Annotated in this window: 36 protein-coding genes; 26 read left to right on the forward strand and 10 right to left on the reverse strand. The window is 70.5% G+C overall.

All coding sequences use genetic code 11. The annotated features are described in order from the left end of the window. Positions 1 to 77 precede the first annotated feature (77 nt). Entirely contained in the window at positions 78 to 317 is a 240-nt protein-coding gene (locus ACWDR4_RS40325) for a DUF6191 domain-containing protein (RefSeq protein WP_450415945.1), read from the forward strand. Here the strand turns inward: ACWDR4_RS40325 and ACWDR4_RS40330 are convergent. Both ACWDR4_RS40330 and ACWDR4_RS40335 read right to left on the reverse strand, forming a co-directional pair. Next, positions 305 to 1,486 carry a PQQ-dependent sugar dehydrogenase gene (locus tag ACWDR4_RS40330; RefSeq protein WP_450415947.1) on the reverse strand — a complete coding sequence of 394 codons (1,182 nt, stop codon included), beginning with the start codon at positions 1,484 to 1,486 and terminating at the stop codon, positions 305 to 307. The genes ACWDR4_RS40325 and ACWDR4_RS40330 overlap by 13 nt on opposite strands. A 135-nt stretch (positions 1,487 to 1,621) precedes the next feature. Then, positions 1,622 to 2,620 carry an aldo/keto reductase gene (locus ACWDR4_RS40335; protein WP_450415948.1) on the reverse strand — a complete coding sequence of 333 codons (999 nt, stop codon included), beginning with the start codon at positions 2,618 to 2,620 and terminating at the stop codon, positions 1,622 to 1,624. Positions 2,621 to 2,721: 101 nt separating this feature from the next. Between ACWDR4_RS40335 and ACWDR4_RS40340 the strand changes: the two genes are divergently transcribed. The 6 genes from ACWDR4_RS40340 (at position 2,722) to serA (ending at position 12,752) form a co-directional block, all read left to right on the forward strand. Continuing rightward, positions 2,722 to 3,672, forward strand: coding sequence for a 2-hydroxyacid dehydrogenase (locus tag ACWDR4_RS40340; RefSeq protein WP_450415950.1), 951 nt, complete (start codon positions 2,722 to 2,724; stop codon positions 3,670 to 3,672). A gap of 402 nt (positions 3,673 to 4,074) precedes the next feature. Further along, the gene (locus ACWDR4_RS40345) at positions 4,075 to 7,125 is read left to right on the forward strand and encodes a putative bifunctional diguanylate cyclase/phosphodiesterase (RefSeq protein WP_450415951.1); all 3,051 of its coding nucleotides are present in this window, start codon (positions 4,075 to 4,077) and stop codon (positions 7,123 to 7,125) included. A 255-nt stretch (positions 7,126 to 7,380) separates the two neighbouring features. Then, the gene (locus tag ACWDR4_RS40350) at positions 7,381 to 9,228 is read left to right on the forward strand and encodes an acetolactate synthase large subunit (RefSeq protein WP_450415953.1); all 1,848 of its coding nucleotides are present in this window, start codon (positions 7,381 to 7,383) and stop codon (positions 9,226 to 9,228) included. A gap of 21 nt (positions 9,229 to 9,249) precedes the next feature. Further along, the gene (ilvN, locus tag ACWDR4_RS40355) at positions 9,250 to 9,777 is read left to right on the forward strand and encodes an acetolactate synthase small subunit (RefSeq protein ID WP_053739835.1); all 528 of its coding nucleotides are present in this window, start codon (positions 9,250 to 9,252) and stop codon (positions 9,775 to 9,777) included. Positions 9,778 to 9,913: 136 nt separating this feature from the next. Next, positions 9,914 to 10,912 (forward strand): ketol-acid reductoisomerase, encoded by a 999-nt coding sequence (gene ilvC / locus ACWDR4_RS40360; RefSeq protein ID WP_450415954.1) that lies wholly within the window; start codon positions 9,914 to 9,916, stop codon positions 10,910 to 10,912. 250 nt (positions 10,913 to 11,162) lie between these two features. After that, positions 11,163 to 12,752, forward strand: coding sequence for a phosphoglycerate dehydrogenase (gene serA, locus ACWDR4_RS40365; RefSeq protein WP_450415956.1), 1,590 nt, complete (start codon positions 11,163 to 11,165; stop codon positions 12,750 to 12,752). A gap of 172 nt (positions 12,753 to 12,924) precedes the next feature. Here serA and ACWDR4_RS40370 read toward each other — a convergent pair whose 3' ends face one another. After that, positions 12,925 to 14,427 carry an MFS transporter gene (locus ACWDR4_RS40370; RefSeq protein ID WP_450415957.1) on the reverse strand — a complete coding sequence of 501 codons (1,503 nt, stop codon included), beginning with the start codon at positions 14,425 to 14,427 and terminating at the stop codon, positions 12,925 to 12,927. A 96-nt stretch (positions 14,428 to 14,523) separates the two neighbouring features. Here ACWDR4_RS40370 and ACWDR4_RS40375 point away from each other — a divergent pair, with 96 nt between their 5' ends. The 3 genes from ACWDR4_RS40375 (at position 14,524) to ACWDR4_RS40385 (ending at position 25,230) form a co-directional block, all read left to right on the forward strand. After that, complete coding sequence (locus tag ACWDR4_RS40375; protein ID WP_450415958.1) at positions 14,524 to 15,117, forward strand: TetR/AcrR family transcriptional regulator; 594 nt, start codon at positions 14,524 to 14,526, stop codon at positions 15,115 to 15,117. Positions 15,118 to 15,366: 249 nt separating this feature from the next. Continuing rightward, on the forward strand, positions 15,367 to 24,540 hold the full coding sequence (locus tag ACWDR4_RS40380) for a SpvB/TcaC N-terminal domain-containing protein (protein WP_450415959.1): 9,174 nt from the start codon (positions 15,367 to 15,369) through the stop codon (positions 24,538 to 24,540). Positions 24,541 to 24,558: 18 nt separating this feature from the next. Beyond that, positions 24,559 to 25,230, forward strand: a complete 672-nt coding sequence (locus tag ACWDR4_RS40385; RefSeq protein ID WP_450415961.1) for a hypothetical protein — start codon at positions 24,559 to 24,561, stop codon at positions 25,228 to 25,230. A gap of 7 nt (positions 25,231 to 25,237) precedes the next feature. Here ACWDR4_RS40385 and ACWDR4_RS40390 read toward each other — a convergent pair whose 3' ends face one another. After that, the gene (locus tag ACWDR4_RS40390) at positions 25,238 to 26,452 is read right to left on the reverse strand and encodes a PucR family transcriptional regulator (RefSeq protein ID WP_450415995.1); all 1,215 of its coding nucleotides are present in this window, start codon (positions 26,450 to 26,452) and stop codon (positions 25,238 to 25,240) included. A 112-nt stretch (positions 26,453 to 26,564) separates the two neighbouring features. Between ACWDR4_RS40390 and ACWDR4_RS40395 the strand changes: the two genes are divergently transcribed. From ACWDR4_RS40395 to ACWDR4_RS40405, 3 genes are read left to right on the forward strand one after another with little or no spacing between them, the layout of a single operon-like run. Beyond that, positions 26,565 to 27,491 carry a proline dehydrogenase family protein gene (locus ACWDR4_RS40395; protein WP_450415962.1) on the forward strand — a complete coding sequence of 309 codons (927 nt, stop codon included), beginning with the start codon at positions 26,565 to 26,567 and terminating at the stop codon, positions 27,489 to 27,491. A gap of 57 nt (positions 27,492 to 27,548) precedes the next feature. After that, complete coding sequence (gene pruA / locus ACWDR4_RS40400) at positions 27,549 to 29,180, forward strand: L-glutamate gamma-semialdehyde dehydrogenase (RefSeq protein ID WP_450415964.1); 1,632 nt, start codon at positions 27,549 to 27,551, stop codon at positions 29,178 to 29,180. Between the two features lie 44 nt (positions 29,181 to 29,224). Then, complete coding sequence (locus tag ACWDR4_RS40405) at positions 29,225 to 30,061, forward strand: alpha/beta fold hydrolase (RefSeq protein WP_450415965.1); 837 nt, start codon at positions 29,225 to 29,227, stop codon at positions 30,059 to 30,061. 6 nt (positions 30,062 to 30,067) lie between these two features. Here ACWDR4_RS40405 and ACWDR4_RS40410 read toward each other — a convergent pair whose 3' ends face one another. Beyond that, positions 30,068 to 31,990: a glycoside hydrolase family 97 catalytic domain-containing protein gene (locus tag ACWDR4_RS40410; RefSeq protein WP_450415967.1), complete on the reverse strand. Its 1,923-nt coding sequence runs from the start codon at positions 31,988 to 31,990 to the stop codon at positions 30,068 to 30,070. Positions 31,991 to 32,125: 135 nt separating this feature from the next. Between ACWDR4_RS40410 and ACWDR4_RS40415 the strand changes: the two genes are divergently transcribed. Both ACWDR4_RS40415 and ACWDR4_RS40420 read left to right on the forward strand, forming a co-directional pair. Next, positions 32,126 to 32,668, forward strand: coding sequence for a GNAT family N-acetyltransferase (locus tag ACWDR4_RS40415; RefSeq protein WP_450415969.1), 543 nt, complete (start codon positions 32,126 to 32,128; stop codon positions 32,666 to 32,668). A gap of 303 nt (positions 32,669 to 32,971) precedes the next feature. Further along, the gene (locus tag ACWDR4_RS40420; RefSeq protein ID WP_006374903.1) at positions 32,972 to 33,103 is read left to right on the forward strand and encodes a hypothetical protein; all 132 of its coding nucleotides are present in this window, start codon (positions 32,972 to 32,974) and stop codon (positions 33,101 to 33,103) included. A 25-nt stretch (positions 33,104 to 33,128) separates the two neighbouring features. Here the strand turns inward: ACWDR4_RS40420 and ACWDR4_RS40425 are convergent, their stop codons facing one another. Next, the gene (locus ACWDR4_RS40425; protein WP_450415971.1) at positions 33,129 to 34,685 is read right to left on the reverse strand and encodes a purple acid phosphatase family protein; all 1,557 of its coding nucleotides are present in this window, start codon (positions 34,683 to 34,685) and stop codon (positions 33,129 to 33,131) included. Positions 34,686 to 34,828: 143 nt separating this feature from the next. On the opposite strand from ACWDR4_RS40425, the gene ACWDR4_RS40430 reads away from it, so the two are divergent. From ACWDR4_RS40430 to ACWDR4_RS40460, 7 genes are all read left to right on the forward strand, one after another. Beyond that, positions 34,829 to 35,869 (forward strand): 3-isopropylmalate dehydrogenase, encoded by a 1,041-nt coding sequence (locus ACWDR4_RS40430; protein ID WP_450415973.1) that lies wholly within the window; start codon positions 34,829 to 34,831, stop codon positions 35,867 to 35,869. A 331-nt stretch (positions 35,870 to 36,200) separates the two neighbouring features. Continuing rightward, complete coding sequence (locus ACWDR4_RS40435; RefSeq protein WP_450415975.1) at positions 36,201 to 37,289, forward strand: branched-chain amino acid aminotransferase; 1,089 nt, start codon at positions 36,201 to 36,203, stop codon at positions 37,287 to 37,289. A 276-nt stretch (positions 37,290 to 37,565) separates the two neighbouring features. Further along, positions 37,566 to 38,822: a TolB family protein gene (locus ACWDR4_RS40440; protein ID WP_450415976.1), complete on the forward strand. Its 1,257-nt coding sequence runs from the start codon at positions 37,566 to 37,568 to the stop codon at positions 38,820 to 38,822. Between the two features lie 332 nt (positions 38,823 to 39,154). Further along, the gene (gene cimA, locus ACWDR4_RS40445; protein WP_450415978.1) at positions 39,155 to 40,759 is read left to right on the forward strand and encodes a citramalate synthase; all 1,605 of its coding nucleotides are present in this window, start codon (positions 39,155 to 39,157) and stop codon (positions 40,757 to 40,759) included. Between the two features lie 110 nt (positions 40,760 to 40,869). Beyond that, the gene (locus tag ACWDR4_RS40450; RefSeq protein ID WP_450415980.1) at positions 40,870 to 42,222 is read left to right on the forward strand and encodes a hypothetical protein; all 1,353 of its coding nucleotides are present in this window, start codon (positions 40,870 to 40,872) and stop codon (positions 42,220 to 42,222) included. A 276-nt stretch (positions 42,223 to 42,498) separates the two neighbouring features. After that, on the forward strand, positions 42,499 to 43,494 hold the full coding sequence (locus tag ACWDR4_RS40455) for a helix-turn-helix transcriptional regulator (protein ID WP_450415981.1): 996 nt from the start codon (positions 42,499 to 42,501) through the stop codon (positions 43,492 to 43,494). 140 nt (positions 43,495 to 43,634) lie between these two features. After that, on the forward strand, positions 43,635 to 44,159 hold the full coding sequence (locus tag ACWDR4_RS40460; RefSeq protein ID WP_450415996.1) for a DUF4240 domain-containing protein: 525 nt from the start codon (positions 43,635 to 43,637) through the stop codon (positions 44,157 to 44,159). 35 nt (positions 44,160 to 44,194) lie between these two features. Here the strand turns inward: ACWDR4_RS40460 and ACWDR4_RS40465 are convergent, their stop codons facing one another. Next, complete coding sequence (locus ACWDR4_RS40465; RefSeq protein ID WP_450415983.1) at positions 44,195 to 44,452, reverse strand: hypothetical protein; 258 nt, start codon at positions 44,450 to 44,452, stop codon at positions 44,195 to 44,197. A 115-nt stretch (positions 44,453 to 44,567) separates the two neighbouring features. Beyond that, positions 44,568 to 45,362 (reverse strand): peptidoglycan recognition protein family protein, encoded by a 795-nt coding sequence (locus tag ACWDR4_RS40470; RefSeq protein WP_450415984.1) that lies wholly within the window; start codon positions 45,360 to 45,362, stop codon positions 44,568 to 44,570. 215 nt (positions 45,363 to 45,577) lie between these two features. Between ACWDR4_RS40470 and ACWDR4_RS40475 the strand changes: the two genes are divergently transcribed. Continuing rightward, on the forward strand, positions 45,578 to 46,762 hold the full coding sequence (locus ACWDR4_RS40475; protein WP_450415986.1) for a MarP family serine protease: 1,185 nt from the start codon (positions 45,578 to 45,580) through the stop codon (positions 46,760 to 46,762). 22 nt (positions 46,763 to 46,784) lie between these two features. On the opposite strand, the gene ACWDR4_RS40480 is transcribed toward ACWDR4_RS40475, so the two are convergent. Continuing rightward, on the reverse strand, positions 46,785 to 47,324 hold the full coding sequence (locus ACWDR4_RS40480) for an N-acetyltransferase family protein (RefSeq protein WP_450415988.1): 540 nt from the start codon (positions 47,322 to 47,324) through the stop codon (positions 46,785 to 46,787). Between the two features lie 62 nt (positions 47,325 to 47,386). On the opposite strand from ACWDR4_RS40480, the gene ACWDR4_RS40485 reads away from it, so the two are divergent. Further along, positions 47,387 to 48,286, forward strand: coding sequence for a TIGR01777 family oxidoreductase (locus ACWDR4_RS40485; RefSeq protein WP_450415990.1), 900 nt, complete (start codon positions 47,387 to 47,389; stop codon positions 48,284 to 48,286). A 226-nt stretch (positions 48,287 to 48,512) separates the two neighbouring features. Further along, positions 48,513 to 49,916 carry an NAD(P)/FAD-dependent oxidoreductase gene (locus tag ACWDR4_RS40490; RefSeq protein WP_450415991.1) on the forward strand — a complete coding sequence of 468 codons (1,404 nt, stop codon included), beginning with the start codon at positions 48,513 to 48,515 and terminating at the stop codon, positions 49,914 to 49,916. Positions 49,917 to 50,059: 143 nt separating this feature from the next. Here the strand turns inward: ACWDR4_RS40490 and ACWDR4_RS40495 are convergent, their stop codons facing one another. Beyond that, positions 50,060 to 51,505 carry a regulator gene (locus ACWDR4_RS40495; RefSeq protein ID WP_450415992.1) on the reverse strand — a complete coding sequence of 482 codons (1,446 nt, stop codon included), beginning with the start codon at positions 51,503 to 51,505 and terminating at the stop codon, positions 50,060 to 50,062. 248 nt (positions 51,506 to 51,753) lie between these two features. On the opposite strand from ACWDR4_RS40495, the gene lipB reads away from it, so the two are divergent. Further along, positions 51,754 to 52,584: a lipoyl(octanoyl) transferase LipB gene (lipB, locus tag ACWDR4_RS40500; RefSeq protein WP_450415994.1), complete on the forward strand. Its 831-nt coding sequence runs from the start codon at positions 51,754 to 51,756 to the stop codon at positions 52,582 to 52,584. Positions 52,585 to 52,682 lie beyond the last annotated feature (98 nt).

The raw sequence follows: 52,682 nt of genomic DNA on the forward strand, positions 1-52,682 counted from the left end.
CGTCACATTCCCGTCGTCCGCCCGGAGGACGGGAATGTGACGACAGGCCCTAGGGACCCAGGCCCAGGGGAGGCCCCGTGTTCAACATGTTCGAGGAGCTCTTCGCACCGGGACGCAAACACACCCGCGACGAACAGAACCGCCTGGAACTGACCCGAGAGGACGTCGGCGACGGCGACCCCGGACGCGGCCCGATAGACCTCGCGTCCGGAAAGGTCGTCGTACGCCGGTCCGAGCAGGTGGAGCAGGCTGAGGAGCAGCCGGTAGGGCCGGAAGAGCCGGCCCAATCCGATCAGCCGCCCCCTCACGACACCTGAAGCTCCAGAATCCGGTCGTCCCCGTCCTTCGGCGACCCCCGCCCGTCCGTCGCGCTCGTCACCAGCCACAGCTTGTCGCCGCCCGCCGACACCACCGTACGGAGCCTGCCGTACTCGCCCTCCAGGAACGCCTGCGGGTCGGCCGAGGCCTCCGTGCCGTCCAGGGGGACGCGCCACAGGCGCTGGCCCTTCAGCCCCGCCATCCAGATCGAGCCCTCGGCGTAGGCGATGCCGCTCGGGGACGCGTCGTCCGTGCGCCACTGGGCGAGGGGGTTGTGGAAGGCGTCGTCGTCGCTGTCGCCCTCCGCCTCGGGCCAGCCGTAGTTGTCGCCCGGCGCGATCTGGTTCAGCTCGTCCCAGGTGTCCTGGCCGAACTCCGAGGCGAACAGCCGCTGCTCGGAGTCCCAGGCGAGGCCCTGCACATTGCGGTGGCCGTACGAGTACACCGCGGAGTCGGGGAAGGGGTTGCCCGGGGCCGGTTCGCCCTCCGGGGTCATCCGCAGGATCTTGCCGCCCAGCGAGGACTTGTCCTGGGACAGCCCGGTGTCACCGCTCTCGCCCGTGCCCGCGTACAGCATCTTGTCCGGGCCGAAGGCGATCCGGCCGCCGTTGTGGATGTATCCCTTCGGGATACCCCGGAAGACCGTGTTCGGGGCGCCCAGCTGCTCGCCCGCCGGCTTCTCCTCCTCGTACAGCATGCGGGCGATGCGGTTGTCCGACTCCGTCGTGAAGTACGCGTAGACCATGTGGTCCGACGCGAACGACGGGGAGAGGGCCAGGCCCATCAGGCCGCCCTCGCCGGCCGGGGAGACACCGGGCACCTCGCCCAGCTCCGTCTTCTTCCCCGTCTCCGTGTCGACCCTGGTGATCGTGCCCTCGTCACGGGAGGAGACCAGCAGATCGCCGTCCGGGAGCGGGGCGAGGCCCCAGGGGCTCTTCAGGTCCTCCGTGACCGTCCGCAGCACCTTCACCGTGCCCTTGGCGGGTGGGGCCTCCTCGGTCTCCCGCGTGGAGGGCGACGACGTCGACCGCGTACTCGTACCGCTCGGTGACGCGGTGTCGTCGCCGCCCGAGCCACCTCCTCCGCCCTCGTCGGAGGAGCAGCCGGCCGTGAGCAGGAGCGTGGCTGCGGCCAGTACGGCCGTCACAGCTCGACGTTGCACGATCATGGTCCCTTCGACGCGGCACGTTCTCCTTGTCATACACCGCTCGCGCCCCACGAGTTCCCGATCGCCGAAGCCTGATGCCCCGACCCGGGTTCCCGCGGTACCCACTTCCCTCCTTTCCCTACCTATCCACCCGTATCAGTCCCACGATCCCTGCGCCCGGGGCAGTCCCGCGACCTCCGTCAGATCCGCCGCCGACAGCCGCAGCTGCGCCGCCCGCGCGTTCTGCGCCACCCACCGTTCCCGCTTCGTCCCCGGTACCGGCACCACCTGCCGGCCCTGCGCGAGCACCCACGCCAGCGCCACCTGGGCCGGGGTGACCTCCGGACCGAGGCGGGCCGCCACCCGGCGCAGGCCCGCCACGATCGGCTGGTTCGCGGCCATCATCTCGGCCGTGAAGCGGGGGTGGCGGGCCCGGATGTCCTCCGGCTCGAAGCCGCCGCCCGGCGTCAGCGTCCCGGTCAGAAAACCGTTGCCCAATGGCATCGCCGCCAGAAAGCCCACCCCGCGCGCGGTGCACCACGGCAGCAGCGTCTCCAGCGCCTCCGTCGACCACACCGACAGCTCGGCCTGCACCGCGCTGACCGGAAACACCTGCTGCACGCGCTCCAACTGACGGATCGTCGCGTCGTACAGCCGCGCCTGCGACCGGCGCCCGGTCCGCGCGCCCATCGCGGACAGCCCCAACGCCCGTACCTTTCCGGCCCGTACGAGTTCCGCCAGCGCGCCCCAGGTCTCCTCGACGGGAACCTCCGGGTCCGCGCGGTGCAGCTGGTACAGGTCGATGACGTCCGTCTGGAGGCGGCGCAGTGACGCGTCGCACGCCCGTCTCACGTATCCCGGGCGGCCGTTGGCCACGATGTGCTGATCGCCCACCAGCAGACCGACCTTCGTCGACACGAAGGCGTCCGGGCGCCGTTCCCTCAACACCCGCCCCACCAGCAGCTCGTTGGTGAACGGGCCGTACATGTCGGCCGTGTCCAGGAGCGTCGAGCCCTCGTCCAGGGCCCGGTGCACGGCCCGCACCGACTCCTCGCCGCGCTGCCGGGACGCGCTGTACGCCCAGCTCATCGGCATGCACCCGAGGCCCACGGCCCCCACTTCGAGCGCCGCCGCGCCGATCGTCCTGCGCTCCACCTGGTCGTGAACCTCTCTCTCCCTGCGCCCCAAACCTAACCTCTGCACGCACAGGGGTTCGCCCAGGACCGATCCACGGCCCAGGCTCTAGCCTCGTGACCATGACTGCTGACGTGTGGCTTCCCATCCCGCCGGAAGAGATCGAGGGCCTCCCCGAGGGGCCGAACTACCTCTTCTGGAACGGCGATCACGACTACCCGGGGGACCCGGCCGACTGCGCGTTCTACGTGGTGCCGTACATGAAGCCCGTCGAGGTGTGTGTACGTCCCCTGCCGGACATGACCGGCGTCCAGGTGCTCCAGACGCTGTCCGCCGGAGTCGACAACATCCAGCCGGGGCTCGGGCAACTGCACCCGGGCGTACGGCTGTGCAACGCGCGCGGAGTGCACGAGGCGAGCACCGGGGAGCTGACCCTCGCCCTGATCCTGGCCTCGCTGCGCGGCATCCCCGACTTCGTGCGGGCGCAGGACAAGGGGGAGTGGCTGGGCGGGTTCCGGCCGGCGCTCGCGGACAAGAGCGTCCTCATCGTCGGGTACGGGTCGATCGGCGCCGCCATCGAAGACCGGCTCGCGCCCTTCGAGCTCGCGCGGGTGGCGCGCGTCGCGCGCTCTGAGCGCACCACGGCGCGCGGACCGGTGCATCCGCTCACCGAACTGCCCGCCCTGCTGCCCGAAGCCGACATCGTGATCCTCGCCACGCCCCTCACCGATCAGACGAGAGGACTGGTGAACGGCGACTTCCTGGCGCGCATGAAGGACGGCGCACTGCTCGTGAACGTGGCCCGCGGGCCTGTCGTCGACACCAAGGCACTGCTGGCCGAGCTGGAGTCCGGACGCCTCACCGCCGCCCTCGACGTCACCGATCCGGAACCGCTGCCGCCGGGACACCCCTTGTGGCAGGCGCCCGGCGTGCTCATCAGCCCCCATGTCGGCGGCCCCACCTCCGCGTTCCGGCCGCGCGCCGAGCGGTTGCTGGTGGACCAGTTGAGTCGTTTCATGAACCAGGAGCCGCTGCGGAACGTGATCCTTACGACAGGGACGAGCGACACGTAGTCCGGTTCGGGCACCCTCCGCATTCCCCCGGATGCGAGGTGTGTCCGTGTTGCCGCCGGCCGTCACGGAGCGTAGAGGAACTATGTCCCTGAGTGACGAGACTGGTGTATCGTCCCGACAGGGGCTGCGCCGCGTACCGTTCGGCGCCGGGGTTGGACATTTCAGACTGTGAGGGGGGCGACGGGCGATGCACGGCCTATGGGCGAACGATCCGACGCGGCGGGGCCGCCGACGGCGACCCTGGCGCACGGCCGCGCGCAGACGCGGCCACAGCAGCCATCACCACCACCGCCGGCACAGCGGTCGCCGGAGGCATCCGCACACCGCGCCCCCGGCACCCGCCGCGCACCCGCCGCACCGGGTCACGCGGGACGCGGGAGCGGCGCGGGTCCGGAGGGTCCGGTGAGTTCCCCTGGGGCACTGCTGGCCCGCCGGCCGATCTCCGGTGGGGGGACGAACCTGGTCACGCAACTCGTACTGGCCCTGGTGTGCGCGGGATACGCCGTCGGTTCCGCGTTCGGCTGGGGTTCCCCCCGACTCGCCCTGATCATGGGCGACTTCGGGCTGAGCGCGGCGGCGGCCACAGCGGCCGTGTCCTGCTTCCTCTACGCCCGCAGCCGTATCCGCTTTCGACCCGCCTGGCTGCTGTTCGCGCTGTCGTCCGCCATGGCCTCCCTGGGCAACCTGGTCTGGGGGTGGTACGAGGTCGTGCTCGACGTGGACGTGCCCAGCCCCAGCCTCGCCGACCTGTTCTTCCTGTGCTTCGCCCCGCCCGCCATCGTGGGACTCCTGGTCCTCGCCAAGCGGCCGGTGACGAAGGCCGGATGGGTCTGCATGGTCCTCGACGCCTGGCTGATCGGCGGCTCGCTGCTCACCCTGTCCTGGAGCCTCGCCCTGGCGCAGACGGCGAAGTTCGACGGGCCGAGCGTCGCGCACACCGCGCTGTCGCTGGCGTACCCGCTGCTCGACATCGCTCTCGTCAGCATGGTCCTCGCGCTGCACTTCCGGCGCTCCACCGTGAACCGCTCGGCGGTGAACACCGCGATCGGCGCGCTCGCCCTGACCGTGGGCTGCGACGCCCTGTTCACCTCGCCCCTGATGCACAACAACTACCACTCGGGCCAGCTGCTCGACGCGGGCTGGTTCGCCGGCTCGCTGCTGCTGGCGTACGCGCCATGGGTGGGCTCCGGCCACGAAGGCCCCGGTGAATCCGGCGGGCACACGCGCGTGGTGCACGAGCACCTCCCCGGACAGCAGCGCCCCGGTGGCCGTCCCAGCGGACACCAGCACGCGCCTCACACGTCTCACATGGTCCACGCGCCTCGCCAGGGCCACCCGTCCGCCCCCGGGCAAGGGCATCCGCCCGCACCGGGCGGTGATCACAGCCGGTATCCGGCCACCCGGCCCATCACCGGCTCGCTGGCCGCGCTCACGCCGTATCTGGCCGCCGCGGTGTGCACGCTGGGCATCCTCTACAACGTCCTCAACGGCCGCAGCCCCGACCGCGTCGTGCTCATCACCGCGGGCGCCGTCGTCCTCGCGCTCGTCGTGCGCCAGGGCATCATGCTGCTCGACAACATCACCCTCACCCAGGAACTGGCCCAGAAGGAGAACCACTTCCGCTCCCTGGTCCAGGGCTCCAGCGACGTCATCATGATCGCCGCTCCCAGCGGGATGCTGCGGTACGTCAGTCCGGCCGCCGCCGGGGTCTACGGCCGGTCCGCGGAGGACCTCGTCGGCACCGAACTGGCCCATCTCATCCACCCGGAGGACCTGGGCTGCGTGGTGCACGAAGTGCGCCGCTTCCTCGCCGCCAGCCCCGGCGAAGAACCCACGACCCGCATCGAGTGCCGCTTCAAGTCCGGCGACGGCGGCTGGCTGAACGTGGAGTCCACGGTCAACCGGCACCACGGCGGCCTCATCTTCAACAGCCGGGACGTCACCGAACGGGTGCGGCTCCAGGCCCAGTTGCAGCACAACGCCGAGCACGACCCGCTCACCGACCTGCCCAACCGCGCGCTGTTCACCCAGCGCGTCCAGCAGGCCCTGTCCGGCCGTCGTTCCACCGACCGCGGCACGGCCGTCCTCTTCATCGACCTCGACGGCTTCAAGGCCGTCAACGACACGATCGGGCACCAGGCCGGGGACGAACTGCTCGTCCAGGCCGCCCGCCGACTCCAGGACTCCGTCCGGTACGGGGACACCGCCTCCCGCCTCGGCGGCGACGAGTTCGCCGCCCTGATCGTCGGCGACGGCACCCGGGACCGTACCGCCCGCGAGCGCCACATAATGGAACTGGCCGACAGGCTGCGGCTCACCCTCTCGCAGCCGTACGACATCGACGGCAACGACGTCCGGGTCAACGCCTCCATCGGCGTGGCCTTCGCCGAGCCCGGTCTCGGCGCGGGCGAGCTGCTGCGCAACGCCGACCTGGCGATGTACCGCGCCAAGGCCTCCGGCAAGGGCCGCGTCGAGCTGTACGCGCCCCAGATGCAGCAGGACGTCGTACGGAAGGCGGAGCTGGCCACGCGGCTGCGGGCCGCACTGCACGACGGCGAGTTCGCGCTGCTGCACCAGCCGGTGGTGGCCCTGGAGAACGGCCGGATCACGTCGGTCGCCGCCCAGGCGCGCTGGCGCTCCTCCCAGGGCGTGCTGTTCACGCCCGCCGAGTTCCTGCGCGTCACCGAGGACAGCGACAAGACCGCCGAGCTGGACCGCTGGATGCTGGAGGAGGCCGTCGAACAGGCCGCCGAACGCGCCGCGACCGGGCTCGCCGTACCCGTCGCCGTCCGGATGAGCGCCCGGCGGCTCCTCGACCGCTCCCTGCCCCTCGGATCGATCGAGACCCTGCTCACCCGGCACGGGCTCCCCACCGGCGCCCTGGTGATCGAGCTGGCGGACACCGACCCCCGGGTCTCCCTGGACGAGCTGGAGCGCCGGCTGAACGCCTTCCGGCGGCTCGGCGTACAGATCGCGCTGGACGGCTTCGGCAGCGGCTACGCGGCGATCACGGCACTGCGACGGCTCCCCGTCGACGTACTGAAACTCGACCGCGGGCTGGTCGAGGGCGTCGTCGAGTCCGCGCGGCTGCACAAGATCACCAGCGGGCTGCTCAGAATCGCCAACGACCTCGGGCTCCAGTCCGTGGCCGACGGCGTGGACCTGCCGGAGCAGGTGATCGCCCTGCGCGCGATGGGCTGCACACACGGACAGGGCATGGCCTTCTCCGGGCCGCTGGACGAGTACCGGCTGCGCCGGGCCTTGTCCACGGGCCGCTATCCCGTGCCCAACGGCCCGGCCGAGCCCGCGTTCGCGGGGGGCGGCTCCGGGGTGTACACAAGTACGGGTGTGTCCGCCAGTACAACTGTGTCCGCAAGCACGGGTGTGCCCGCCGTTCTCGGGGGCGGAACGGCCCTCCGCTCACATAATGAGACTCCCGTCCCACCCACTTGACAGTCGGTGCGTGCCGGGGGGAGGGTCGACCCCATGCGCACCCGAATTCTCGTACTTGGAAAGCGCGTCGGCTGACGCTGGTGAATGTTTCGGACGGACCCGGAACTCCCAGCGACCGCACCCGGCGCGCTCCCCTCGCTTGCCTCACGGCACGAGGGGTTTTTTGTTGCACCGACACCAGTCGGACCGCGACAAAATCACAACGCACACCGCACAAAACTCGCAAAAACCCTCAGCATCGAGAAGAGAATGCCGATGACCGAGCAGGCCACCGGGGCCCATCACCCGCAGCCGCGGCCCCGTTCCGGAGGACAGCAGTCCGCCCCCGAGCACGTCACGGGTGCGAAGTCCCTCATCCGCTCGCTTGAGGAGGTCGGGGCCGAGACGGTATTCGGCATTCCCGGGGGCACCATCCTGCCGGCGTACGACCCGATGATGGACTCCACGCGGGTGCGCCACGTGCTGGTCCGCCACGAGCAGGGCGCGGGTCACGCGGCCACCGGTTACGCGCAGGCCACCGGCAAGGTCGGCGTCTGCATGGCGACCAGCGGCCCCGGCGCCACCAACCTGGTGACCCCGATCGCCGACGCGCACATGGACTCGGTGCCGCTCGTGGCGATCACCGGGCAGGTCGTGTCCAAGGCGATCGGTACGGACGCCTTCCAGGAGGCGGACATCGTCGGCATCACCATGCCGATCACCAAGCACAGCTTCCTGGTCACCAAGGCGGAGGACATCCCCCAGGCGATCGCGCAGGCGTTCCACATCGCCTCCACCGGCCGCCCGGGCCCGGTCCTGGTCGACATCCCCAAGGACATCCTCCAGGCCCAGACCGTCTTCCAGTGGCCGCCGGTCACCGACCTGCCGGGCTACCGCCCGGTGACCAAGCCGCACGCGAAGCAGATCCGCGAGGCGGCCAAGCTGATCACCGCCGCCAAGCGGCCGGTCCTGTACGTCGGCGGCGGTGTCATCAAGGCCAAGGCCACCGCCGAGCTGAAGGTCCTCGCAGAACTCACCGGAGCGCCCGTCACCACCACCCTGATGGCGCTCGGCGCATTCCCCGACAGCCACCCGCTGCACGTGGGAATGCCGGGCATGCACGGTGCGGTCACCGCCGTCACCGCGCTGCAGAAGGCCGACCTGATCGTCGCCCTCGGAGCCCGCTTCGACGACCGTGTCACCGGCAAGCTGTCCAGCTTCGCCCCGCACGCCAAGATCGTCCACGCCGACATCGACCCGGCGGAGATCGGCAAGAACCGCGCCGCCGACGTCCCGATCGTCGGGGACGCCCGCGAGGTCATCGCCGACCTGGTCCAGGCCGTGCAGAAGGAACACAGCGAGGGCCACGCCGGCGATTACACCGCCTGGTGGAAGGACCTCAACCGCTGGCGCGAGACCTACCCGCTGGGTTACGAGCAGCCCGACAACGGCTCGCTCTCCCCGCAGCAGGTCATCGAGCGCATCGGCCAGCTCGCCCCCGAGGGCACGATCTTCACGGCGGGCGTCGGCCAGCACCAGATGTGGGCCGCGCACTACATCCAGTACGAGAAGCCCGCGACCTGGCTGAACTCCGGCGGCGCCGGAACGATGGGCTACGCGGTTCCCGCCGCGATGGGAGCCAAGGCCGGCGCCCCGGACCGTACGGTCTGGGCGATCGACGGCGACGGCTGCTTCCAGATGACCAACCAGGAACTCACCACCTGCGCGCTCAACAACATCCCGATCAAGGTCGCCATCATCAACAACGGCGCCCTCGGGATGGTCCGCCAGTGGCAGACCCTGTTCTACAACCAGCGGTACTCCAACACCGTGCTGCACTCGGGCCCGGGCGACGTCAATCCGGACGCCAAGGGCACCCGCGTCCCCGACTTCGTGAAGCTGTCCGAGGCGATGGGCTGCTACGCGATCCGCTGCGAGTCCCCCGACGACCTCGACAAGGTCATCGAGGAGGCGAACTCGGTCAACGACCGCCCCGTCGTGATCGACTTCATCGTCCACGAGGACGCCATGGTGTGGCCGATGGTCGCCGCCGGCACCTCCAACGACGAGATCATGGCCGCCCGGGACGTCCGCCCCGACTTCGGCGACAACGAAGACGACTGAGCGAGAGAGACGTAAAGAGACATGTCCAAGCACACCCTCTCCGTCCTCGTCGAGAACAAGCCAGGTGTCCTCGCCCGGATCACCGCCCTGTTCTCCCGGCGCGGCTTCAACATCGACTCGCTCGCCGTCGGCGTCACCGAGCACCCCGAGATCTCCCGCATCACCATCGTGGTCAACGTGATCGAGGCACTGCCCCTCGAACAGGTGACCAAGCAGCTCAACAAGCTCGTCAACGTGCTGAAGATCGTCGAACTGGAATCCGGCTCGGCCGTTCAGCGTGAACTCGTTCTGGTGAAGGTGCGCGCCGACAACGAGACGCGTTCCCAGATCGTGGAGATCGTCCAGCTGTTCCGCGCCAAGACGGTCGACGTCTCCCCGGAGGCCGTCACCATCGAGGCCACCGGCAGCAGCGACAAGCTGTCCGCGATGCTCAAGATGCTGGAGCCGTACGGCATCAAGGAACTGGTGCAGTCCGGCACGATCGCGATCGGGCGCGGCGCGCGCTCGATCACCGACCGGTCGCTGCGCGCGCTGGACCGGTCTGCCTGAGCATTGACCCGCAGACCTGTTTGATCACGGGCGGCCGTCGGTCGTCGGCCGCCCGTATTGCGAGACCCCCGAACTTCACTTCCCCCCGCCGTCATACGGTGGGACGCAACACCTGCACTCAAGGAGAGAACCCAAAGTGGCCGAGCTGTTCTACGACGCCGACGCCGACCTGTCCATCATCCAGGGCCGCAAGGTCGCGGTCATCGGTTACGGCAGCCAGGGCCACGCCCACGCGCTGTCGCTCCGTGACTCGGGTGTCGACGTCCGCGTCGGTCTGCACGAGGGCTCCAAGTCCAAGGCGAAGGCCGAGGAGCAGGGCCTGCGCGTGGTGACCCCCGCCGAGGCCACCGCCGAGGCCGACGTCATCATGATCCTCGTCCCGGACCCGATCCAGGCCCAGGTCTACGAGGAGTCCATCAAGGACAACCTCAACGCGGGCGACGCGCTGTTCTTCGGCCACGGCCTGAACATCCGCTTCGACTTCATCAAGCCCCCGGCCGGCATCGACGTCTGCATGGTCGCCCCCAAGGGCCCGGGCCACCTCGTGCGCCGCCAGTACGAGGAGGGCCGCGGCGTTCCGTGTATCGCGGCCGTCGAGCAGGACGCGACCGGCAACGCCTTCGCGCTGGCCCTGTCGTACGCCAAGGGCATCGGTGGCACCCGCGCCGGCGTCATCAAGACGACCTTCACCGAGGAGACCGAGACCGACCTGTTCGGTGAGCAGGCTGTTCTCTGCGGTGGTACGGCCGCGCTGGTCAAGGCCGGTTTCGAGACGCTGACCGAGGCCGGCTACCAGCCGGAGATCGCGTACTTCGAGTGCCTGCACGAGCTGAAGCTGATCGTCGACCTGATGTACGAGGGCGGCCTGGAGAAGATGCGCTGGAGCGTCTCCGAGACCGCCGAGTGGGGCGACTACGTCACCGGCCCGCGGATCATCACCGACGCCACCAAGGCGGAGATGAAGAAGGTCCTCGCCGAGATCCAGGACGGCACCTTCGCGCGTGAGTGGATGGCCGAGTACCACGGCGGTCTGAAGAAGTACAACGAGTACAAGTCGCAGGACGAGCAGAGCCTCCTGGAGACCACGGGCAAGGAGCTGCGCAAGCTCATGTCGTGGGTCGACGACGAGGCGTGACGCCGTCGGTCGGGCCGTGACGCCGGTGGTTCACCGGCGTCACGGCCTGACTGTGTGCCCGGAGTCCCGCTGGATTCGGCACGTGCGGGTGATCCTTCCGCGCAGGCGGGAGAACGCCCTCGCCGCGCCACTACACTGCCGTACTACATTCGCGTCAGGCCCACAGCGTCGTGCGTCTTCCACGCGGTAGCCCCTCCACCGCCTGCGGCCGTCGGGACGGCCGTCCGCAAAGGACTGAGTGAGGACTCACGTGAGCTCGAAACCTGTCGTACTCATCGCTGAAGAGCTGTCGCCCGCGACCGTCGACGCGCTCGGCCCGGACTTCGAGATCCGGCACTGCAACGGAGCGGACCGAGCCGAACTGCTCCCTGCCATCGCCGATGTCGACGCGATCCTGATCCGCTCGGCCACCAAGGTCGACGCGGAAGCGGTCGCCGCCGCCCGGAAACTGAAGGTCGTCGCACGAGCCGGCGTAGGCCTGGACAACGTGGACGTGCCGTCCGCCACCAAGGCCGGCGTGATGGTCGTCAACGCCCCCACCTCCAACATCGTGACCGCCGCCGAACTGGCCTGTGGTCTCCTGCTCGCCACCGCCCGTCACATTCCGCAGGCCAACGCCGCGCTGAAGAACGGCGAGTGGAAGCGCAGCAAGTACACGGGCGTGGAGCTGGCCGAGAAGACCCTCGGTGTCGTCGGCCTCGGCCGCATCGGTGCGCTCGTCGCGCAGCGCATGTCCGGCTTCGGTATGAAGGTCGTCGCGTACGACCCTTACATCCAGCCCGCGCGCGCCGCGCAGATGGGCGTGAAGGTCCTGTCGCTGGACGAGTTGCTCGAGGTCTCCGACTTCATCACCGTCCATCTGCCGAAGACCCCCGAGACGGTCGGGCTCATCGGTGACGAGGCGCTGCACAAGGTCAAGCCGAGCGTCCGGATCGTGAACGCCGCGCGCGGCGGGATCGTCGACGAGGAGGCGCTGTACTCGGCGCTCAAGGAGGGCCGCGTCGCCGGCGCCGGTCTCGACGTGTACGCGAAGGAGCCCTGCACGGACTCCCCGCTGTTCGAGCTGGACCAGGTCGTCTGCACCCCGCACCTCGGTGCCTCCACCGACGAGGCGCAGGAGAAGGCCGGTATCGCCGTCGCCCGCTCGGTGCGGCTCGCGCTCGCCGGTGAGCTGGTCCCGGACGCGGTCAACGTCCAGGGTGGGGTTATCGCCGAGGACGTCAAGCCGGGTCTGCCGCTCGCCGAGAAGCTCGGCCGCATCTTCACCGCGCTCGCGGGCGAGGTCGCGGTCCGCCTCGATGTCGAGGTGTACGGCGAGATCACCCAGCACGACGTCAAGGTGCTCGAACTCTCCGCGCTCAAGGGCGTGTTCGAGGACGTCGTCGACGAGACCGTGTCGTACGTCAACGCCCCGCTGTTCGCCCAGGAGCGCGGCGTCGAGGTACGGCTGACGACCAGCTCGGAGTCCGCCGACCACCGCAACGTGGTCACCGTGCGCGGCACGCTCGGCACCGGCGAGGAGGTGTCGGTCTCCGGCACGCTGGCCGGTCCGAAGAACCACCAGAAGATCGTCGCGGTGGGGGAGTACGACGTCGATCTCGCGCTCGCCGACCACATGGTCGTCCTCCGGTACGTCGACCGGCCCGGTGTCGTCGGCACGGTCGGGCGCGTCTTCGGTGAGGCGGGCATCAACATCGCCGGGATGCAGGTGTCCCGGTCGGTGGCGGGTGGCGAAGCGCTGGCTGTCCTGACCGTCGACGACACGGTCGAGCCCGGGGTTCTGGCGGAGGTCGCCGAGGAGATCGGCGCGACGTCCGCTCGATCGGTCAACCTGGTCTGAGGTGACCGTCGTCTGGGGGCTGCCGCCCCCAGGCCCCCGCTTCGGCCCGAACGGCCTCGTCCTCAATCGCCGGACGGGCTGAGATTGCCTGAGCGACGCTGACAAGGTGCTGTGGGCCGGGCTTCCACGTGAACGCCGGACGGGCTGAGGTGACTCAACCCGTCCGGCGTTTTCAGTTGCTCTCCCTCAACCTGAGTGCCAGCACCGCCGCCCCCAGCAACACCACCACCCCCGCGACCGCCGCCGCCTGCATCCCGTGGGCGTACGCCTCCCTCGCCGCCGTGACCAGCGCGTCTCCCGTGCGCGCCGGGAGTCGGTGGGCCACCGCCAGGGCGCCGCCCAGGGTTTCGTGGGCCTCGGCAGGGGCCGACGTCGGGATCTCGTGGCGGTAGACCGCCGTACCGATCGAGCCCAGTACGGCCATGCCCAGCGCGCCGCCGAACTCCGCGCCCGTCTCCAGCAGGGAAGCTGCGGTGCCCGCCTTGTCGACCGGGGCGGTGCTCAGGCCCAGGTCCATCATCTGGGACATCACGGTGACGATGCCGGCCGCGAGGACGCCCGCGCCGGCCAGCACCAGCCACAGGGAGTCGGTGCCCACCAGGGCCAGCAGGCCGTAGCCGCAGGCCGCCGTCACGAAGCCGCCCGCGACGACGTGGGCGCGCAGTACGCCCCGCTGGACCAGGGCCGCGGCGAGCGGAGCGGCCACGCCGACCAGGACCGTCGGCAGCAGGCCCCACAGTGCGGCCTCCAGGGAGCTTTTGCCCAGCACCGACTGGAGGTACTGCGTGGTGAAGTACGCCGAGCCCATCATCCCGAACGCCGAGATCAGGTTCAGGGAGACGGCCGGGCCGAAGCCCCGCCCCCGGAACAGCACGGGGGAGATGAGCGGCGAGGCGGCCGTGCGCTGGCGCTGGACGAAGAGGTACGCGAAGAACAGGCCGACGGTGACCGAGACGACGTACTTCGCGTACCAGCCGTCCGACGCGATCTCCTTCAGGCCGTAGATCACGGGGAGGACCGCCGTCATCGACAGGGGGACGCTGAGCAGGTCGAAGCGGCCGGGGGCAGGGTTCTTGGACTCGGGGAGCAGGGCCGGGCCCAGGATCAGGAGCAGGGCCATCGCGGGCAGGTTGACCAGGAAGACCGAGCCCCACCAGAAGTACTCGATGAGCAGGCCGCTCATCACCGAGCCGAGGGCGATGCCGCCGGTCATCACGCCGGACCACATGCCGATCGCCTTGGCGCGCTGCCCTGGGTCGCGGAACATCGTGCGGATCAGGGCCATCGTCGACGGCATCAGGGTCGCGCCGCCGATGCCGAGGACCGCGCGGGCCGCGATGAGGGTCTCGGCGCTGTTCGCGTACGCGGCGAGCAGGGAGCCCGCGCCGAAGGCGGCGGCGCCGATGAGGAGGAGCCTGCGGCGGCCGATGCGGTCGCCGAGGGAGCCCATCGTCATCAGCAGGCCGGCCAGGACGAAGGCGTAGATGTCGAAGATCCAGAGTTGCTGGGTGCCGGTCGGTGCCAGGTCCGCGCTGATCGCGGGGACCGCGAAGTAGAGGACGGAGACGTCCATCGAGACCAGCAGCAGGGGCAGCATCAGCACGCCGAGCGCGGTCCATTCGCGGCGGCCGGCTCGGGGGCCGGGGGAGGTCGTCGTGCAGGTTTGGTTCGTCATGGCGAGCAATGTACGGGCGTTTTAAACGGGTGTCTATGACGGACGTATAAATCGTTTGTCTAGGACGGGTGTATGGATCGTGGGTAGGGTGGGCGCATGGGACACCGTGAGGATCTGCTCGAAGGCGCCAAGCGCTGCCTGCTGGAGAAGGGCTTCGTGCGCACGACCGCGCGCGACATCGTCAAGGAGTCGGTGACCAACCTGGCGTCGATCGGCTACCACTACGGCTCGAAGGACAAGCTCCTCGCGGAGGCGTACGTCTCCCTGATCGAGGGGCTCTCCGACGACTTCCTTCCCGCCGCGGAGGCGAGTGGCGGCGACACGGAACCCGGTTCGCTCGACCGGTTCCAGGAGGTCTGGTCGAACATCATCGCCACCATGCAGGGGCCGGGTTCGATGTGGCGTCTGAGTGTGGAGATCGTGGCCATGGGGGACCAACTGCCCGCGGTTCGCGACCACTTGGCGCTGGCCCAGCGCGAGGCCGCCCGTGGCCTCATCCCGCTCTTCTTCGGGGGCCGCGAGGAGGACGTGCCGGAAGGGGACGTCGACTCCGTCGGGCAGTTCTACAACACCCTGATGACCGGGCTGATCTGCCAGTACGTCTTCGATCCGGCCACGGCACCGACCGCGGACCAGCTCACCGAGGGGCTGCGGCGGGTGATCGGGGCCGCCGCAGACGGCCGTAAGTGACCCGTGTGCGTTTTCCGCCACGTCCGGCGGATGCCTTCCGAGCCTTCCACTGGCAAGTGACCTCCGGTTCTTCCGCCCTGCCCGCCCGCGCCGTTGCTGTCCTGCACTGAGCAGAGTTGACGGATTCTTTACTAGTGGCGCGTGCATGCCACCCACCAGGATTCGTGTGCGCTAGGTGTGGCCTGTGTGTGGGTTGTGTGTAGGAACAACTTCCGAGTTCGCCGTTGCTGCGAAGGGTCGGGGCTGGTCATGGCCGGTCGGGTGTGGGGACACAGACGCTTTATTCCGCTGCTGCTGGGCATCGCCCTGCTGGTCTCGCTGCTGTCCGGCAGCGTCTGGCGGGCCGACGACCCGGTGCCCGTTGCCGACGCGCAGCCGGTGGGCGGCTGTGTTCCGGGGTCCGAGGCGGCGGAGAAGGGGCCGATCGCCGCCGAGTCCGCCCCGGTCACGACGGAGTGGGTCGTTCCGGGCACCGGGGTCACCAAGGTCGTCGCCCGTGACGGTGCCGAAGCGGCGCTGGCGCCGGAGGCGGTGGACCGGCCGACCGAGATCGGCGTCCAGCCGCTGACCGAGAGCAGCCTGCCGAGCCTCGGCTCCGGCATGGACAACATGACCAAGGGGCCCCGGGGTTACCGGTTCACGCCGACCCCGCACACCTTCGCGACCGACCTCACGGTGACCCTGCCGTACGACCCGGTGGCGGTGCAGGCGGCCGGGCTCACGCCGAACGACGTACAGACCTTCTACTTCGACGAGGCGGCCGACTGCTGGCAGGCGCTGGAGCGGATCGCGGTCGACGAGGACAAGCAGGTCGTCGTCTCGCGTACCAACCACTTCACCGACATGGTGAACGCCACCGTCACCGCGCCCGAGGGCCCCGAGCAGGTCAGCCACGACCCGAACCAGATCAAGGGCATCAAGGCCGCCGACCCGGCCACCGGCGTCAACCAGATCTCCGCGCCGGCCGCCAACAACCAGGGCGAGGCCCGGCTCTCGTACCCGCTGGAGCTGCCGGGCGGGCGGCAGGGCCTCGCGCCCTCGCTGTCCATCGGCTACTCCTCGGCCGGTTCCGACAGCTGGCTGGGCACCGGCTGGGATCTGACCTCGCCGTCGGTGTCCGTCGACACCCGCTGGGGCGTGCCGCGCTACGACGCGGCCCGGGAGACCGAGACGTACGTCCTCGGCGGCGAGCAGCTCACCCCGGTCGCCCACCGGTCCGAGCCGCGGCCCCGCAGCGAGGGCGACAAGGTCTTCCACACCCGGGTCGAGGGCGGCTTTGCCCGGATCGTCCGCACCGGTGACTCGCCGCAGACGTACGGCTGGGAGGTCACCGACAAGTCCGGTGTCCGCTATGTCTACGGCGGCGAGGGCGCCGTGCTCGCGGACGACGAGGGCCGGATCTTCTCCTGGGCGCTGCGCGAGGTGCGCGACCCGAACGGCAACACCGTGCGCTACAGCTATGCCTCGGTCGAGGACGTGGGGGTGGCCGGGGGCACGGTCGCGGGCCGCGAGCTGTATGTGAAGAAGATCGCCTACACGGGGTTCGGGGACAGCGACGGCCCCTACACCGTCACCTTCGTCCGCGACCGTGAACTGGGCGAGCCGCGCCGCGCGGACGTGTCCATCGACGCGCGCGCCGGCTTCAAGCGGGTGACCGCGGACCTGCTGCGCCGGGTCGAGGTGCGGTTCCAGGACCAGTTGGTGCGCGGCTATGAACTGACGTACCAGGAAGGCGCGTTCCACAAGACGCTGCTGAAGTCCGTCGCGCAGCTCGACGCCGACGGGAAGGTCTTCTCCGAGCACGAGTTCTCCTACTTCGATGACATCCGCGACGCCGACGGCGCCTACGAGGCGTTCGCGCGGGTCGACTGGTCCTCGCCGGACGACAACGTCCGCAACGGCCGGGTGAACGGCGTGCGTTCGGGCGCCGGTGAGGCCGGGGTGCTCAGCGGAAACACCTCCGCCGCCGCCGGCGGGCACCTGTACGTCGGCGTCGGCGCGAGCCGTTCGAAGAGCGGTTCCGTCGGGGCCAAGGCGGGCTACAGCCGCTCCACCGACGAGGGGATGCTGGCCCTGCTCGACGTGGACGGCGACAACCTGCCGGACAAGGTCTTCGAGCGGGGCGGCGGTTTCGTCTTCCGCAAGAACCTCTCCCGCCCCGGCGGTGAACCGAGGTTCGCCGAGACAGTGACCGCACTGCACAACCTGCCGGGTCTGCTGCGCGAGTCCGCGAGCAGCCGTACCGCCGGTATCGAGAGCTACTTCGGGGGTGCGCAGCAACTCGACTACGTCAGCACCGTCTCCACCACCCAGCGCTACTTCACCGACGTCAACGCCGACGGCATCGTGGACCTCGTCAACGGCTCCGCCGTGCTGTTCGGCCGGGTCGGCGCCGACGGCGAGGTGACCTACGGGTCGGCCGCCGACACCCCCGTGCCGATCGGCACCGGGCCGGTCGACGCGGCGGGCGTGCTGCCCGATCTGGCCGCCGAGCGGGAGCGCCGGATCGCCTCGTTCCCGCTGGTGGACTCGGTCCGCAGCTGGACGGCGCCGTACGACGGGACCGTGGCCGTCACCGGCAGCGTGGCTCTGGAGGAAGTCGCCGGTGCGCTGCCCGAGTTCGCCGACCCCGACGGTGTGCGGATCGCCGTCCAGCACGAGGACCGGGAACTGTGGTCGGCCCGTATCACCGAGGGCGACCACACGGAGCGCACCCCCGAGGGCGTCGACGCCATCGAGGTGCGGCGGGGCGAGCAGCTGTACTTCCGGGTCGGTTCGGTCTTCGACGGCGCCGCCGACCAGGTCGCGTGGGACCCGGCGATCGCGTACACCGGATTCGAGGCGGCCGACGCCAACGGGCTGTCGCTGCACTCGTACACCGCGTCCCGGGACTTCACCCTCGCCGGGCGCGCGGGCAGCGTCGACGCGCCGGTGGACGGCACCCTGCGGCTGACCGGTGATGTGACGAAGACGGCGGCGCTCACCGACGACGTCACCGTCCTGATCACCCGGGACGGCGATCCGGTGGTCGAGCGGACCATCGACGCCGCCGACACCGGCACCTTCGCCGTCGACACGTCGATCACCGTGACCAAGGGGCAGAAGCTGTCCTGGCGGATCAAGGCGGACTCGCCGGTCGACGTGAGCAAGCTGGAATGGGCGCCCCAGGGCGAGTACACCCAGGCCGAGGACGTCGAGGGCGACACCCGGTTCAACCCGCCGTACGACATCGACACCTACACGACCGGTGGAGCCGTCCAGCGCCCGTACACCGCCCCCGGCGGCACGCTCACCGTCGCTCCGCGCGTCGAGGGCGACTCCGGTACCGCCGTCCTCACGGTCAAGAAGCGCGGCGCGCTGCTCGCGAAGCGGACCGTGGAACTCGGCGCCGAGGAGCCGTCGTTCCAGGTGGACGCCGAGGCGGGCGACGAGCTGTACTTCGACGTCACCGGCTCAGGCGTCACCGGGGCGCAGGTGACCGTGAACGGCGACTCGGACAACCTGGTCGCCGCCACCGTGCACACCCATGCCGTCGAGGGCGTCTTCGCCCGCCCGTACCGGGGCTGGTCCGCCGTCGGCTACAACGGCAACGGCGACCGCGCCGAACAGCCCGTCAGACAGGCCGACCTGACCGGCGAGTCCATCCCCGACCGGCTGCCCGAGGACGTGGACCCGCAGCGGGACCTGGAGGAGTTCGAGCAGGACCCGCGCGTCACCCCGCCCGACGTCGTGCCGTTCACCCCCGACCCGGAGCATGGCCGCTGGTCCTCGGGCGACGTCTGGGTGGCCCCCGGGAAGGTCGCCAGCTCGCGCTACGGCGGCCAGACCATCGGCCTGCCCACCGCGGAGGCCCTGGTCTCCGTGCAGGGCGTGCCCCGTATCTCGGAGTCGAGGCAGATCTCGCTGACCGGGTCGATCGGCGGCCCCGTGGGCAGTGTCGGCGGCAGCGTCGCCCGGGGCACCTCCAAGGGTGTCCTCGACTACCTCGACATGAACGGCGACGGCTATCCCGACGTCGTCGGCGCGGCCGGAGTGCAGTACACCGACCCGACCGGCGTGCTCGGCGCCACCAAGGGCAGTGTGCCCGGCGGTTCCGTGCGCGAGTCGGAGAACGTCACCGGCAACGCCAGCGCGGGCAGCGCCGCCCGCACCATCACCACCGGCCGGGGCCACGCCGCCCCGCCCGCCTCGGGCACCGCCAACACCTCGACGGCCGGCAACGACATGCCCCCGCTGGGCGTCGGCGGCAACCTGGGCACCGGAAAGTCCGACGGCCGCTTCGACCTGCTGGACATCAACGGCGACTCCCTGCCCGACCGGGTGTACGAGGACGGCCGCGCCGCCCTCAACCTCGGCTACCGCTTCGCCGCCGCCGAACCCTGGCCCGGCGGCAGGATCAACGAGGGCACCAGCTCCAGCTCGGGCCTCAACATCGGCTTCAACACCGACTTCTACGCCTTCGGCGGCGGCGCCTCCTTCGACCAGACCTCGTCGTCCACCAAGAACTCCCTCGCCGACGTCAACGGCGACGGCCTCGCCGACCGGGTCCTCACCGGCAACCCGATCAGGGTCGCGCTCAACACCGGCGCCGGGTTCGCCGACCCGGTGCCCTTCAACGGCAGCCTGAACGGGATCAACGAGGACTCCAACGCCAGGCTCGGCGGCGGCGCCTACTTCACCGTCGCGTTCTGCCCGCTGTTCATCACCGCCTGCATCATCGTCAACCCGGGCGTCAACGTCTCCACCGGTGCCTCGCGCGCCGAGCAGATGCTGCGCGACATCGACGGCGACGGGCTCGCCGACCACCTCGCGTCCACCAAGGACAACGAGCTGACCGTCGCCGCCAACCGCACGAACCGCACCAACCTCCTCAAGTCCGTGTCCCGGCCGCTGGGTTCGCGCATCGACCTCGACTACACGCGCGACGGCAACACCTACGACCAGCCCGGCACCCGCTGGCTGCTGAGCGGCGCGAAGGTCCACGACAACCTGCCCGGCGACGGCGCCGACACCCAGGCGCTCGCCTTCTCCTACCAGGGTGGCGAGTTCGACCGCCTGGAGCGCGAGTTCCGCGGCTACGGCACCGTCACCACCACCCAGGACGGGCAGCGCGCCTCCGCCACGGAGTACGACACCGCCGGCCACTACACGCGCGGCCTGGTCAAGCGTCAGACGGCGGCGGACAGCACCGGCGCCCTGTTCACCGAGACCGTGAACACCTACGCCCTGCGGGACGTCGCCACCGGCGAGCCCGCCGACGGCGACTCCACCGGCGCCACCCTCTTCCCGCACCTGGTGAAGACCGAGTCCCGCTGGTACGAGGGCGAGGCGGAACCCGGCAAGAGCACGTCGAGCGCACTGTCGTACGACGACCTGGGCAATGTGACCCGCACGGTCGACTACGGCGAACCCGGCGCCGCCGACGACGTGGAGACGCGAACCCGGTACACCGAGTGCGCCGACACGCACATCGTCGGCATCGCCCGCGCGGTGGAGGTGTTCGGCGGCGGCGAGAAGATGCGCTCGCGCGAGTCGGAGGTGGACTGCGCGACGGGCGACATCACCCGCCACACCGCCCACCAGATCCACGCCAAGGAGGCCGACGCCGACCTGGAGTACTCCGGCAAGGACGCGGTCACCGACCTGGAGTACCACGACAACGGCACCCTGAAGTCCGTACGGGAGCCGGAGAACCACCGGGGTGAGCGCTACCGGCTGGAGTACGAGTACGACGGCCCGACGGGCACGTACGTGACGGCGACGAAGGACAGCTTCGGCTACCGCTCGACGGGCTCGTACGACCTGAGGTTCGGGCTGCCGACCGAGTCCGTGGACATCAACGACCAGAAGGTCAGGACCACTTACGACCAGGTCGGCCGGGTGACCTCGGTGACCGGCCCGCGCGACCACAAGGCGGACATCCCGACGATCGCCTTCGAGTACCGCCCCGAGGCGACCGTCCCCTACGCCGTCACCCGGCACCTGGACCGTGACGCGCACGGCAAGGTGAAGGACGACACGATCGACACCGTCACCTTCGTCGACGGTCTCGGCCGCGTCGTCCAGACGAAGAAGGACGCGGAGGTCAACGGCAAGGACGTGATGACGGTCTCCGGCCGCACCGTCCACGACGAGCTGGGCCGGGCGGTGAAGCAGTACTACCCGGTCACCGAGCCGAAGGGCGACGCGAACACCGTCTACAACCCGGACGTCGACACGGTCCGCCCGACCACGGTCACCTACGACATCCTGGACCGCCCGCTGCGCACCGAACTCCCGGACGGGACGGTCGCGACCCTGGAGTACGGCTTCGGCGAGGACCGGGCCGGCGAGACGCAGTTCGAGACGGTGGCGACCGACGCGAAGGAGAACCGGACCCGCGCCTACGCGGACGTACGCCAGCAGAAGACCGCCGTACGCGAACCGGGCGCGAAGACGGACGACGCGCCGGTCTGGACGTCCTACGAGTACGACGCCCTGGGCCAGTTGACGAAGGTCAGGGACAACAAGCACAACACCACGAAGAGCGAGTACGACGACTTCGGCCGCCGCACGGCCGTCGACTCCCCGGACACGGGCCGCACCACGACGGTCTACGACCCGTCGGGCAACGTGATTCGTACGATCACGGCGAACCTGGCCAAGAAGCACAAGGCGATCGAGTACAAGTACGACGTCAACCGGCTGGAGGAGATCAAGTACCCGGTCTTCAAGGACAACAACGTCCGCTACACGTACGGCGATCCGGGCGCCAAGCACAACGCCGCCGGCCGGGTGACGAAGATCGAGGACGCCGCGGGAGTGGTGAAGCGGGAGTACGGCCCCCTCGGTGAGGTCGTCGAGGAGACCCGCACGCTTCCGGGCCCCCTCCACTCGACCAGCGTCTTCACGACCGGCTACCGCTACGACAGCTTCGGCCGGGTCCTGTCGATGACGTACCCCGACGGCGAGGAGCTGGAGTACACCTACGACAGCGGCGGCCAGGTAACGGCGGCCGAGGGCAAGAAGAAGCACTACAGCTACGACTACTTGAAGTCCCTGGACTACGACAAGTTCGGCCAGCGGACCCGTATCGAGCTGGGCAACGGCACCTCGACGACGTACACGTACGACGCGGAGGACCGCCGGCTGGCGGCGCTCGACTCGGCGCTGCCCAAGGGCGATTCCTTCCAGAACCTGAACTACACGTACGACGCGGTGGGCAACCTCACCCGTCAGGAGAACGCGACCGAACCCGTCACGAGCGGTTCGGAGCCGGGCGGTCCGACCGTCCAGACGTACGAGTACGACAACCTGTACCGCCTGACGAAGGCGACCGGCTCGTACGCCTTCGCCAAGAAGAAGACCGACACGTACTCGTTGTCGACCACGTACGACACGATCCACAACATCACCGCCAAGGCCCAGCGCCACGCGATCGTGTTCGGCGACGTCGACGACGGCTACGAGCACGTACAGAAGGCCACGACCTACACCAACGGCTACGCCTACAAGGGCGAGAGCCCGCACGCCCCCTCACGGGTGGGCTCGGAGTCCTTCTCGTACGACGCCAACGGCAACCAGGTCGACAACCGGTCCGACACCTTCGGGCACCCGCGCCGCCAGCAGGTCTGGGACGAGGCGAACCGGCTGGCGTGCGTCCACGACCTGTGGAAGTACGAGACGGTCGACCAGGACCCGTCGTCCTGCGACAAGCCCGGCAAGTCGCCGAACGTCCGCTTCCTGTACGACGCGGACGGCCAGCGCGTGGTCAAGGACGGCGCGCAGACGACCCTCTACCCGAACCAGAACTACTCGGCACGGGGCCTCCAGGAGTTCAAGCACGTCTTCGTCGGCACGACCCGCATCGCGACGAAGACCGTGAAGCCCGCCGTGTTCTACGAGAAGGACCAGTTCTACTACCACGGCGACCACCTGGGCTCGACGTCGTACGGCACGGACGAGAAGGGCCGGATCGCGGAACACCTCGACTACTTCCCGTCGGGGGAGGTCTGGGTCGACGAGAACAAGGGGTCGGACAACCCGTACCAGTTCTCGGGCAAGGAACTGGACAAGGAGACCGGCTACACGTACCACGGGGCCCGCTACTACGACTCCCGGACCGGCCTGTGGCAGTCACCCGACCCGATCATGGGCGACTACCTGAACGGCGAGGGCAACGGCGGCGTCTACAACTCGGCCAACCTCAACTCGTACGGCTACGCCTACGGCAATCCGGTCGGGAGCGTCGACCCCGACGGCAACATCGTCTTCATCCCCGTGCTCATCGCCGGCGCCAAGCTCGTCGGCTGGGGCATGACCGCCTACAGCGCCTACCAGGCGGGCCAGACCGTCTACAACACCGCCCAGGACGTCGCCGCCGGCCGCAAGACCCTCGGCGACGCCGCACTGGAGGCGGCACCGGTCCTCGCCGAGAAGGCCGTTGACGTGGTCGGCGGCAAGGTCAAGGCCGTCGGCCGGGTCGGCTCCTATGTCGCGGACAAGGCGGGGGACGCCTACCGGTACGTGGCCAAGGGCAAGGACCTCAGCGACTGCAACAGCTTCGTGCCCGGCACCGAAGTCCTCATGGCCGACGGCTCGGCGAAGCCCATCGAGGACGTCGAGACCGGCGACCTGGTCCTGTCCACGGACCCGGAATCGGGATCGGGACCGGGATCGGATCGGACAGCGGGCAAACCCGTCACCCATCTGATCGCCGGCCAGGGCGAGAAGGACCTGGTCAGGATCACCGTCGACGTGGACGGCGACAAGGGCGACCGAACGGCCTCGGTCACCGCGACCGACGGACACCCCTTCTGGGTCGACGACCTCGGGCGCTGGCTCGACGCCGGGGACCTGAAGTCCGGCATGTGGCTGCGCACCAGCGCGGGCACCCACGTACAGGTCACCGCGGTCAAGCCCTGGACGGCCCAGAAGCAGCAGGTGCACAACCTGACGGTCGGCGACCTGCACACGTACTACGTGCTGGTGGGCGGCTCGCCGGTCCTCGTCCACAACACGGGACCGTGCAAGACCGATGCCGGCAAGGCCAGTTACCAGCGGATCAAGGACGCGGTGACCGAGGCCGCGGCACGGCCCGCGAGCGACGTGAGGGCACGCCTCAGCCCGGGCCAGATCGCGGCCGGTCAGAAGCGGGAGGACCTCCAGAAGAGGTTCATAGGCAGTGACATCGAGAAGGCCACTGCCCAGAACCCCGCTGTCGTCGCCGACCCCAACATCACCCACCTGGGTACATCCGCCCCTGGCCAGACGGTCCCCGATTTCAAGATCAAGGACGGGGACGAGTACGTGAATATCGACGTCACGGGTTCCAGTGCGACGTCGATTCGGGATCACATGAACCGTGACTACATCACCACGCGCGATCAGATTCTGGACTACCCGACAGTGTCCAACCAGTACGCGAAAGACGTCTTCCAGTGAGGTGGCACCATGTCGCTCATGAAGCACGTGGATGACGTCACTTTCCGGTCCGAGAAGATCATCGGGGGGTCCGGAATCCTGGGCGGTGCCGGACTGTCCCGCTGCACCTGGGTGGGGTCGACGATCGCCCAGTTCGACGACCCCGGCTTCGGACTAGTGGTCCGTGACGTCGAGTCGCGCCGCTGCAAAGTGGACAACTGCGGCGCCCACGGCGTTCGCTTCCAGGACGTCCTGGTCGACGGGCTCACGGTCGCCGGGGGGCTGCTTCTGGAGGCGTGCCTGTTCGAGCGGGTCACGCTGCGCGGGAACATCGGGAGGGTCGTCACCACACCTCCCCATTCCGCCTTGGCGGCGGAGGTCCGGCAGAGCCTCGTGGACGGGATGCGAGCCGCCTACCGGGATGTGGAATGGGCCCTTGACATCAGGCAGGCGAATTTCGTCGACGCGGACTTCTCCTACGTTCCGGGTGAACTGGTCCGCCGCGACGAGGAAACACAGTTCCTTCTGCGCAGGGAGAGTTTCTCCGGAATGGATGTGTCGGACCTTCCGGGCTACGCGAAAATCGCTGTCGGCCGCTTCGAATCGAGGCCCTGGGATTCGATCGTCGCGATTGCCCCACGCCGGTCGAAGAAATTCGACCGGTGGCTGTCCGAACTGACGGAACTTCGGCGGGCGGGGCTGGCCGAGTAGCTTCCCGTCACAGCCGCGCCCCCTTCAGCGCCATGTGCAGCAACAGCCTGTCCTCGCCGTCGTCCAGATCAAGCCCCGTCAGTCGCTCCACCCGCGACAGGCGGTAGTACAGGGTCTGGCGGTGGATTCCCAGGGCCGCCGCCGTGCGCGTCGCCTGGCCCGCGCAGTCGAGGTACGTCTCGGCCGTGCGGGCCAGTTCGCTATGGGCGGGGGAGAGCAGCGGGGTGACCGCCGGGTCGTGGGTCGCGTCCGGGGGGAGGGCCGTCAGGAGGCGGTACGGGCCGATCGTGCGCCACTCCGCGATCGGGCCGAGCCCGGGTTCCGCGCCCACCGCCCGCGCCGCCGCCGACGCCTCCCGCCAGGCCGCCCCCAGCTCCGCCAGCCCGACCCGAGCCGTCGCGACACCCGCCCCGCCCCGCTCACCCGCCCGCTCCAGCAATCGCCCCGCCGCTGTCGTCGCCGGCGTCAGCGTGTCCGGTGCGCGCAGCCGGAGCAGCACCGCCAGGGACTGGGCCGACGTCCCCCACGGCATCGTGCACAGAGCCGTCGCGCCCTGCACCGTACGCACGGAGGGCGCCTCGGACGACGACCAGGGGGCCACACAGATCAGCGTGTGGGGCACGTCGGCTCGCGGGCCGAGCGCCGTACGGAGTTCCGCGACCGCCGTGTCCCGCTGCCAGTCGCGCTCCGCCGTGAGGACGGCCCGCAGCTCCCGGGTCAGATCCGCGCCGTGCTGAGCCTCGTCCGCCAGCAGCGCGCCGATCCGTGCCGTCACCTCCATGGCCGTGGCCAGCTGGGCGTCCGACGGGCCCGGGTCGTCGTCCAGCAGCCAGACATAGCCGAGGACGACACCCCGATGGCGTACGGGGAGACAGATCCGTCCCCGGTAGACGCCCGCCTCCGGGGTGGGCGGGATGCGCACCGGCCCCGTCGCCCGGGTGATGCCGAAGCCCTCGAACCACTCCCGGACCACCGTCGTCGAACGCCGGGTCAGGATCGAGCGCGTACGTACGGGGTCCAGCGCCGACTCGTCCAGCTCACCCTCACTGTCGTACACGCCGAACGCGATCAGCTCGAAATCCCGGTTCTCCAGGGTCGCGGGCGCCCCGAGCAGCTCGGAGATCTCGTCGACCAGGTCCTGGTAGTCACCGGTGTGGTTGGAGGATGCAGAGTCGGCCGTCACGCGCCCATTCTCCCCTGCTCCTCGGCCCCCTTCATACATCTGTCTGAGATCTGCGGCACGGATGCGTGACAGCTGTCGATGGCTCACGATCGGAGGGATCCTTAGGTTTCACGGTGGTTCTCCGTTTACCGGCCTTTTGTGGAGGTGCCCCGTGCTGGGTCCCGTGATTCTCGCCGCCTCGCGCAGCGACCGGCTGCGCCGCGTCATCTCGGCGGCCCCGGTGACCAGGCCGGTCGTCGACCGCTTCATCCCCGGCGAGACGGTCGACGACGTCGTCCCGATCGTCCAGGACCTCACCGACCGGGGCCTCGAAGTCACCCTGGACGTGGTCGGCGAGGACATCACCACCCCCGAGCAGGCCGCCGCCGCCCGGGACGCCTACCTGGAGCTGATCGCGCGCCTCGGCGAGCTGGAGCTGGGCACCCGCGCGGAGACGTCCGTCAAGCTGTCCCTATTCGGGCAGGCGCTGGAGGGCGGCCACGAGCTGGCCCTCGCCAACATCCGGCCCGTCGTCGAGGCGGCAGCCGCGATCGGTACGACGGTCACCCTGGACGCGGAGGACCACACCACCCTCGACTCGATGTTCGCCATCCACGAGGAACTCCGGAAGGACTTCCCGCAGACCGGCTGCGTCATCCAGGCCTACCTGTACCGCACCGAGGCCGACGCCCGCCGCCTCGCCGACAGCGGCAGCCGCGTACGGCTCGTGAAGGGCGCGTACAAGGAGCCCGCCGAGGTCGCCTACCAGCAGAAGTCCGAGACCGACAAGGCGTACGTCCGCATCCTGAAGACCCTCATGGAGGGCGAGGGCTACCCGATGATCGGGTCCCACGACCCGCGCCTCATCTCCATCGCCCAGGAACTCGCCCGCCGCGCGACCCGCAAGCCCGACGAGTACGAGTTCCAGATGCTGTACGGCATCCGCAGCGACGAACACCTGCGACTCGCCGCCGAGGGCCACCGGATGCGCGTCTACACGGCGTACGGGACGGACTGGTACGGGTACTTCATGCGGCGCCTGGCCGAACGCCCCGCCAACCTCCTCTTCTTCGGACGCTCGATCCTCACCAAGGGCTGAGGCCGACCACCCCGCTCAGTGCCAACCGCACCGCTCAGTAAAGGAGTTACGGAACCCATGGACGCCGTCACCCAGGTCCCCACCCCCGTCAACGAGCCGGTGCACGGCTACGCCCCCGGCTCGCCCGAGCGCGCGCGGCTCGAAGCCAAGCTGAAGGAGCTGGCCGAGAACCCGGTCGACCTGCCGATGACCATCGGTGGCGAGCGGCGCATGGGCGGCGGCGAGCGGGTCGACGTCGTGCAGCCGCACAACCACAAGGCCCGCCTCGGCACGTACGCCAACGCCACCCAGCAGGACGCCCAGGACGCGGTCGACGCAGCCCTCGCCGCGGCCCCCGCCTGGCGCGCGATGGCGTTCGACGACCGCGCCGCGATCATCCTGCGCGCCGCCGAACTCCTGGCCGGCCCCTGGCGCGAGACCCTCGCGGCGTCCACCATGCTCGGCCAGTCGAAGACCGCCCAGCAGGCCGAGATCGACTGTCCCTGCGAGCTGGTCGACTTCTGGCGCTTCAACGTCAAGTACGCCCGCGACCTGCTCGCCGAGCAGCCGCCCGCCAACTCCCCGGGCGTCTGGAACCGCCTCGACCACCGCCCCCTCGAAGGCTTCGTCTACGCGATCACCCCCTTCAACTTCACGGCGATCGCGGGCAACCTGCCCACCGCGCCCGCGTTGATGGGCAACGTGGTGGTGTGGAAGCCGTCCCCGACGCAGACCCACGCGGCCGTTCTCCTCATGCAGCTACTGGAAGAGGCAGGACTCCCCAAGGGCGTCATCAACCTCGTCACCGGTGACGGCGTCGAGGTCTCCAAGGTGGCCCTGGAGCACCGGGACCTGGCCGGCATCCACTTCACGGGGTCGACGAAGACCTTCCAGTACCTGTGGAAGACGGTCGGCACGAACATCGAGAAGTACCGCTCGTACCCGCGTCTCGTCGGCGAGACCGGCGGCAAGGACTTCGTCGTCGCTCACCCGAGCGCGGACCGGGCGGTCCTGAAGACGGCCCTCACACGCGGTGCCTTCGAGTACCAGGGCCAGAAGTGCAGCGCGACCTCCCGCGCCTACATCCCCGCGTCGATCTGGAACGACGGTTTCCGCGAGGAATTCGCCGCCGAGGTCGACTACTTGACCATGGGTGACGTCACCGACCTCGCCAACTTCGTCGGCGCCGTCATCGACGAGCGGGCCTTCGCCAAGAACAAGGCCGCCATCGACCGCGCGAAGGCCGACCCGACGTGCACGATCGTGGCGGGCGGCTCGTACGACGACTCGGTCGGCTACTTCGTCCGCCCGACGGTCGTGGAGTGCACGGACCCGGCCAACGAGGTCTTCACGACGGAGTACTTCGGCCCGTTCCTCGCCGTGCACGTGTACGAGGACGACCAGTACGACACGATGCTGGCCCAGATGGAGTCCGTGTCCGACTACGCCCTGACCGGCTCGGTCATCTCCGGCGACCGCGCGGCAGCCGCGTACACGATGGAGAAGCTGCGCTACGCGGCCGGCAACTTCTACATCAACGACAAGTCGACCGGCGCGGTCGTCGGCCAGCAGCCGTTCGGCGGCGGACGCGCGTCCGGCACCAACGACAAGGCGGGCGCCCCGCAGAACCTGATGCGCTGGACCCTGACCCGCGCCATCAAGGAGACCCTGGTCGCCCCGACCGACTACACGTACCCGCACATGGGCTGAAACTCCTTCGCGCACCAGGTCGTGGGCCGGGCAGACTTCGGCCCATGACCTGGACGGAGCGTGTGCTGACCAGTGACGGGGTCGGGCTGTGGGCCCGCCGATCCGGGCGCGGCGAGGAGCCGCTGGTGCTGTGCCACGGCGGGCCCGGACTGTGGGACATGTTCGAGGACGTCGCCGAACTCCTCGGGGATCTGGCCTCCGTCGTCCGCTGGGACCAGCGCGGCTGTGGGCGCTCGGAGCCGTCCGACGGGCCCTGGACCAGCGAGCGGGCCGTCGCCGATCTCGACGCCGTACGGGCCCACTTCGGCCTGGAACGGATGACGCTGCTCGGGCATTCCTGGGGCGCGCAGCTGGCCCTGTCCTACGCACTGGCTCACCCGAAGCGCGTCGCCGCGCTCGTGTACGTGGCCGGCACCGGCATCGACCCGGAGGCCACATGGCGTGGCCCGTTCGAGGAGAACTTCCTCGCCAGGCTCGGTGAAGTGCCCGAACGGCTCGCCCGGTGGCGGGAGTTGACGGATGGGAACCGCGAACGGGCGGTGCTGCAGTGGTCCGTCGAGTTCGAGGACCGGGAGCGGGCGCTGGAGCACGCCCGGCGCATGGCCGACCCCTGGTTCGAGATCAACTTCGAGTGCAACAAAGCCCTGGGCACCGAGACCAGACAGACCTGGGGTACGTCCGAACTGCACACCGCCTGCCGGGCCTTGGACGTGACCACGCTGATCGTCGACGGCGCCCGGGACATCCGGCCCCGCTCCGCGGTCGACTCACTGGAGCGGGCCCTGCCGAACGTCACGCGGGTGATCCTGCCGGAGGCCGGTCATCTCCCCTGGGTCGAGGACCCGACCGGCTTCCGGCAGGCGATCGCACCGGTGCTGTGACCAGTCTCAGTTCTCGCAGGTCGTCCGGCCCGGGTGCCAGCGGCAGGCCAGTGCGGCGAAGCCGCCGTCCGTGATCACCGGTACGGCGAGTGTGGTGCCGCCCTTCGCGACCTGCGCCCCGCGCACCAGCCCCGACGGGCCGTCCGTCACCGTCTCCACCAGCCAGCGCCCGGCGCCGATCCGCAGCGGTACGTCCGCCGTGTGTGCCGCGCCCGCGAACGTACCGCCGATGAACCACCGCCCGTCCGCCGCCCGTCGGGCGAGTACGGCGGCCTTGCCCGGATCACCGGTCAGCAGCCGTGTCTCCTCCCAGCGCCTGGGCAGCTGCTCCAGATAGCCGCGGGCCTCGGGGCGGGCCTCGTACGACTCCGGAGTGCCGGCGAGGTTCTGGATGCCCGACTCGTACAGCACCGTCAGCCCCAACTCACCCGCGTCGGAAGCGACGTTGGGGCGGAACGGGCGGTGGAAGGCGCCCGGGGTGAAGTCCATCGAGCCGATCACATTGCGGGTGAAGGGGAGCGCGGCCAGCTGCTCGGCGGTGTTGTTGCGCTTCTCCTCGCCTCCCACGCCCTCCATGGTCATGACCTGCGGCCAGGTGCGCTGCATGCCCTTCGGGATGGTCGAGCCATGGAAGTTGACGAGGAGGAGGTGACGGGCTGTCGCTTCCAAGGCCTCGTCGTACCAGCGCATCCGCTCCTGCGACTCCGAGTCCATGAAGTCGATCTTCACGCCCTTGACGCCCCAACTCGCCAGAGTGCTGAGCCACTTCTCGCGTTCCACCGGGTCGGTGAGGAGCGTGTAGTGCAGCCAGACCTGGACGCCGACGCCCTTCGCCGCCGCGTACCGCACCAGCTCCGGCATCCAGCTGTTCGTCTGCCAGTCGGGGTCGATGACGTCCCACTCGCCGGGCTTGTAGTACCAGCCCGCGTCGACGACCTCGTACGGCCACTTCCGCTCGGCCGCGTAGTCGACATACCTCTTCTGCGCGGCCAGGCTCTGCCCGGCCTCCTTGCCGCCCGCGAGCCAGGTCCACAGGGCCGGGCCCGGTTTGATCCAGGACGTGTCCCGGACCTTGGAGGGCGGCGCGAGATCGTCGACGAGGGTCGACTCCGTCACGGTGCTCAGATCGCCGGTGACGATCGTGCGCCAGGGCGTCTTCAACGAGCCCTCGACAGCGACGGGTTCGTCGTTCCAGAGGCTCACCCTGTACGTCGGTGAGTTCGCCTCGTGCGTCAAGTGGGCGCCCGAGTACGTGCCGTTGAGGTCCGACTCGGCGATCAGCGCGTAGCCGCCGGGTGTGTCGAAGAGGGCCTGCATCGAGAAGGGGCCCGCCGGGGCCGTCGCCGCCGACTCGTAGCGTTTGAAGGGGAGTTCGTTGTCGGCGCGGTAGGCGTTGATGACGGCCTGGCTGTCCGCGGGGAGCGTGAAGGCGGAGGCCTCGCGCAGGACGTTCCCGGTGCCGCGCGGCAGGACGTAGCGATAGGCGACGCCGTCCCGGGCCACCCGCACCACCAGGTCGAGCCGGGCACCCTCGGCCGTACGGAAGCGGAAGCGGGCCTCGGTCATCCGGGCAACTCGCTCGCGGGACTTGCCCGTTGTAGACGTGTACCGCTCGGTGACCGTCCGGGTGGTGCGGCTCGTCAGCTCCAACCCCTTGGAGAGATCGGCCTGTTCGGTGACCAGACCCAGCGGGGAGGGGGCGAGGACCTGTTCGCCGGCGCGTCTCACGGTGAGGGTCGGGTGGCCGTCGGCCGGGTCCAGCGCGACGACGGCCGTGGGGGAGGAGCCGGGCGGGGCCTTCACCTCCCAGGCCGCCGCCGAACCGCCGGTATGCGCACCTGCCGGGAGAGCCGTCACCGCGGTGGCGAGTAATGCGGAGCAGAGAGTCAGCGCGATCGACATGAAGTACCCCTTCAGCCGTTCAGTCATCCGATGACTGTGAGGCTGCTGGGTGGAATTGGGGCTGTCAAGGTGTCGCGCAGCGCTATCTGCGCGTTGGAGGTCGGATCAATCACGTCTGGAGGTGTCTGTAAATATCTGCGGACGCCTCGGGATACTGGACCCATGTCCACCACCCTGCGCACCGCCCACACGGCCGACCTCACTCCCGCCGAACTCGCCGCCGCCCGTGACCTCATGGACGCCGCCTTCGACGGTGGCTTCGCCGACGAGGACTGGGAACACGCGCTCGGCGGCATCCACGCCCTCGTCCACGACGAGACGGGTCGCCTTCTCGCCCACGGCTCGGTCGTCATGCGCCGCGCGCTGCACCGGGGCCGCTGGCTGCGCGTCGGCTATGTGGAAGCGGTCGGTGTCCACACCGACGCCCGCCGTCGCGGCCTCGGCGGACTGGTGCTGGGCGAGCTGGAGCGGATCGTCGACGGCGGCTACGACTTCGGCGCGCTCTCCGCGAGCGCCGACGGCGCCTCCCTCTATCTCGCCCGGGGCTGGCAGCTCTGGCCGGGCCGCATCAGCGCCCTCGGCCCGGACGGAGTCGTCCACCTTCCGGACGAGGAGGGCGATGTCTTCGTACGCCCGGCCGCTGTCGGTTCACTGGACCCGTCCGACGGTCTGATCTTCGACTGGCGGGACGGTGACGTGCTGTAGGGCGCGCGATAAAAGGCCAGGTCAGATGGGTGTGACCCAATCCACCGTCTCAGATAGTAGGAAGTCCGACTAATTGTGGAGACAGATGCCCTGTCCTCGCCTAGCTTTGTAGGAGCCGAACGTCTCGCTGGACCAAGCGAATGACGGTCGTGAGCCGGAGCCCCATGCAGGCAACCCCTGCGGCACCGCCGCTCCCCGTCCGACTGGGGGCACCCCCCGCCCATTAGGCAGAGGGGGAGTCTCGAATCCCCCCTCCGCGCTCCCTTTCCGGGTTCCCGGATTCTCCGAAGGAGTCGATTTCCCATGGCCGAGACGACCGTCCGCCGCCGAGTCCGCCACGTCTCCCCGACGAGCGAGTCCGACCGCAAGAACGCCGCAGCGGCCCTCCAGCGCGCCCTCGACCGCAGGGACAACGGCGGCCAGACGGGCCACTGAGCAGCCTCGCCACTGAGCAGCACCGCTACGCCCGCCGCACCTCGAAGTAGTCGATCCGCTCCCCGCTCTCCGCCAGCGCGGACACCTTGAGCCGGGGAGCCGCGCCCGGTGCGCCGGCCTCGGCCTCCACGGAGAGGAACGAGTAGCCGGTGTAGCGCACCCGCGACCACTCCACGGTGTCCTCGTGCCGCTCCTGCGACTTCGTCCAGTAGTAGCTCTCCACCGACTCCCGGTCGACGACCTCCCCCTCGAAGCTGTCCTTCACCCCGACCGGGAAGCTGTACAGGCTCTGCCCCGCGCCGCCCGCCGTGACGTACACGGTCCCGTCGCGCGTCGGATCGGTCGACGCGCCGACCGGCACCTTCCTGCCCACCCGGCCGCCTCGGAGGGCGTCCGTCCGCTCGTACACATGGTTGTGGCCGTTGATCACCAGATCGACCCGGTGCTTGTCGAAGAGCGGCAGCCAGGCGTCTCGTACGCCGCCGTCGGAGGCGTGGGTGGACGTCGAGTACGTGCAGTGGTGGAAGAAGACCACGACGAAGTCGATCCCGTCCGACGCGCGCAGCTCGGCCAGCCGCCGGCCCAGCCACGCCGTCTGGCGGCCGTCCGTGTGCCCCAGGTTCGCGGGGATCTCGTACGACACGTCGTTCGCGTCCAGCGCCACGACGCCGACATTGCCGTACGTGAACGAGTAGGCGCCCGGGGTGTTCCGGGGGTCGAAGCCGTTCTCCGGGAGCGACCAGCGGGCGGACTGGCCGCCGTAGCCGTTCGGCGAGTACCAGGCCTCCATGTCGTGGTTGCCGGTCGTCACCATCCACGGCACCGACTTCGCGACCGTCTCCGTCTGCTTCAGGAACAGGTCCCAGGCGGTCGGGTCGTAGGTGTCCGACTTCTCGCCGTGGCCGGTGACGTCCGCGTAGCAGATGTCGCCCGCATGGAGATGGAAGGCGGGCTTCCGGCCGAGGATCAGCTTGTCGTTGGCGAGCGCGTCGGGCGTCACGCCCTGGTCGCCGAAGGCCGTGAACACGAAGCTCGCGGGCGCGGTCGTGGGCGCCGTACGGAACTGGCCGAGCGTGGAGCGGCGCGCGCTCGACGCCGGGTCGAAGCCCTCGTGACCGACGCCGTAGTAGTACGTCGTCCCGGGGCGCAGTCCGTCGAGCGCCGCGTGCACGTAGTACTGGTCCAGGTCGAGGCGGATGCCCGGCAGGCCCGGTGTGTGCAGCGGGCGGACCTCGGCGTCGATACGGCGGCTCAGGTCGCCGGGGGCGAGCCCGACCCGTACGAACGGCTTCCTGACCGCGAACGGCACCTGCCACGAGACCCGCATCATCGTCTTCGGGTCGGCGCCGAAGGCCAGGTGGCGGCCGAACGGGGTGACGGCGGAGCCGGGGACCTTGCTGGTCGCGGGGGCCGCCGGGCCCGTGCTCGACGAACAGCCGGTGAGCAGCCCGCCGCCGGCCAGCGCGCCCGCCGTCACCAGCGCGCGGCGCCGGGTGAGTCGCGTCCGCAGGTACTCGTACTGCTCCGCCATGCTCATCCGGCGGGCCGGCTGCGGCGGAATGCCGACGTTCGGGGTGTCCATAGGATGCGAACCTCCCAGCAATCCCCAACGTCCGCCACACATACGGGTGAACGGCAGTCGAAGAGCCGCTGCCGGGGTACGCCCTCGTGTCCGTATCGCGGACACCGCGTGTCATCCCATGGGACCAGGAGTACGGTGCCGTTATGTCTCGCAGCATCAATCTCGCAGTGATTCCCGGTGACGGCATCGGCCAGGAGGTCGTGGCCCAGGGGCTCAAGATCCTCTCCGCCGTCCTTCCGCAGGATGTGAAGCTGGAGACCAAGGAGTTCGACTTCGGTGCCCGGCGCTACCACGCCACCGGTGAGACCCTCACCGAGGCCGACCTGGACGCGCTCAAGAAGCACGACGCCATCCTGCTCGGCGCGATCGGTGACCCGAGCGTGCCGTCCGGTGTCCTGGAGCGCGGCTTCCTGCTGAAGCTCCGCTTCGCCTTCGACCACCACGTCAACCTGCGTCCGTCGAAGCTCCTGCCCGGTGTCGCCACCCCGCTCGCCGGGCAGCCCGCGATCGACTTCGTGGTCGTCCGCGAGGGCACCGAGGGCCCGTACACCGGCAACGGCGGCACCATCCGCAAGGGCACCCCGCACGCGGTCGCCACCGAGGTGTCGCTGAACACCGCCTTCGGCATCGAGCGTGTCGTCCGCGACGCCTACGCCCGCGCCCAGGCCCGCCCCCGCAAGAAGCTGGCGCTCGTCCACAAGAACAACGTGCTCGTGCACGCCGGTCACCTGTGGACGGACATCTTCAACAAGGTGGGCGAGGAGTTCCCCGACGTCACCACCGAGTACATGCACGTGGACGCGGCGACGATCTACCTCGTCACGCAGCCCGAGCGCTTCGACGTGATCGTCACCGACAACCTCTTCGGCGACATCATCACCGACCTCGCCGCGGCCGTCTCCGGCGGCATCGGCGTCGCCGCGAGCGGGAACATCAACCCGTCCGGCGAGTACCCCTCGATGTTCGAGCCCGTGCACGGCTCGGCCCCGGACATCGCCGGTCAGGGCAAGGCCGACCCCAGCGCCACAGTCCTGTCCGTCGCCCTCCTCCTGCGCCACCTCGGCTACGAGACCGAGGCCGTCCGCATCGAGGACGCCGTCACCGCCGACCTCGCGGAGCGCGGCACCACGACCCGTACGACCGACGAGATCGGCGACGCGCTCGCCGTACGAGTAGCCGGCTGACCCCGCGGCACTCCACTCGAAGTCTCGAAGCCGCCGGGTCGCATATGCACCCGGCGGCTTTTCTTACGTCCCCGCCGGGTGTCACCATCATCCCCTGGGTCGCATTCACGCCCTTTTCGTCCATGGCCCCGCTCACGCGATAATCGAACGCGGAGCCGCGGACTGAGGGAATGCTCGGACGTCCTACCACTGGCCACTGGCAGTAGAGGCGTGAGCGCGGCCCGTCACACACAAAACCGGTGCTGCATCTTCCGGGGGACAACCCCCGGACCCCCGGCCGAAAGACCAGGGGTTGCCCAGAGGCGTGCCAGCAAGCGAAGGACATCCACTGATGACGACGCCCACGATCGAGCTCAAGCCCTCGGCCTCGCCACTTTCCGGCGCGGAGCGCGAGGCGATTCTGGCCAGCCCCGGCTTCGGCCGCCACTTCACCGACCACATGGTGACGATCAAGTGGACCGAGGGCCGCGGCTGGCACGACGGCCAGCTCGTCCCGTACGGCCCGCTCTCCATCGACCCCGCGAACATGACCCTGCACTACGCGCAGGAGATCTTCGAGGGACTCAAGGCCTACCGCCGGCCCGACGGCTCCGTCGCCACCTTCCGCCCGGAGAAGAACGCCCAGCGCTTCCAGCACTCCGCGCGCCGGCTCGCGATGCCCGAGCTGCCCGTCGAGACGTTCATCGACGCCATCGACGCGCTCGTCCGCCAGGACCGCGACTGGGTGCCCGCGCACGGCGGCGAGGAGTCCCTCTACCTGCGCCCCTTCATGATCGCCACGGAGGTCGGGCTCGGCGTCAAGCCGGCCAACGAGTACCTGTTCCTGGTGATCGCGTCCCCCGCCGGCGCCTACTTCCCCGGTGGCGTCAAGCCCGTCTCCATCTGGCTCTCCGAGGACCGCGTCCGCGCCGTCCCCGGCGGCATGGGCGACGCCAAGACCGGCGGCAACTACGCGGCCTCCCTGCTGGCCCAGGCCGAGGCCGCCGAACAGGGCTGCGCCCAGGTCTGCTACGTCGACGCCGTCGAGCACAAGTGGATCGAGGAACTCGGCGGGATGAACCTGTACTTCGTGTACGGGGACCGGATCGTCACCCCCTCCCTCACCGGCTCCATCCTGGAGGGCGTCACCCGCGACTCCCTCCTCACCGTCGCCCGCGACCTCGGCTACACCGCCGAGGAGGGCCGCGTCTCCGTCGACCAGTGGCAGCGCGACGCCGAGAACGGCACCCTGACCGAGGTCTTCGCCTGTGGTACGGCGGCCGTCATCACCCCCGTCGGCACGGTCAAGCGCGCTAGCGGTGAGTGGCAGCAGAGCGGCGGCGAGCCCGGCGAGGTGACGCTGCGGCTGCGTGAGGCGCTGCTCGACATTCAGCGGGGGACGGCGGAGGACGCGCACGGTTGGATGCATGTTCTCGGCTGAGGGCTTGGCGGGGTAGGCGGGTTGTTCGGCTGCCGACCGGTGGGGGCTTGTCGCGCAGTTCCCCGCGCCCCTTCGGGGGCGCGGGTCCGCACGCCCCCGAACCCCTGCCGTTGGTTCCCGGGGGCGGTCAGGTCCACACGGACGCGTGAACTCGCGTCCTGGTTGTACGCAATATGGCCGATTGACCCGTACCGTGAAAGTGCGTTTGCATCGCATGCATCGCGGAAGCAGCACCCTGCGGGGGCAGGGGAAAACGGGGAAAACGGGGGAACACACATGTGGGGAATTTCGCGCGCGACGACCGTCGCTGCGCTCACGGCGGGGGCGGTGGTGCTGTCGGTGACCTCGGCGGCTCCGGCGGCGCCGCGCACGACCGAGCGGGTCACCGTGTCGGCCACGGGCGAGCAGGGTGACAGCTACTCGTCCGGGCCCTACCTCAGCGACGACGGCCGTTACGCCGCGTTCCACTCCAACGCCAAGAACCTGGTCCGGGGCGACACGAACGGCGTGGAGGACACCTTCGTACGGGATCTGCGCACCGGCAAGGTGACCAGGGTGAGCGTCGCGACGGACGGCACCCAGGCCGACCGGGGCAGCGATGTGGCGGCCATCAGCCCGAACGGCCGGTTCGTGGTGTTCGTCTCGACCGCGACGAACCTCACCAAGTGGCCCGAGCCGCAGGTCGAATGGGCCCAGGACGTGTACGTCCACGACCGTCGCACCGGCCGCACGGACCGGATCAGCAAGACCCCGACGGGCGCGTCCGCCTACGCCCACGGAGTCGCGCGGATCTCCGACGACGGCCGCTACGTCGCCTTCAACGCCCGGCCCAGCCAGATGGAGAGTGCCGACAAGCCCATCTACCCGGCGGTCTACGTCGCCGACCGTCGCACCGGCAGGACCGAGCGGATCACCAACCGCGACTACCCGACCCGGGGCGCCTACCACCTCGACCTGAGCGCGGACGGCCGCTATGTGGCGTACACCCAGTTCGAGCCGCGCGGCGGCGGGGGCCGGCTGTGGGTGCACGACCGCCGCACCGACACCGAGGAACTCGTCAACGTCAGGCCGGACGGCACGCCGTCCGAGTTCTACGCCCTCACCCCGTCGCTCTCGGCGAACGGCCGGACCATCGCCTTCGAGTACCACGGCGACGACCTGCTGGCCGGCGGCGCCGTCAACACCAACACCTATGTACGAGACCTGCGCACGGACAAGACCCGGGGTGTGTCCCACGCCGGAGCGGGCGGCCCGGCGGTCTTCGGGCCCGAGCTGAGCCGTGACGGCCGGTACGTCGGCTATGTGTTCGCGGCGCCCCAGGGCCAGGGCAACGCGTATGTACGGGACCTGCGCACCGGCAGGTCCCAGCTCGCGAGCCCCGCCGTCGCCGGCGGCCCGGTCACGGACGACTCCGTCTACATCACCTCGTTCGGCGGCGGAGACCGTCTCCTCGGCCTCGGCAGCACGTCCGCGCAGCTGGTCAGGGGCGACACGAACGGCGAGACCGACGGCTTCGTACGCCGCCTGCGCTGACCCTGTCGGGCCACCCGGCGGGTCACGCTTCGGGTTCGCATGCTGAGACACCCGGGAGCATGGGGGCGGTGCTGTGCCAGACTGCCCCCGTGCTCTCGTTCGCCACGATTATTGGCAGCAGGCGCGCCGGTCCGCAGTGACCGCCTCGTACGACCAGGTACGGGCGGCCACCGTCGTCTTCGACCCGCGCGCAGACCTCTCGCACCCGCGAGGGGTTTTTCGCTTTTCTGGCCCACCTTCAGCCGGAGAAGGAGCGCGAGGGATCATCGGAGGACGGTGGAGCCGGTCATTCCGGTACAGACCGAGATCGACATCCCAGGAGCCTTGAGACCATGACGGAACCCAGCGAACTCGACGACTCGTTCCACGTCTTCGACACCACCCTGCGCGACGGCGCCCAGCGCGAGGGCATCAACCTCACCGTCGCCGACAAGCTGGCCATCGCACGGCACCTGGACGACTTCGGCGTCGGCTTCATCGAGGGCGGCTGGCCGGGCGCCAACCCGCGCGACACCGAGTTCTTCGCCCGCGCCCAGCAGGAGATCGACTTCAGGCACGCCCAGCTGGTGGCCTTCGGCGCCACCCGCCGGGCCGGCGGCAAGGCGAGCCAGGACCCGCAGGTCAAGGCCCTCCTCGACTCCGGCGCACCCGTCATCACTCTGGTCGCCAAGTCCCATGACCGGCATGTCGAGCTGGCGCTGCGCACGACCCTCGACGAGAACCTGGAGATGGTCCGCGACACCGTCGCCCACCTCCACGCCCAGGGCCGCCGGGTCTTCGTCGACTGCGAGCACTTCTTCGACGGCTACCGCGCGAACCCCGAGTACGCGAAGGCCGTCGTCCGCGCCGCGTCCGAGGCCGGCGCCGATGTCGTCATCCTCTGCGACACCAACGGCGGGATGCTCCCGGCCCAGATCCAGGCGGTCGTCGCCACGGTCCTCGCCGACACCGGCGCCCGCCTCGGCATCCACGCCCAGGACGACACGGGCTGCGCGGTCGCCAACACCCTCGCCGCCGTGGACGCGGGCGCGACCCACGTCCAGTGCACGGCGAACGGCTACGGCGAGCGCGTCGGCAACGCCAACCTGTTCCCGGTGGTCGCGGCCCTGGAACTGAAGTACGGCAAGAAGGTCCTGCCCGACGGCGCGCTGCGCGAGATGACCCGCATCTCCCACGCGATCGCCGAGGTCGTCAACCTGACGCCCTCCACGCATCAGCCGTACGTGGGAGTCTCGGCCTTCGCCCACAAGGCGGGCCTGCACGCCTCGGCCATCAAGGTCGACCCGGACCTCTACCAGCACATCGACCCCGAGCAGGTCGGCAACACCATGCGGATGCTGGTCTCCGACATGGCGGGCCGCGCCTCGATCGAGCTGAAGGGCAAGGAACTGGGCGTCGACCTGGGTGACGACCGCGAACTGGTCGCCCGGGTCGTGGAGCGCGTGAAGGAGCGCGAGCTGCAGGGCTACACGTTCGAGGCGGCCGACGCGTCCTTCGAACTCCTCCTGCGCGCGGAGGCCGAGGGCAAGGTCCGTACGTACTTCGAGGTCGAGTCCTGGCGCGCGATCGTCGAGGACCGCCCCGACGGCAGCCACGCCAACGAGGCTACGGTCAAGCTCTTCGCCAAGGGCGAGCGCATCGTCGCGACGGCGGAGGGCAACGGCCCGGTGAACGCCCTCGACCGCGCCCTGAAGGTGGCCCTGGAGAAGATCTACCCGCCGCTCGCCAAGCTGGAGCTGGTCGACTACAAGGTCCGCATCCTGGAGGGCAAGCACGGCACCCAGTCCACGACCCGCGTCCTCATCTCCACCTCGGACGGCAAGGGCGAGTGGTCGACGGTGGGCGTCGCGGACAACGTGATCGCCGCGTCCTGGGAGGCCCTGGCGGACGCGTACACGTACGGCTTGCTGCGGGCGGGCGTGGAGCCCGCGGAGTAGGCGGAGTGGTCGGAGTGGAGGGGGCGGGCCGATGCCCCGCCCCCTGTTCTCACCGCGGGCACCAGAAGCAGGATGCCCATTTCATCCTTCTTTCGGGTAACTTCGAAGATATGAAGGCCGTACTGGTCCGTTCTCTCGTACGCCTACTGCTGGTGCCCTTCGTCGCGACACTCGCGGTACTCGCGCTGCTGACGGCCGCCGCGCCCGGCGCCCAGGCGGCCACCGACCTCTCCAAAGTCGCCGAGGCACTGCGCGCGGACCCGGTGTACGTGGACCCGGCAGCCTCGGACCTCCTCTCCTCGTCCGACGCCGACGCGCTGGCCGACAAGATCAAGGACGCGAACAAGCCCGTCTTCGTGGCCGTCCTCCCGGCCGACTACCCGGCCGAGAACCTCTTCACGAACCTCCGTACGGAGACCGGCGTCACCGGTCTGTACGCCGTCCGCCTCGGTGACCTCTTCGACGCGCGGGCAGACAGCAGCGTGCTGAGCGCGTCGGCGGTCGACAACCTGGTGACGGCGGTACGGGGCACGGACGATCCGAAGGCCCAGCTCAACGACTTCGTCGACGCGGCGCTGCGCGGCAGTGTCGGCGGTTCGGCACCGGCCACCTGGAGCGGTGGCGACTCCGGTGGAGGGGTGGACGCCGGTGCGCTGATCACCGTAGGCGCGGTGCTGGCGGCGGGCGGCGTGGGCGCGTACGCACTGGTCCGGCGCAACCGCGCACGGCACGAGGAGGAGCGGCGGGCAGCGCTGGCCAAGCTGACGGTCGTGGTGGACGAGGACATCACAGCGTTCGGCGAGGAACTGGACCGGCTCGACTTCCACCCTGCCGAGACGGGCGCCGACGACGCGATGCGCGCGGACTACGAACGAGGGCTGGACTCCTACGACAAGGCGAAGTCACTGATGGCGGCGACCCGGCGCCCCGAGGAGGTGCGCGCGGTGACGCAGACCCTGGAGGACGGCCGCTTCTCGCTCGCACAACTGGCGGCGCGCCGCGAGGGCCACCCGCTCCCCGAACGCCGTGGCCCCTGCTTCTTCGACCCGCGCCACGGCCCCTCGGTCACCGACGCGACCTGGACCCCGGCGGGCGGCGCACCCCGCGAGGTACCGGTCTGCGCGGCCGACCGAGCCCGCCTCGTCGACGGCCACGACCCGGCGATCCGCGAGGTGGAAACGGCCTCCGGCCCCCGCCCCTACTGGGACGCGGGCCCGGCGTACGGCCCCTGGGCGGGCGGCTACTTCGGCGGCGGCATCCTGCCCGGCCTCCTCGTCGGCACGATGCTCGGCAGCATGATGGCCACCCCGTCCTACGCGGCCGACTACGGCGGGGGATACGGCGACTTCCGGGGCCCCGAGGGCGGCGACATGTCCGGCGCGGACTTCGACTCCGGGGACTACGGGGGCGGGTTCGGCGGCGGGGACTTCGGCGGCGGCGGAGACTTCGGCGGCGGATTCTGAGCCAACGCCGGCAGCCATCACCCAGCCCGCCCGGCGTCCGAGACCGAGGCCGCACAGGCCGACCTTCCCGCCACCCACTCGCCGTCCCCTGGGGGCTGCGCCCCCAGACCCCCGCTACGGCCCTGAACGGGCCTTGTCCTCAAACGCCGGACGGGCTGAGTCAGTCAGCCCGTCCGGCGTTTGAGGACGAGCGCGTTCAGCGCGATACGGGGGTTCGGGGGCGGAGCCCCCGAGGGATGGGACGGGTAAGGGCGGCGGGGGCGAAACAATGCCCCCATGCGCGCTGCCCGTCTCATCAAAATGGTGCTGCTTCTTCAGGCCCGGTCCGGTATGACCGCCGCCGAGCTGGCCCGGGAGCTGGAGGTCTCCGAGCGCACCGTCACCCGCGACGCGCAGGCCCTCTCCGAGGCGGGCGTGCCCGTGTACGCCGACCGGGGACGGGCCGGCGGATACCGGCTGATCGGCGGGTACCGTACCCGGCTCACCGGACTCGCCCGCAGCGAGGCCGAGGCCCTGTTCCTGAGCGGAGTGCCCGGCGCTCTGCGCGAGATGGGCCTGGAGGACACCGCCTCGGCGGCCCGCCTCAAGGTGGCCGCCGCACTCCAGCCCGCCCTCCACGACACCCCCCGCACAGCAGCCCAACGCTTCCACCTGGACGCCCCCGCCTGGTTCAGCGACCCCACCACCCCCGAGTCGCTGCCCGCCGTCGCGGACGCCGTGTGGGACGACCGTACGATCCTGGCCAGTTACCGTCGCGACCCCGCCGACGCCGACGTCGAACGCACACTGGAGCCGTACGGACTCGTCCTCAAGGCGGGCGTCTGGTACCTGTGCGCCCGCGTCCCGGAACACGCCGGTGCCGAGCCCTTCCGGGTGTACCGCGTCGACCGTTTCACCTCGGTCCAGGTCGCCGGGGAGCACGAGCGCTTCACTCGCGACGGCGCCTTCGACCTCCCCGCGTTCTGGGCGGAGCGCGCCGCACACTTCGCGCGGTCGATCCTGCGCGCCGAGGTCGTCGTACGGCTCTCGGCGGAAGGGGCGCGCGGACTGCCGTACGCCGTCGATCCCGTGGCCGCCCGGGACGCGCTGGCGGCCGGCGGCGACCCCGACGACCAGGGCCGGGTCACCGTGACGCTCGCCGTCGAGTCGGCGGAGGTCGCCCATGCACAGCTGGCGGCGCTCGGGCCGGAGGCGGAGGTGCTGGCGCCGCCGGAACTGCGGGCGCGGTTCGCACGGGACGCGCGGCGGCTGGGGGCCATGTACACCCCATGAGCACGCCGTGAGTACCCCGTGAGCACCCGCACCGCATCCTCGTGAGCGCACACCACACGCCCCTGAGCCCTGTACACCCCATCACAATCCGTGCAGCTCCACGTGCGCACCTCTCCCCCAGGCCCGATGCTTGACCCGTGATGGACGAGACGGAGTTCTGGGAGCTGGTGGACGCGACCCGTGAGGCCGCCGAGGGTGACCCCGAGGATCAGGCCGATCTGCTGGTCGAGCGGTTGCTCCAGCTCGATCCGGACTCGGTCCTCGACTTCGCCCGGCACTTCGAGTCGCGCTACAACCGCGCCTACCGCTGGGACCTGTGGGGCGCCGCCCGGGTGCTGCTCGACGGGGCCGGTGAGGACGCCTTCGACTTCTTCCGGTGCTGGCTGATCGGGCAGGGCCGTGAGGTCTTCGAAGGTGCTCTGCACGGCGATCCGGACTCGCTCGCCGATCTCCTGGACGACTTCGACGACGAGATCGACGGGGACGGCGAAGAGCTGGGCTACGCGGCCGACGAGGCGTACGAGCAGCTCACCGGCACCGCCGCCCCGGACCTGGGTATTCCGCCCGCGCCCGCGGAGCCCGAGGGCACACCGCTCGACCTGGCGGACGAAGGGGCGCTCGCCGACCGGTTTCCCAAGCTGTGGCAGCGCTTCAAGGGCGGCTGACCGCCTGGCCTTCAGGCCTTCAGGCCTTCTGCCCTTCAGGCCGCCGCGCCTCGGCGTCGGGTCAGGTCCGACGGGATGTACGCCTGTTGCGTGTGGTCGGCCCGTACCGCGTGGTGCATGGGGGCCGCGTTGGCCTGGTCGAGGGCGGACGCCGTGACCGCCGCCGGGCCCAGGACGACCGTCGCCACCGCGCAGAGCACGGTCCACGGGTTCCGCGCGGCCCCGGCCCAGCCACCGGAAGACCTCTTGCCGCCGGTCCGCTCCAGCGGGTTCGTACGACTGCTGCTGCTCATGATCCCCACCTCCAGTCAGTGCGTACGACGAAGTTAGGACCGGGAGTTGGGGCGCTTCGTTGAGTGCGCTGTGCCTTACCTGTGAGACCGTGCGAGCCCCTGCGGGCATCTCGCCTCAGCGCCTGCCCTGCAGTCGTGCCGCCGTCTGTCTGATCGCCGGGAGGCGGGCCGTGAGGGCGGCGCCTGGGCAGCTCGTCATGTAGCCGTCGGTGTGGCCGGCCAGGGCGGGCAGCGAGACCGTGGTGCCGGAGCGGAACCGGCTCAGGCTGTTGCTGGAGACCAGGGGTACGCGGGTGCGCGGGTCGGTGCCCGAGAGGCCGAGTTTCCAGGCGGCGAGGGCGGCGATGGCGTCGGTCATGGCCTGCGGCACGGGAACGCCCGCGGTGAAGGTGCCGAGGGCGGCGATACCGGTGGTGCGGTGGTTGAAGCCCTGGGTGTGGGCGCCGGTGACGGGTCGGTCGACGCCGCCCGCGCGGCCCTCGTAGATGGTGCCGCAGCGGTCGACGACGAAGTTGTAGCCGATGTCGTCCCAGTCCCGGGTGCCGGTCTGGCCCGCATACAGGTAGCGGATGATGCGGGGCGCGTCGGCGCAGTCGTAGCCGTTGGGCGAGTCGGTGTGGTGGATGAAGACGGCGACGACCCGGTCGTCGTAGCGCGGCGGCGGCTGGTCGCGTTCGGCGTCCGCGATCCAGGCGGTACGGGGCACGATGCGCGGCTTGGTGGCGGGGTGGGCGACGGCCGGGCGGGCCGCGACGGGGTGGGCGGGGCGCGCGGTCGTACGGTCCACGCCGGCCGCGCACAGGACCAGTCCGGCCGCGGCGGCGATTCCGGGCAGGCAGGCGAGCGCCGCGCGGGCGGCGCCCGGCACGCGGCGGACACGCGAGTCACCCACGGACCCGTTGGACCCCATGGGGCCCACTGTGGGTCGGTTCCGTTCCGCCCGCGATGTGTGGTGTGCCACTTGGTGGAACCAACGTCCCGGTCCGGGACGTTTTTAGGGGTCGGGGGATCTGAAGCGCCTGTGGGAGTGACCGGCGGCTGATCACCGGGCCCGTCCCGCGCGTACTACCGCATGTAAAGCGCATGTACAGGGGGACCAAGGGGTCCAGGAGAAAGGCGGCCGGAGTGGACCTGCTCGACATCCTGCTGTTGCTGGTGATCCTCGGCTATGCCGCGTCCGGGTACCGGCGCGGTCTGGTGGCGGGCTGTGTCTCACTGGCGGGATTCGTGGGCGGCGCCGTCATCGGGGTGTGGGTGCTGCCGTGGATCATGGAGCTGGTCGAGGCCGGGACGCCCGCCGCCACGGTGACGGCCGTGCTGACGGTGCTGGTGCCGGCCGTGGTGGGCCATGAGCTGATGGGCAGATTCGCGCTGAAGCTGCGCCGCGAGCTGGACCAGGGGCCGCTGCGGATCGCCGACGGCGTCGGCGGAGCCGTGGCCAACGCGGTCGCCGTGCTGATGGTGGCCTGGGTCGCCGCGAGCGTCCTGGGCGCCTCCTCCTCGCCGCTGGTCACGACGGCGATCCGGGACTCGGCGCTGCTGGGCGCGGTGCAGAACGCGATGCCGGAGACCACCCCGACCTGGTTCTCGCGGGCCACGTCCGCGCTCACCCAGGCGGGCTTCCCGCAGGTCTTCAACCCCTTCGAGAACGAACCGGCGACGAGTGTCGCCAAGCCCACCGGGGACAGTGTCACGGCGAGCGCGACGAACGCGGCCAAGATGAGCACGGTCAAGGTCGAGGGCGTCGCGGGCAACCAGGGCCGCGAGGGCAGCGGTTTCGTCTACTCGGCCCGGCATGTGATGACCAACGCCCATGTGGTGGCGGGCATCGACGAACCGACCGTCCGGGTGGGCGGCGTCGGGACGGCGTACGCGGCGCGGGTGGTGCTCTTCGACCCCGACAAGGACGTGGCCGTGCTGTACGTCCCGGATCTGCGCGCCCCCGTCCTGCGTTTCGACGACAGCGCGAAGCGGGGCGACTCGGCGGTGGTCGCGGGCTATCCGCAGGACGGCGACCTGAATCTGCAGGCCGCGACGGTCGCCGACAGGGTGCGCGCGAGGGGCCAGAACATCTACAACAGCGAGACGGTGACCCGCGAGATCTACTCGATCCGCTCGACCGTCCGCCCCGGCAACTCCGGCGGCCCGCTCCTCACCACGGACGGCAAGGTGTTCGGCGTGGTCTTCGCCCGCTCCACGTCCGACGACGAGACGGGCTACGTCCTGACGGTCGACGAGGTCTCCGGCGACGCCGAACGTGCGGCGAACTCGACGACACCGGTGGACACGGGAGACCTGGTCACGTCGTAGACGTCCTGGGCCCTTGGTGTGGCTACAACTCCCGGCCCATGAGTACGTCGTCCACGAACTCCCCGTCCAGCAGGAACTCCCGGGGCTGTATGCCCTCGACGACGAAGCCCTCCGACTCGTACAGCCTGCGGGCCGGGGTGTTGTGTCCGAGGACGCGCAGCGAGAGGCGCAGGGCGCCCCGGCGGCGGGCCTCGGCCACGGCGGCCCGGATCAGCAGCCGCCCCACGCCCAGGCCCCGCGCCTCGTCGGCGACGGCGAGCCCCTGGATCTGCCGGACGTGCGCGTTCGACGCGAGCGGGGTGGGCCGGGCGAGCTTGACATAGCCCACGACGAGACCGTCACCCGCCACCGCGACCAGGTGGTCGCCCGGTTCGGAGGTCTCTTGGAAGAAGGGCGTGTACGGCGGTCTGGCCCGGGGTGTGACGGAGTGCAGGGTGGACCAGGTGGCGCGGTCGAGCCGGCCGAGGACGTCCTCGTCGTCGGGCAGGGCGAGGCGCACGAACGGCTCGCCGCTCTCGTACGCGTCGTTCGGCCGGTGTGATCGCTGCGAGTCGGGCGGCATGGAGATCACTGTAGAGCGGGGGTACGACAACGGGTCAGGGGCAGGTGGCGCAGGATAGGACCATGGAACGCTCGCGAATCGCGGTGGCCGGTGCGTCCGGTCTCATCGGTACGGCCCTGGTGCGGTCGCTGACCGCCGACGGCCACGAAGTGCGCCGCCTGGTACGGCGTGCGCCCCGGACGAAGGACGAGGTCCGCTGGGACCCCGGGACGCGGACGGTCGACGCGGCGGGGCTCGTGGGCTGCGACGCCGTGGTGAACCTGGCCGGGGCGGGGGTCGGGGACCGGCGCTGGACGGACGCGTACAAACGGACGATCCGTGAGAGCCGCCTCCTGGGGACGGCGACGCTCGCCGAGGCGGTCGCCGCGCTGGACGAGCCGCCGCGGGTCTTCGTGAACGGCAGCGCGATGGGCTACTACGGGGAGACCGGCGAGCGGGCCGTGGACGAGGACGCCCCCGCGGGGGACGGTTTCCTGCCGTCGCTGTGCGTGGAGTGGGAGGCGGCCACGGGACCGGCCCAGGAGGCCGGCGTACGGACGGTCTTCGCGCGGACCGGGCTGGTGGTGGCGCGCGGCGGCGGGGCCTGGGGCAAGCTGTTCCCCCTGTTCAAGGCGGGTCTGGGCGGCCGGATGGGCGACGGGCGGCAGTACTGGTCGTTCATCTCGCTGCACGACGAGGTGGCCGCGATCCGGCATCTCATCGACACCGACGGGCTGTCCGGGCCGTTCAACCTGACAGCGCCGCAGCCTCTCACCAACCGCGAGATCACGGCGGCGATGGGGCGTGTGCTGCACCGGCCGACGCTCTTCGCGGTTCCCTCGCCCGTGCTGCGGCTGGTGCTGGGCGAGATGTCCGGGGATGTGCTCGGCAGCGCGCGGGTGCTGCCGAAGCGGCTGCTGGAGTCCGGGTTCACGTTCGCGTTCCCGGAGATCGACGACGCGATCCGGGCAGCGCTCGCCTGATCCTCCTCCGCGCCCCGACCTGGCACCCCGGTTGACCGTGTGCGACGGCATGCGACCGCTGTGCGACCGTGCCCTGTTCATGCGCGACTTCCGCCGGCCGCGAGCAGACCTACTCTCGGTCAGAACGGTCTGAACAGTCCGAAGGACCGAACTCGCTTATCCCGTACGCCTGTTGGGGCAGCGGAGCCCTGGCCGGCCGCGTCACACCGCGATCGAGGGAGGGCACGTGCTTGAGCCCGCGTACCAGGCGGACGTCGTCATCGTGGGGGCCGGGGTCGCCGGACTCGCGGCTGCCCATCGGCTGACCAGCGCAGGAGTAACGACCGCGGTCCTGGAGGCCGCCCCTTACGTCGGGGGCCGGATGGCGACCGAGAAGGTCGACGGTTTCCGGCTCGACCGGATCGGGCAGCTGCTGTCCACGTCGTATCCCGAACTGCGGCTGACCCCGGGCCTGGACGCGCTCGTCCTGCGTCCCTTCGCACCGGGTGTCCTGGTCCACAGCGACGGACGCAGGCACCGCGCGGGCGCTCCGTCGGGCGGCGGGAGCGCACGGGGCGCACTCGGTGCGGTGCGCGCCCTGGCAAGCGCCCCCAGGTCGGCGAGGACGGTCAGGTCCCCCCGGCCGACGGCATCGGCGGGGGCGCGCACCGGCGCACCGCTCGCCGGGGCGGTCGGCGGCGCGGTCGACCAGGCCCGGCTCGGCGCCGCGCTGGGCCGGCTCGCCGGTGTCCCCGTGGCACGGCTGCTGGCCCGCCCCGAGTTACCGGCCGCCCGCGCCCTGGCCAACCGCGGCCTGCCCGCCCGTACGATCGAGGGCTTCCTGCGCCCGCTGCTCGCCGCGCTGCTCTGCGACCCCGACCTGACCACGTCGAGCCGCTGCGCGGATCTCGCGCTGCGGGCGTTCGCGAGCGGCCGGCTGTGTGTGCCGGAGGGCGGCGCGGAGACCCTGCCGGAGCTGCTCGCGGGGACGCTGCCGCCCGGCACGGTGCACACCGGGGTACAGGTCACATCCATCGCCACGAACCTGGTGACCACCGCCGACCACGGCGAACTGCGCTGCCGTGCCGTCCTGGTGGCGACCGACGCCCGCGCCGCCGCCGAGCTGCTGCCCGGCCTGCGCGTACCCGACTTCCACCCGGTGACCGTCGTCCACCACACGGCCGACGAGGCGCCCGCGACCGGCGCGTTCCTGCTCCTGGACGCGGATCGCCGGGGCCCGGTCGCGCACACGGCGGTGATCAGCCGCGTGGACCCGTCCCGCTCCCCCGCAGGCCGCCCGCTGATCTCGTCGACGGTCCTGGGCCCCCCTCCCCAGGACGTGGACACGGCGGTACGAGCCCACCTGTCCCGCCTCTACGGCATGTCGACCACCCACTGGGAGACCCTCGCCGTGCACCACACCGCCGAAGCGGTACCCGCGATGCGCCCACCCCACGACCTGCGCCGCCCGGTACGCCTCCTGGCGGGCCTGTACGTATGCGGCGACCACCGGGACACGAGCACCGTCCAGGGCGCCCTGCACTCCGGCCACCGAGCCGCCTCAGCAATCCTGACGGACCTGGGCGCGGACCCGGCACAGGTACCGCAGCCACTACCGACACGCACGACGGCACCGGCCGAGGCGGCGTGAGCTGATAGCCACGGTTCTGCCGCGCCCCTTTAGGGACGTGGGGCTGTATCGATGTGCGGCTCCGCCGCGCCCCTTAAGGGGCGCGGGGAACTGCGCGACCAGCCACAACGGCGCAGCACCGAACCGACAACCCCACACCGCCCCTACCCGAGCGCGGCAACCTTGTCCCGGTACCCCCTGACAGGCGCCGCATCCCGGTACGGCTCCAGCCGCCGCTCGAAGTCCCGCACATACTCGGTCGCCCGAACAGACCGCATCTCAGCCGCCGCCCCCGCCGCCTCGGCCCCCAACTGGCACGCCTGATCCAGCTCGCCCAGCCCCAGCCGGGCCGAGGCAAGCACGACCCGGCAGAAGAGCCGGCTACGGGCAAAGGCAGGCGCACGCAGCTGCAGCGAGCGCTCCGCATGCTGCGCCGCCGCACGGAACTGCTGCAGATCACGGTGACAGTGCCCGAACTCGTCGGCGAGCTGCGCCTCGTCGAAGAACCGCGCCCAGTGCGGCACCTCGTCACCGGGCCGCGCCGCTTCGAGGGCACGTTCGGCCCGTACGAGCGAGGCGGTACAGGCCCGGACCTCACCCAGCACCCCGTGGGCACGCGCCTCGCACGCGTGCAGCAGCGACTGCACGACGGGCGGCGCGGTCGTGCCGACACCCTGCTGGGCCACCCGCGCGAGCTGCACGGCCTCCCGCCCGTGCCCGAGGTAGACGGCCTGCCGGCTCATGGTGGCCAGCACGTACGAGCCGTACGCCCGGTCCCCCGCCGCCTGCGCGAGCCGCAGCGCCTGCACGAAGTAGCGCTGGGCGAGGCCGTGCGCGGCGATGTCGTACGACGTCCAGCCCGCGAGCCGGGTGAGGTCGGAGGCCGCCGCGAACAGACGGCGGCCCGTCTGCTCGCCGTACGTGCCGCGCAGCATGGGCTCGGTCTCGTGTTCGAGGTAGCGGACGAGGGCCTGTCTGGCGTGGCCGCCGCCGTAGGCGTCGTCGAGGGTGCGGAACAGCTCGCCGACCGAGCGGAGGGCGGCGATGTCGCCGCCGGTGACCTTCTGCCCGGGCCCGCGCTCGGCCTGCCCGCGCTGCCGGGGCACACCGGGACGGCCCTGCACGGGCACCCGGACGGCGGCCGGCGGCTGCTCGCCACGTCCTACCCGGTCGTCGGGCCGCCCGATCAGCCAGTCCCGGCTGGGCACGACGAGCCCCGCCGGGGTGAAGGCGATCTTGCGCAGCTCGGCATGGCTGCCGGAGTCCTTGCGCCACAGGCCGCTGACGATGTCGACGGCCTCCTCGGGGGTGGCCGCGAACTCCAGCCCCGCGTAGACGGGCGCGCAGGCGTCGAGCCCGAGGTCCTGGGCGCTGAGCCGGCGTCCGAGGCGCCGGGTGAACACCTCGGCGATGAGGGCGGGAGTGGTGCCGCGCGGCTGCTGTCCGCGCAGCCATCGGGTCACCGATGTCTTGTCGTATCTGAGATCGAGTCCGTGTTCAAGGCCGAGCTGGTCGACCCGACGGGCCAGACCCGCGTTGGAGAATCCCGCTTCTGCGATGAGCGCGGCGAGCTGTCGATTGGGAGTGCGCTGCGCGGGTCGTTCCGTCATCTGCGGTGCGGTCTCCTGCCTTCGGGCCCTCTGATGTGCCCGGTTTGCTGGTGAGCAGCCCTTATGGCCTGGCGAACGGCGCGAATGTAGCGGAGCGTAAGCAGCCGATCGCACATTTCGACGTACATTCATCCGATCGTGTGAGGATTGGGCGCCGGACTGACGGGCAGCGGCCGGACGTACAGTGGCTTGGGCGCGTTACGTGCCTGACGGAACCAGGGAGCCAGGTAGCCGGGGAGGCGCTTGCCGTGAGTGAGTTGCGGTTCGTCCGTATGGGATTCGGCACAGAGGGCGCCGATGGCACCGATGTCGTCGAGTACGTCGACTACCAGGAGGCCTGGGACGAGCAGCGCCGGGTGCACGCGGCCCGCTTCGCGGACGAGATCCCCGACACCTGCCTGCTCCTCGAACACCCCCCGGTCTACACGGCAGGCCGGCGCACCGAACCGAGCGAGCGCCCCCTCGACGGCACCCCGGTCATCGACGTGGACCGCGGCGGCAAGATCACCTGGCACGGCCCCGGCCAGCTGGTGGGCTACCCCATCCAGAAGCTGCCGCGGCCGGTGGACGTCGTGGCGCATGTACGGCGGCTGGAGGAGGCGCTGATCCGGACGTGCGCGGAGTTCGGGGTGGAGGCGTCGCGGGTGGAGGGGCGCAGTGGGGTGTGGGTGCTGGGCGACCCGGTGGAGACTCGCCCCGCCGCAGCGCTCGGCGGCCTCTCGCTGGACCTCGACCCCCGCCTGACGGACGACGAGTTCGACCCCCGCCTGAACGGGCCCGAGTACGCCCCCTCCAACGCCGGACAGCGCCGCGAGGACCGCAAGCTGGCGGCGATCGGGATCCGGGTGGCGAAGGGCGTCACGATGCACGGCTTCTCGCTGAACGTGAATCCGGACACGGTCTGGTTCGACCGGATCATTCCGTGCGGGATCCGGGATGCGGGGGTTGCGTCGCTCGCGAGTGAGCTGGGGCGGGATGTGACGGTGGGGGAGGTGCTGCCGGTGGTGGAGCGGCAGTTGCGGGGCGTGATGGAGGGGGCGGAGTTGCGGGCGCGGGTGGTGGAGCGGGCCTCGGCGTAGGGGTTTCCTCGCCCCCGCCGCCCCTACCCGTCCCATCCTCGGGGGCTCCGCCCCCGAACCCCCGTATCGCGCTAGAACGCGCTCGTCCTCAAACGCCG

Source organism: Streptomyces sp. NPDC000878, assembly GCF_053599695.1.

Excerpts from the sequence above, each read along its gene's own strand:
- ACWDR4_RS40330 (WP_450415947.1), bottom strand. The coding sequence starts at position 1,486 with ATGATCGTGCAACGTCGAGCTGTGACGGCCGTACTGGCCGCAGCCACG.
- ACWDR4_RS40340 (WP_450415950.1), top strand. The coding sequence starts at position 2,722 with ATGACTGCTGACGTGTGGCTTCCCATCCCGCCGGAAGAGATCGAGGGC.
- ACWDR4_RS40350 (WP_450415953.1), top strand. The coding sequence starts at position 7,381 with ATGACCGAGCAGGCCACCGGGGCCCATCACCCGCAGCCGCGGCCCCGT.
- ilvN (WP_053739835.1), top strand. The coding sequence starts at position 9,250 with ATGTCCAAGCACACCCTCTCCGTCCTCGTCGAGAACAAGCCAGGTGTC.
- ACWDR4_RS40370 (WP_450415957.1), bottom strand. The coding sequence starts at position 14,427 with ATGACGAACCAAACCTGCACGACGACCTCCCCCGGCCCCCGAGCCGGC.
- ACWDR4_RS40375 (WP_450415958.1), top strand. The coding sequence starts at position 14,524 with ATGGGACACCGTGAGGATCTGCTCGAAGGCGCCAAGCGCTGCCTGCTG.
- ACWDR4_RS40380 (WP_450415959.1), top strand. The coding sequence starts at position 15,367 with ATGGCCGGTCGGGTGTGGGGACACAGACGCTTTATTCCGCTGCTGCTG.
- ACWDR4_RS40385 (WP_450415961.1), top strand. The coding sequence starts at position 24,559 with ATGAAGCACGTGGATGACGTCACTTTCCGGTCCGAGAAGATCATCGGG.
- ACWDR4_RS40390 (WP_450415995.1), bottom strand. The coding sequence starts at position 26,452 with ATGTATGAAGGGGGCCGAGGAGCAGGGGAGAATGGGCGCGTGACGGCC.
- pruA (WP_450415964.1), top strand. The coding sequence starts at position 27,549 with ATGGACGCCGTCACCCAGGTCCCCACCCCCGTCAACGAGCCGGTGCAC.
- ACWDR4_RS40405 (WP_450415965.1), top strand. The coding sequence starts at position 29,225 with ATGACCTGGACGGAGCGTGTGCTGACCAGTGACGGGGTCGGGCTGTGG.
- ACWDR4_RS40410 (WP_450415967.1), bottom strand. The coding sequence starts at position 31,990 with ATGACTGAACGGCTGAAGGGGTACTTCATGTCGATCGCGCTGACTCTC.
- ACWDR4_RS40415 (WP_450415969.1), top strand. The coding sequence starts at position 32,126 with ATGTCCACCACCCTGCGCACCGCCCACACGGCCGACCTCACTCCCGCC.
- ACWDR4_RS40420 (WP_006374903.1), top strand. The coding sequence starts at position 32,972 with ATGGCCGAGACGACCGTCCGCCGCCGAGTCCGCCACGTCTCCCCGACG.
- ACWDR4_RS40425 (WP_450415971.1), bottom strand. The coding sequence starts at position 34,685 with ATGGACACCCCGAACGTCGGCATTCCGCCGCAGCCGGCCCGCCGGATG.
- ACWDR4_RS40430 (WP_450415973.1), top strand. The coding sequence starts at position 34,829 with ATGTCTCGCAGCATCAATCTCGCAGTGATTCCCGGTGACGGCATCGGC.
- ACWDR4_RS40435 (WP_450415975.1), top strand. The coding sequence starts at position 36,201 with ATGACGACGCCCACGATCGAGCTCAAGCCCTCGGCCTCGCCACTTTCC.
- ACWDR4_RS40440 (WP_450415976.1), top strand. The coding sequence starts at position 37,566 with ATGTGGGGAATTTCGCGCGCGACGACCGTCGCTGCGCTCACGGCGGGG.
- cimA (WP_450415978.1), top strand. The coding sequence starts at position 39,155 with ATGACGGAACCCAGCGAACTCGACGACTCGTTCCACGTCTTCGACACC.
- ACWDR4_RS40450 (WP_450415980.1), top strand. The coding sequence starts at position 40,870 with ATGAAGGCCGTACTGGTCCGTTCTCTCGTACGCCTACTGCTGGTGCCC.
- ACWDR4_RS40455 (WP_450415981.1), top strand. The coding sequence starts at position 42,499 with ATGCGCGCTGCCCGTCTCATCAAAATGGTGCTGCTTCTTCAGGCCCGG.
- ACWDR4_RS40460 (WP_450415996.1), top strand. The coding sequence starts at position 43,635 with ATGGACGAGACGGAGTTCTGGGAGCTGGTGGACGCGACCCGTGAGGCC.
- ACWDR4_RS40465 (WP_450415983.1), bottom strand. The coding sequence starts at position 44,452 with ATGAGCAGCAGCAGTCGTACGAACCCGCTGGAGCGGACCGGCGGCAAG.
- ACWDR4_RS40470 (WP_450415984.1), bottom strand. The coding sequence starts at position 45,362 with ATGGGGTCCAACGGGTCCGTGGGTGACTCGCGTGTCCGCCGCGTGCCG.
- ACWDR4_RS40480 (WP_450415988.1), bottom strand. The coding sequence starts at position 47,324 with ATGCCGCCCGACTCGCAGCGATCACACCGGCCGAACGACGCGTACGAG.
- ACWDR4_RS40485 (WP_450415990.1), top strand. The coding sequence starts at position 47,387 with ATGGAACGCTCGCGAATCGCGGTGGCCGGTGCGTCCGGTCTCATCGGT.
- ACWDR4_RS40495 (WP_450415992.1), bottom strand. The coding sequence starts at position 51,505 with ATGACGGAACGACCCGCGCAGCGCACTCCCAATCGACAGCTCGCCGCG.